This is a genomic window from Formosa agariphila KMM 3901 (assembly GCF_000723205.1).
In the GTDB taxonomy this organism is placed as follows: domain Bacteria; phylum Bacteroidota; class Bacteroidia; order Flavobacteriales; family Flavobacteriaceae; genus Formosa; species Formosa agariphila.
Genome location: NZ_HG315671.1, coordinates 3532072 through 3589742, shown reverse-complemented (window position 1 = coordinate 3589742; position 57671 = coordinate 3532072). Strand labels below are relative to the sequence as shown.

Below are 57671 nucleotides of genomic sequence, written 5' to 3'. Positions count from 1 at the left end.
ACATACGATAAACACACGCGTATTTTAGAAATTCCATTAATATGGGAGGTAGATTCTGAGTTAGAAATTAAAATAATATTATAATGTTTAAACAAGGTATAGCATCAATTGCAATGATTTTATTAGTTTTAATCAGCTGTGATTCTAAAAAGAAAGATATTTTGAAAGAAAGTAATAAGGCAGAGACTGCCACCGCACCAAAAAAGGAAGTCGTTTATCAAGTATTTACACGTTTATTCGGAAATACAAATGAGACCAATAAACCCTGGGGAACCATTGAAGAAAATGGAGTTGGGAAGTTTAACGATTTTACCGATAAGGCTTTATCTAAAATTAAAGATTTAGGTGTCACGCACATTTGGTATACCGGTGTGCCACATCACGATGTTATTACAGATTATACGGCTTATGGTATTTCTAACGACGACCCAGATGTTGTTAAAGGACGAGCAGGTTCGCCATATGCTGTTAAAGATTACTATAATGTGAATCCCGATTTAGCCGAAAATCCAGCTGAGCGTTTACAAGAGTTTGAAGCCTTAATTGCGCGTTCTCATAAAGCGGGTTTAAAGGTGATTATTGATATCGTTCCTAACCACGTTGCTAGAAATTATAAAAGCATTACCAAACCAGAAGGTGTTACAGACTTTGGTGAAACCGACGATAAAACGGTTGTTTATAATGTGAATAATAATTTTTATTACAATCCGGGTGAGCCTTTTGTGGTGCCAGAACGCCGAAATGGATATGTGCCTTTAGGAGGTTCTGAACATGAGTTGTTAGATGGGAAGTTCGATGAAAATCCATCGAAATGGACCGGAAATGGCTCGCGTTTACCACAACCAGACCCTAACGATTGGTACGAAACAGTAAAAATAAATTACGGGGTAACACCAGAAGGTCATCATGATTTTGATAGTTTGCCAGACGGATTCGATACAAAGAACTATAAAGCGCATTTCGAATTTTGGCAAGATAAAACCGTGCCAGATTCTTGGGTGAAATTTAAAGAGATTGCCTTGTATTGGACGGCAAAGGGTGTGGATGGCTTTCGTTACGATATGGCCGAAATGGTGCCGGTAGAATTCTGGAGCTATATGAATTCTGCTATAAAAATGAAAAATCCTGAGGCGTTTTTATTGGCCGAAGTGTATAATCCAAGTTTATACAGAGATTATATCCGTAAAGGAAAAATGGATTATTTATACGACAAAGTACAGCTGTACGATACACTTAAGCATGTTATGCAAGGTTGGGGGAAAACCGACGATATTGTGCCAATCCAAAGAGATTTAAGCGATATCGAACACCACATGTTGCACTTTTTAGAAAATCACGACGAGCAACGTATTGCAAGTCCAGAGTTTGCAGGAAATGCCTTTAAAGCCAAGCCAGCTATGGTAGTTTCTGCAACCATAAGCACGTCACCTACATTAATTTATTTCGGACAAGAATTTGGAGAGCCAGGTGCAGAAGATTTAGGATTTGGAGACCCGTCTAGAACATCAATTTTCGATTATGGAAGTGTGCCAACCTTAAGACGTTGGGTAAATAATAAGCAATTCGATGGCGGGCAATCTACTCCGGAGGAATTAGAATTATACGATTTTTACAAACGATTGTTAAACTTCACAATTTCTAGTGAGGCCTTAATGGGGAACTACCAAGACCTACATGACTATAATACGCATAATACGGGCGATTATGGGTTAAAACAATTCTCTTATGCCAGATGGAGCGACAACGAGAAACTTATAATTGTTAATAATTTCGATGCCGATTACGGTACAGAATTCTATTTAAAACTACCAAAAGAACTTGTAGATGCTTGGCAATTAAAACCAGGAGAATACCTGTTAGAAGACCAATTGTATAAGTCGTATCAAACAGTTTTACAAGTTTCAGAAAATGGTGCCGAAGCCAAAATTGCGGTAAAGCCATTACAATCTTTCATCTTTAAATTGCAGTAGAGTTATGCGAAATTTTGTAGTAGTTTTAATGTTGGGAATTATGGTGTTAGGGTGTCAGGATAAAAGAGAAGAAACGGTTAAAGAAGAGGTTGAAACTCCTTTTAATTGGGATGCTTCAACGATTTATTTTATGTTAACCGACCGTTTTAATAATGGAGATACAACCAACGATGTCAATTTTGAGAGAAATCAGAATACTGGAGTTTTAAGAGGTTTTGAAGGGGGAGACCTTAAAGGTGTAATTGAAAAAATAGAATCTGGGTATTTTACAGATTTGGGTGTAAATGCCATTTGGATGACACCAATTGTAGAGCAAATTCATGGAGGAACAGACGAGGGTACAGGCTTATCTTACGGCTTTCATGGCTATTGGGCAAAAGATTGGACGCGCCTAGACCCTAATTTTGGAACAAAAGAAGACCTAGAAACTTTAATAAGTATTGCACATAGTAAAGGTATTCGTATTGTTTTAGATGCGGTTATAAATCATATAGGACCAGTAACAGAAAAAGACCCTGTTTGGCCAGATGATTGGGTAAGAACAGGTCCGGCTTGTGATTATCAAGATTTCGATAGCACCGTAAATTGTACCTTGGTAGAAAATTTACCAGATATTAGAACTGAAAGTGATGATGCAGTGGAGTTACCTCCTCAGCTTATTGCAAAATGGAAAGCGGAAGGACGTTATGAGAAAGAAGTAGCCGAATTAGATGCCTTTTTTGAGAGTACAGGTTACCCAAGAGCACCCCGTTTTTACATCATGAAATGGCTAGCCGATTATATCACAGAATTCGGAATTGATGGTTATCGAGTAGATACCGTTAAGCATACAGAACCTTATGTGTGGCAAGAATTTAGAAAGGTTGTGGATACTGCTTTTGCTCAGTTTAAAATGGAAAATCCCGATAAAGTCTTAGACGATAATGGATTCTACCTTGTAGGGGAAGTGTATAACTATGCTATAAGTCATAAAAAAGCCTTCGATTTTGGCGACCGTAAAGTCAATTATTTCGATAAAGCATTCAACCAATTAATCAATTTTGAATTTAAGTGGAATGTGCAACAAATGGATTACGAGTCCATGTTTACCAAATATGATAGTATTCTTAATAACGACTTAAAAGGTTATGGTGTACTAAATTATTTAAGTTCTCACGACGATGGTCAGCCATTCGACCCGATGCGCATAAAACCTTTTGAAACGGCTACAAAATTATTGCTTACTCAAGGTGCCGCACAAATTTATTATGGCGATGAATCGGCTAGAAAACTCCATGCAGAAGGTGCTGTTGGCGATGCCAATCTACGTACGTTTATGAATTGGGACGACATAAATTCTAATCCTAAAACGCAAGCGGTTTTAGCACATTGGCAACTTCTAGGTCAGTTTAGAGCACACCATCCAGCGGTTGGAGCAGGAAGACATCACATGATTTCTGAAGCGCCTTATGTGTTTTCTCGAATATATAAAAAAGACGATTTTGAAGACCGAGTGGTTATTGGTTTAAATCTTGAAAAAGGAAAGAAAATAATACCCGTTGGAGGCGTTTTTCCTGAACGCTTGAATATTCATGATGCCTATTCTAATACCGATGTTACTGTCGAAAATGGAAATGTTATTCTGAACAATGAGTATGATATCGTGTTGTTAGAAGCAAAGACAGCCGCTAAGTAATTATTATCTTTGGATTTTATTTTTAAAGAGTAATAGAAATTAATTTTATATAAGTGATTACATAATTACATGGCATTCACTTACAATGTTAAGCATAAACCTATCCCAATCGCATATATGCATTGAGATAGGTTTTATTCGTTTTTATATTGTAATTTTTAATTGTATTTTAAGTAAAAATTGTATGATTATTAACAAGCGATATTTTTATGCCCAATAGGAATTAATCATATTTGTATGTAAGATGGAGCGCGTTAATGAGTCTAATACAGATATCATATAACCATCAGTGTTATTTTTTAATACAAATTAAAAAAAAGGAATAGTATGCTTACATGGAAAAATATAATGGATTTTGCCGTGAATGGCAATCCAGAACCCCATCGTCGTGTAGAGAAAACCGACGAAGAATGGAAAGAATTATTAACACCCCACCAATTTAGAATAGCAAGATTAAAAGGAACCGAAGCACCACATTCGGGAGCACTTTGTAGTGCACACGAAGCTGGAAAATATGGTTGTGTGTGTTGCGGGACGTTATTATTCGATTCAACTATAAAATTCGAATCTAGTTCAGGATGGCCAAGTTTTACACAGCCTATCCAGGAGAATGCCATCAAGTACGAAAAGGATACCGCATTCGGTATGGTTCGTGTAGAAGTGATGTGTAATACTTGCGATGCGCACTTAGGACATGTATTTCCTGATGGCCCAGAACCAAGCGGATTACGCTATTGTGTAAATTCAGAATCAATTACGCTAGAGAAAGAAGAACATCATGGATAATACAAAAGAAATTATCACGCTAGGAGGCGGTTGTTTCTGGTGTACAGAAGCTGTGTTTCAACAGGTAAAAGGTATCGAAAAAGTGGTTTCAGGATATACTGGAGGTACGGTCCCTGGAACACCTACTTATCGCGAAATATGTTCGGGATTAACCGGTCATGCCGAAGTTATTCAACTTACTTATGATGCGAATGTGATTTCATTACAAGATATTTTAATCATCTTTTTTACCACACACGACCCTACAACTTTAAATCGTCAAGGTGCCGATCGCGGGACACAATACCGTTCTGTAATTTATTATCAGAAGGAAGAAGAGAAAGCGATTATAGATGTTGTAATTGAAAATATTCAACCGTATTTCGATGATAAAATAGTGACAGAAGTGAGTGCGTTAGGACCATTTTTTGAAGCTGAAGATTATCATCAGGATTATTACGAAAACAATAAAACACAAGGCTATTGCACTGCGGTTATTAATCCGAAGTTAGCCAAGTTAAGGCAAATGCATGCCGATAAATTAAAATAGACACGCCCTTTGAAAACTTTTAAATCACATATAAACGAGACTTTTACAAGCGAACTTCCCGCCGATCCAATTCTAGAAAACTCTAGGCGTCAGGTTAGCGAAGCTTGTTTTTCTTATGTTACGCCCAAACATACTGCAAAACCAGAATTGATTCATGTGTCTCCAGAATTGTTGGAAACATTGGGGATTTCGGAAGCTGAAAGTCAGTCGGAAGAATTTTTAAAAGTGTTCACAGGGAATCAAGTATTGGAAGATACAAGACCGTATGCTATGTGCTATGGCGGACATCAATTTGGGAATTGGGCAGGACAATTAGGCGATGGTCGTGCCATAAATTTAACCGAAATTGAATATAAAAATCAGCGTTGGGCTTTGCAATTAAAAGGTGCTGGTCCAACGCCATATTCTAGAACTGCCGATGGTTTGGCGGTCTTACGTTCGTCTGTTCGTGAGTATTTATGTAGCGAAGCCATGTTTCATTTGGGCGTGCCTACTACGCGAGCATTATCGTTAGCGGTAACGGGAGACCAAGTGTTACGCGATGTTATGTATAACGGGAATCCGGAATACGAAGAAGGAGCAGTAGTGTGTCGTGTAGCACCAAGTTTTTTACGTTTCGGAAGCTTTGAACTTTTAGCGTCTCGAGAAGATGCCAAAACACTTAAAACGCTTACAGATTATACGATAAAACATTTTTATCCAGAATTGGGAGCACCATCAAAAGCAACGTATTTAGCCTTTTTTAAGGAAGTTTCTGAGCGTACGCTTAAAATGATTGTCGATTGGCAACGTGTCGGTTTTGTGCATGGTGTAATGAATACCGATAATTTGTCTATCTTAGGTTTAACCATAGATTACGGGCCTTACGGTTGGTTAGAAGGTTTCGATTATGGTTGGACGCCAAATACAACCGATAGACAACATAAACGCTATCGCTATGGAAATCAGCCTAATATTGGGCTTTGGAATTTATATCAACTAGCAAATGTGTTATATCCTTTAATTGAAGATGTCGATGCGTTACAAGCTATTTTAGATGCGTATAAATCGAATTTTGAAACCCAGTCTTTACAGATGATGCGTTCAAAACTAGGCCTTTTTGAAGCAGAAGAATCCGACTTAAAACTGATTCAAGATTTTGAAGATGCATTGCAAATGCTAGAAACAGACATGACGATTGCATTTAGAACTCTTTCGAAATTTGAAAAAGGAAATCTTTCAAATGGATTGAAACTTATTGAAGACGCTTTTTACAATCCAGATGCCATGACTTCAGAAATTGAAGAAGTTTGGAAAGCTTGGTTTGACAGGTATTCAGACCGATTACAAAAAGAAGCATTGTCTGATGCAGAACGTGCTTCAAAAATGAATGGCGTTAACCCCAAATATGTGCTTAGAAATTATATGTCACAATTGGCAATAGATGACGCAGAACAAGGAGATTATGCATTGGTGGATGAATTATTCAATTTATTAAAAAATCCATACGACGAGCAACCAGACTCTGAAAAATGGTTTGCAAAACGACCAGAATGGGCACGGAATAAAGTGGGCTGTTCGATGTTGTCTTGCAGTTCTTAGTATTAGAAAAAAAGTTTTATTTAAGGTTCTTTATGTTTTTACGACCAAAAATTTATGGATTTAAAAACAGAAGATAAAATTGCATTTGGCGGCGGATGTCATTGGTGCACAGAAGCTGTATTTCAATCGTTAAAAGGTGTACGTCTTGTAGAGCAAGGTTACGTTTCTTCTTTCAATGATAATGCTTCGTTTTCTGAAGCTGTTATTGTTTATTATAATCCCAAAGAAATTTCTGAAGACATTCTTTTAGAAATTCATTTGCATACGCATAATAGCAGGTCTAATCATAGTATGCGTGAAAAATACAGATCTGCGGTTTATGTGTTTTCTGAAGGACAAGAACATCGACTTCAAAATGAATTAAACAGATTTCAAAATCAATTCGATAATCGTTTAGTAACAAAAATATATTGGTTTAATCAGTTTGAATCTTCTCGAGAATCCATTAGGAATTATTATCTTAAAAATCCAGAAAAACCATTTTGTAAACGTTTTATAAATCCGAGGCTGTCTTTTTTATTAGAACATTATTCTGGGTTTATAAAACCATCATTTACAACATCACCCGCAATTAATCCATAAAAAGAAACCTTATGAACACTCAGAAATTAGAGATTATAAATAGTAAAGGTGTAAAACTTCAAGCCTATTTAGAATTGCCTGCAAATGGTAAACCCCAAAATTTTGCAGTATTTGCGCATTGTTTTACTTGTAGTAGTTCGTTTTCTGCTGTACGAAATATTAGTAGGTCGTTAACTAACCATAATTTTGGTGTGCTACGATTTGATTTTACAGGTTTAGGACGTAGTGAAGGGCTGTTTTCCGACAGTCACTTTTCTGCAAACATCTCAGATCTTTTAGATGTTAGTAATTATTTAGAACAACATTATAAAGCACCATCGTTATTGGTGGGCCATTCTTTAGGTGGAGCAGCAGTAATTGTTGCGGCTTCTAAATTAGAATCTGTAAAAGCTGTGGCTGCCATTGGAGCGCCATCAACTATAAATCATGTAACCCATTTGTTTTCTCATGGCGTTTCAGATGTTGAAGAAAAAGGAGAAGTTGAAGTTAATATTGGTGGCCGACCATTTAAAATAGATAAGGAATTTGTTGAAGATTTTGAAAAATTAAATTTACCAAAAATCACAAAAGAGCTAAGAAAGCCAATTCTTATTATGCATGCACCTTTTGATGATGTTGTTGGTATAGAAAATGCCGAAGAATTGTATAAGAACGCTCATCACCCTAAAAGTTTTATTGGTTTAGATCAAGCGAACCATTTATTAACAGAAGAACGTGATAGTTTGTATGTAGGGCACCTTATTGGAACGTGGGTACAACGTTATTTCGATGAGCAAGAAATTGAAATTTTAGATACTCAAGGCGAGCAATTAGTTGCGCATTTAAACCTTGTAGAAGATAATTTTACAACTAATATTCAGACCAAAACGCACAGTTTTGTCGCAGATGAACCCAAGAAAATTGGCGGCGATGATTTTGGTCCGTCACCATACGAGTTTTTAAATTCAGCTTTGGCTTCTTGTACAGCTATGACTTTAAAATTATATGCCGAACGTAAAAAATGGGATTTGCAAGAAGTCTTTGTATATATAACCTATTCTAAAAAACATAGCGACGATTTGCAAACTGAAATTTCTACGTCTGGACAAATAGATTATTTAAAGAAGACATTAAAGTTTGTTGGGAATTTAGACGATAAACAGAAGACGCGTTTAAAAGAAATTGCATCTAAATGTCCAGTGCATAAAACACTAGTTACCGATACCATTATTGAAACGGTTATCGAATAAGCACCTTTTTTATGTGATAGAGTCCGTAAGACTGCGGGCTAATACAGATATTTACCATTATTAACCTGAATATGTCTTTAAAAGAAAACTACATAACTACGCGAAAGCGTTTTAAAACAATTTGTGAACCTTTACAGATTGAAGATTATTCCGTTCAACCAGCTGTTTTTGTCTCGCCTCCAAAGTGGCATTTGGCACATTCCACATGGTTTTTCGAACAATTTATATTGAGTACATATGTTGAAGATTATCAGGTTTACAATGATGATTTTGCCTATTTGTTTAATAGCTATTACAATAATGCAGGTAAAAGAGTCTTACGCCCAAATCGCGGATTAATGACGCGTCCGAGTGTTGAAGACGTCTTTGCTTATCGTGATTATGTGGATAAACACATGCTGGAATTTTTTAATTCAGAACTAAACGCTACTGTAAGAACTACAATAAAACTTGGTATTAATCATGAGCAACAACATCAAGAACTTTTTTATTACGATATAAAATATATATTAGGAAATCAACCTACTTTTCCTGCCATCTCAAATCAAGTTGAACTTCCTTTAGATATAGGTGCTTCTAATACGGTTACCATAGCAGAAGGATTGTATACTATCGGGCATGATAACGATTCGTTTTGTTACGATAATGAGCAAGGCGTACATCAAGTGTTTTTACAAACATTTGAAATTTCTACAAGCTTGGTAAAGAATTCTGAATACATTGAGTTTATAGAAGCAGGTGGTTATCAGGATTTTAATTTATGGCATGCCGAAGGTTGGGATTTTATACAAACAGAACAGATTGTTGCCCCATTATATTGGCATAAAGTAGATGGTGTTTGGCACCATTACACCTTAGACGGATTCAAGCCTGTAGCAGTTAACGAGCCCGTTATGCACATTAGTTTTTACGAAGCTTTTGCTTTTGCCGAATGGAAAGGCATGCGTTTACCTACCGAGTTTGAATGGGAAGTAGCGTCTAAACAATTAAATTGGGGAGCACTATGGGAATGGACAAATAGTGCGTATTTACCTTATCCTAATTTTACAAAAGCAGAAGGTGCGTTAGGGGAATACAATGGTAAGTTTATGATTAATCAGATGGTGCTTCGTGGTGCCTCTGTTGCTACAGTTAAAAATCATAGTCGCTCGACATATCGTAATTTTTTCCATCCGCAAATGAGATGGCAATTTTCAGGAATTAGATTAGTAAAATAATATGGAAACTACAGTTATACCCGAAATTATTCAAGGCTTAAAAGCGGAACAAAAACATATTTCATCAAAGTTTTTTTACGATGATATTGGAAGTCGCATTTTTCAAGAAATTATGCAACTACAAGATTACTATTTAACCGATAGTGAGTTTGAAATTTTATCGCTTCAGGCGGCTCAAATTCATAAGGCTTTGCAGTTTTCGGAACCCTTCAATATAATTGAACTTGGTGCTGGAGATGGTTTTAAAACCTTTAAGTTATTAGAATATTTGGTGTCTAAAGAAATTCACTTTAATTATGTGCCAATCGATATTTCTCAAGAGGCAATAACAATGCTAACTTCAAAATTAAAGGAACGTTTGCCTGAATTAGAAGTTAAACCTCAAGTAGGCGATTATTTTGAAATTCTTAAGAAAATGTCGGCAGAAACTGTTCCAAATTTATTGCTGTTTTTAGGAAGTAATATTGGGAATTATCTGAAAAAAGATGCCTTAGATTTATTACAGTTATTTTATAAAAATATGAACCCGGGAGATAAACTTTTAATAGGTTTCGATTTAAAGAAAAATCCGGTTACGATTAATAAAGCTTATTACGATGATTATGGTATTACCAAACGTTTTAATTTGAATTTATTAACGCGAATGAATCGAGAATTTGATGCCGATTTTAAGCTAGACGATTTCGATTTTTATTGCCATTACGACCCAATTACAGGGCATGTAAAAAGTTATTTAGTAAGTTTAAAAGCACAGACTGTGTATCTTAAAACTATAGATGAAACCATTACGTTTAAGCAAAATGAATTGATTTGGACCGAGCTCTCAAAAAAATATGCTTTAACCGAAATTGAAGACTTAGCATCTAGTGTCGGTTTTAAAACAGATACTCATTTTTTAGACTGCAAGCACTATTTTACAGATAGTCTTTGGGAGAAATAGTTTAGGACTTTAGCAAGAAAAGCGTTCTGTATTCTGTAGAATGTTTATTAACTTCGGGGTAAATTACAAATCGTTATGCCAAAACATACCCAAATCGGATTAGGTCTTGCTGCCATTGGTCGTCCAGAATATATCAACATTAAGAAAGAAGAAATTCAGCAATCTGAAACGGCGTTTAAAAACAATGCTATGGATGTTTTAGATGATGCTTATCGTTTTGGTGTGCGTTATTTTGACACTGCACCATCTTATGGAAAAGGCGAACAGTTTTTAATAGATTGGCATAAACTCCGAAATTATAAAGATGTTACATTAAGTACCAAATGGGGATATACTTATATGGCAAATTGGGAGTTGGGTTATGCGGGAAAACACGAAGTAAAAGAGCATTCCTTCGATAAACTTAAGGAACAGTGGCAAATCTCAAAAGCGTTATTACCAGAATTAAAAATCTATCAGGTGCATTCTGCAACTTTGGATAGCGGTATTTTTACGAATACCGAAGCACTTCAAGAATTACATAGCATAAAAAAAGAAACAGGTGTACAAATAGGGATTAGTAGCAGTGGTGTTAATCAGAATGAAATTATCGAGACGGCTTTGAGTATTAAAATAGATAATGAAGATTTATTTACAAGCTTTCAAGTCACCTATAATATTTTTGAACAATCTACATATAAACTCTTAAAACGTATATTAAGCGAAAATAAAACTGTAATCATTAAAGAAGCTTTGGCGAATGGTCGGGTTTTTCCGAACGAAAACTTTAAGCATTACGAAAAAGCTTACAACTACTTTAATATACTTTCTAAACAATATAATGTAGGAGTAGATGCTATAGCAATACGGTTCATTATAGATAGTCTAGCGCCAGATGTGGTATTAAGTGGTGCTTTAACCAGTGGTCAATTACAACATAACTTAAAAGCATTATCGTTTCAATTGTCTTCAGAAGACATGCATCAACTACAAATATTTGCGAGTCAACCCAAGGCGTATTGGACAGAAAGAAGCGCCTTAGATTGGCGTTAATTTTACAGGATTTGTTATACGGTCAATTTTTAAATTAATAGAGTCAATTGGCCGCCGTCTTCTCTTCTAACTTTGTAGTATTATTAATCATTAAATCAAACAATACTATGAACAAGTCAGGAAATACATTTTTAGGAATTATAGCAGGAACCGCTTTAGGAGCAGCAATGGGAATATTGTTTGCACCAGATAAAGGAAGCAAGACTAGAGATATGCTTGCAAAAGAAGCGGAGTTAAGAAAAAACAAACTTGCAGACCAAGCTTCAGATTTAGCCGATACAGTGGCTAAAAAGGTAAATGTAAAAAAGGCAACAATTGAAGAGCAATTAGAAAGCTTAGCAACAGATACATCTTATAAGTCTGATGAAGTTATTTCGGCTCTAGAAAAAAAACTAGAGGTGTTAAAAACCAAGAATAGACATTTTAGAAAAGAAGCTCAGACAAATGGTTCTACCAAAACAGCTTCAGTATAAAATAAGGAATCTATAAAACTTTTAATTATGACTATTTTTGAAGCCATACGTCACGATCATGATATTCAACGCGATTTACTCGATAAATTAGTGCAGTCTTCGGGTGATACTAAAAATAGAGATGAATTGTTTAAAGCGGTGAGAAAAGAATTAGAAATTCATGCAAATGCAGAAGAACGCCACTTTTATAAGCCTTTAATTTCTACAGATATGATGCAAGAACATTCTAGACATGGAATTGCTGAACATCATGAAATCGATGAGTTAATCGAGGAACTTGAAGACACAGAATACGATTCGTCGGCTTGGCTTAAAATAGCTAAAAAATTAAAACATAAAGTAGAACATCATTTAGAGGACGAAGAACATACGTTTTTTCAATTGGCAGGTAAAACCTTGTCGGAAAAACAAAAAACAGAATTAGCTTCTAAATATGAAACATATATGAAAAAGAATAGGTGATTTTCAGGTTGGTTAGTAGCTTATTCTAAAGCCAAATTGTGTATTAATTTACATGATTTGGCTTTTTTTGTTTATTCAATTATCTACATACGGAATTTTATAATGGCTTCTAAATACAGGTCAATTATCATAAAAACAGATTAAAGTGGTGCTTTCAAAAATCATTTTAATAATTTTGAAATTCTTAAACCCCATTTAAATGAAATCTTCAAACGAGTTATTAGACCTTTTAGAATTAAAAACTATAGATGCCGGAAATTTTCAAGGTGTTAGTAAGACCATTGGAAGTCCACACGTTTTTGGAGGTCAAGTTTTGGCACAAGCTGTAAATGCGGCTTATAAAACAATAACGAATCAGCGTATATTACATTCGCTTCATGCGTATTTTCTAGAAGCAGGAGATTTAAATGTTCCGATAGATTTTAGTGTGAATGAAGTGCGCGATGGTGGTAGCTTTTCTACACGTCGTGTTTTAGCAAGTCAGAACGGTAAAGCTATTTTTATTTTAGCAGCATCTTTTCATAAAGAAGAGTCTGGACACGACCATCAAATAGAAATGAATACCAGTTTAAAACAGCCTGAAGACTTATTAAGTTGGACAGAAATGTTACAGCAATTTGGTAGTGTGTTGCCAAAAATTACTAAGCACTTTTTAGAAATAGAACGTCCTATAGAATTTAAACCTGTTGAAGTTGTAAATCCGTTAAAGCAAGAAAATTTACCACCGTATTCTAACATCTGGTTTAAGCTTAAAACACCACTTCTAAATGCTGATTTAGCAACAAAACAACAAATTTTAACGTACATATCAGATTATAATATATTGGCAGCTGCCTTGTTACCACACGCTAGTAAAGCGCATTTTGGAAATACCCAAATGGCAAGTTTAGATCATTCGATGTGGTTTTTTAGAGATTTCGATTATGACGATTGGATGTTGTATTCTATAGAAACACCAAATGCGTCTAGTGCTCGTGGTTTTGCAAAAGGAAATATTTTTTCTAGAGATGGTAAACTAATTGCCTGCGTGGCACAAGAAGGTTTAATGCGACCAATGGTTAAAAAAACGGAATAATAAATGAAACCCAATTGTTTAGTTATGGGACATCGTGGTGCCAAAGCCTATATCGCAGAAAATACTTTAGAATCGATTCAGAAAGCATTAGATTTTAATGTAGACGGCATCGAAATCGATGTGCATTGTTGTGCAACCGGAGAATTGGTAGTGTTTCATGATTTTACTTTAGACCGCATGACTAATGGTGAAGGTGAATTGGCTAAACAATCCCTTGCCGAATTGAAAAAGTTAAAAGTTGACGGGCAGTTTTCTATTCCGACCTTAGATGAGGTTTTAGATTTGATAGATAGACAATGTATTCTGAATATAGAATTAAAAGGAAAATCTACAGCAGAAGCAACTTGTAAAACTATTCAGAATTATATTAAAGATTACGGTTGGCAATATTCAGATTTTTTAGTGTCTAGTTTTCAGCATCACGAAATAGAAGCTGTTTTTAATATCGATAAAAATATTCCGTTGGGTGTTTTAACAAAAGCAAATATGGTTGAAGCGATAGAGTTTGCTGAAATTGTACAGGCTAAAGCCATTCATCCAGGTTCTGCAATTGTAACACGCGACAATGTAAAACTTGCCCAAAGCAAAGGCTACGATGTGAATGTGTGGACGGTTAACGATAAAGCGACTATAATTAGAATGAAAGATTATGGTGTAAATGCCATTATTTCTGATAATCCGGATTTGGTGTGACATAAAATCATAAGATATTAGTAAATAGTAGGATGGCTATTTTCTATTTTAATTACTATTGATAAATGAAAATCTACTGATAAAAAGTTGCATTTTAGGAACATTATACAGCTCTTTTAAGGAGTGAAAAGTTGATGATTCTGGGTGTTATGCACATAACTTTCATAAATTAAATGCTTTTGTGATGTATTATGCCTAATAATTTAACATCTTGTAGAATATAAGGGATATCAGGCCTTTAAAGTTTTTAAATAAACTTATAATTTGCTAAATTAGAATCCCCCTAGTAATTAGTTAATTGCGTCTACATAGACTCCTACGTTGTGTTATTTCGTAAATAAACTTCCTGAAATGAAAATTCTGGAAGTATTCGTATAACATTTAAAACTTTCAACTATGGAGATTAAAATTTCACTTAGAGCGATTCGAGTAGGCATAATTTTAGCCATTGGATTAACAATACTTGTATTAGTACTTAGCGATATGCAGTTCTAATTTAGGATTATTTAAAAGCACGACCTTATACCTAATTATTCCTTTTTTTATTATTTATATATTTACAGCAAATAATAAAATAAATGACCTCTATCTTAAAAGAAAAGAAGGATGTATTAGTCATTGGTGGAGGTGCAGCAGGTTTTTTTGCAGCCATTAATATAGCTGAACAAAATCCGCATTTAAAAGTTACTATTTTAGAACGTGGAAAAGAGGTGCTTGGAAAAGTCAAAGTATCTGGTGGCGGACGTTGCAATGTAACGCATGCCGAATTTATACCTCAAGAATTAGTAAAATATTACCCAAGAGGCGAAAAAGAATTGTTGGGTCCATTTCATCAGTTTATGACGGGAGATACCATGGCTTGGTTTGAAGAGCGTGGTGTTTCCTTAAAAATTGAAGACGATGGACGGATGTTTCCTGTTTCAGATTCGTCGCAAACTATAATTGACTGTTTCCTTTTTGAAGCTAAAAAACACGGTGTAGAGACTTTAACTGGTCATGGTGTGAATTCAATTGCTAATGTTGATGATAAATGGGAAGTACAAACTAATCATGAATGTTTTACTTCCGATAGCCTTCTTATAGCTACTGGAAGTAGTCCTAAAATATGGAAATTGTTAGAAGGTTTAGGGCATAGCATTTCGCAACCTGTACCGTCCTTATTTACCTTTAATATAAAAGATAATCGTTTAAAAGATATTCCTGGTGTTGTAGCTCAAAATGTTGAGGTTAACGTGCTTGGGACAGATTTATATTCCGAAGGACCTTTGTTAGTCACGCATTGGGGTTTGAGTGCGCCAGCAATTTTAAAATTGTCGGCTTTTGGAGCATTAGAATTAGCAAAACGGGATTATAAATTTGAGGTTGAAGTTAATTTTGTAAAACAATCTACAGCAGCTATTTTAGAGCAACTTAAACAAGTAAAATTAGACTCGGCTAAGAAAACGGTGTTTAAATTCTCGCAATTCGATTTACCTAAACGTTTGTGGCAACAATTGGTTTTGGCTTCAGAAATGACAGAAGATAGCCGTTGGGGCGATATTAATAAAAATCAGTTAGAGGGTTTAGCCGGACAGTTAACGCAAGCTGTTTTTAAAGTAGATGGTAAAAGTACGTTTAAAGAAGAATTTGTAACCGCTGGAGGAGTCGATTTAAAAGAAATCAATTTTAAAACTTTCGAAAGTAAACTGCATAAAAATCTGTATCTGGCGGGAGAAGTTATTAATATAGATGCCGTTACAGGTGGTTTTAATTTCCAAAACGCATGGACAGGTGCTTACATTGTGTCTAAAGCAATTTCTAGTAAGGCATGACAACATACATTGCATTATTACGTGGAATAAATGTGTCGGGACAGAAAAAAGTACCGATGGCAGATTTACGAACGCTAATGTCTGATTTAGGTTTCGAAAATGTAAAAACCTATATACAAAGTGGGAATGTGGTGTTTCAATCTTCAGAAGAACATGTATTAATATTAGAAAATCAAATTTCAGAATCCATTTTAAATGTCTTCGGATTTGAAGTGCCTGTTTTAGTTAAAAGTCAATTGCAATTTCAAGAGATTTTTGATTCTAATCCGTTTTCAGAAGTACAAAAATCAAACAGTTATTTTACGCTTTTAGCAGAGATTCCAAAATCTGATGCTGTTGAATCTGTTTCTAAAGAAACAGTTGTAAATGAAACGTTTGTCATTACCGATTCTTGTGTGTATTTCTATTCGGAACACGGTTATGGAAAAGCAAAATGCAATAACAATTTTTTTGAAAGGAAATTAAAAGTCTCGGCAACCACAAGAAATTTTAAAACGATGCAGAAGTTGTTATCTTTGTGCTCAGATTTATAAATTCATGACCGAACAACAATTTATTCCTCAAGTCTATACTAAAGACATCACCGAAGGAACCGTGTCTTGGGAGTCTCCAAGCAATATTGCACTTATAAAATATTGGGGTAAGAAAAAGGATCAGATTCCTGAAAATCCATCTATAAGTTTCACACTTAATGCGTGTAAAACCACCACAGTTTTATCGTATTCTAAAAAGGAAACGACTTCAGATTTCGATTTTAAGGTTTATTTAGATGGAGAACACAAACCGGATTTTCAGCCAAAAATTAAAACGTTTTTCGAGCGTGTTCTCGTGTATTTGCCATTTTTAAAAGATTATGCTTTTAAAATTGAAACCTCGAATACCTTTCCGCATAGTTCTGGAATTGCTTCGTCTGCTTCAGGCATGAGCGCATTAGCATTGTGTTTAATGAGTTTAGAGCAACAACTTCAGCCTGGGATGACTTCTGAGTTTTTTAATCAGAAGGCTTCGTTTTTATCGCGATTAGGTTCGGGGTCTGCCTGTAGAAGTATAGAAGGTGACCTAATTGTTTGGGGCGAAAACGAGACGGTGGAAGGCAGTTCAGATTTATTTGGAGTAAAATATCCGTATGCAGTGCATGAGAATTTTAAAAATTATCAGGATACTATATTGTTAGTCGATAAAGGTGAAAAGCAAGTTAGTAGCACAGTTGGTCATAATTTAATGCACGGACATCCATTTGCAGCACAGCGTTTTGCACAAGCTCATGAAAATTTAGCAAGTCTGAAACCTATCTTAGAATCGGGAGATTTAGATGCGTTTATTGCACTTATAGAAAGTGAGGCGTTAACCTTACACGCTATGATGATGACGAGTATGCCTTATTTTATCTTAATGAAACCGAATACGCTAGAGGTGATAAATAAAATCTGGGCGTTTAGAAAAGAAACGGGTTTACATATTGGATTTACTTTAGATGCCGGTGCTAACGTACATGTGTTGTATCCGAAATCTGAAGCTGAAGTCATCTTAAAATTCATTAAAACAGAATTAGCGAGCCATTGCCAAAACAGACAATTTATTTGCGATGAGATAGGTTTTGGTGCAAATCAATTGATTATTAATAAAGATTAAATACAGCTTCTGTATAATTAACATTTAGAAACAGTTTTGAATCCTTGAGTTTGCTACGCATAAATACTTGTGAAACCCAAATGAATTAACATTCAGTTGGATAGCGTTAAAAGTAGTGCAACGATTTATTGTGTAAATTAGTATTTATACAGAATTTAATTGTTAATTTTGCAGCAACAATTTTCAATTGTGAATACATGAAAGGACCTTTATTTTATTCTAAAATTTTACTTTTTGGTGAATATGGTATCATAAAAGATAGCAAGGGATTATCTATACCTTATAACTTTTATAATGGGGCATTAAAAATGACCACCACACCAACGGATAAAACAATAAAATCTAACGAAAGTTTAAAGCGTTACGCAACGTATTTAGGTACTATTAGTACCGATTTAGTGCTATTCGATTTAAAAACGTTGCATGAAGATATAGATGCTGGTATGTATTTCGATTCGTCAATTCCTCAAGGATACGGTGTTGGAAGTAGTGGTGCTTTAGTTGCTGCGCTTTACGATAAGTATGCCCAAGATAAAATTACGGTTCTAGAAAATTTAACGCGTGAAAAACTGTTAAAGCTGAAAACCATTTTTTCTGAAATGGAATCGTTCTTTCACGGAAAATCTTCAGGGTTAGATCCTTTAAATAGTTATTTAAGTATTCCTATTTTAATCAATTCTAAAGATAATATTGAAGCTACAGGTATTCCGTCGCAAAAGAGTGATGGAAAAGGTGCTGTGTTCTTAATAGATAGTGGTATTGTTGGAGAAACAGCTCCGATGGTACAGATTTTTATGGAAAACATGAAGCAAGAAGGGTTTAGAAACATGATTAAAGATCAGTTTATTAAACATACAGATGCTTGTGTTGACGATTTCTTAAAAGGTGATGTAAAGTCGCTATTTAAAAATACAAAGCAATTATCTAAAGTTGTTTTGAATAACTTTAAACCAATGATTCCTCAGCAGTTTCACGACTTATGGAAAAAAGGTTTAGATACTAACGATTACTACTTAAAGCTATGTGGCTCTGGTGGTGGTGGTTACATTCTTGGTTTTACCGAAGATTTTGAAAAAGCGAAGCAAGCCCTTCACGGCCAAAAGCTAGAAGTTGTTTACAATTTCTAGTAACCTGCGTACCATTTTTTAACTCCCATCTTTTAATTTATAGCTATGTTCTCTAGAAAACATAAACATATTTTATTGAAATTTTTCAGTATGTTTTCTGTGGTTCGAGGCTATAACGTACTTATGGTTGTTGTGGCACAATATGTTACTGCAGTTTATATCTTAGCGCATGATAAGCCGGTTCGGGAAGTTGTTTTCGATTTAAATTTATTCATGTTGGTTTTGGCATCTTCGGCAACGATTGCTGGCGGATACATTATTAATAATTTCTACGATTCGGAAAAAGATTTAATTAATAGGCCACAAAAATCGATGCTTGATCGGTTAATTAGTCAGAATGTAAAACTCTCCTTTTATTTTGTACTTAATCTACTTGCCGTAATCATGGCTAGTTATGTGTCGTTTAAGGCTGTTGTTTTTTTTGCATTGTATATTTTCGGAATTTGGTTCTATTCGCATAAATTAAAAAAGAGGCCTTTTATAGGCAATCTAACCTCAGCGGTGTTAACGATAACGCCATTCTTCGCTATTTTTATGTATTATCAGAATTTCGAACATGTTATTTTCGTGCATGCTACATATCTGTTTTTAATTATTTCCATGCGAGAGCTAACCAAAGATTTAGAAAATATTCCTGGCGATTTGGCTCAAGGTTATAAAACGATTCCCATAGTTTATGGTGAAAAGTATTCAAAAATAATGCTTACTATTTTGGCCTTGTTAACACTGGTGCCAACCTACTTTTTATTGAGTAAGTACCATATAGGACATATGTATTATTTTTTCTATTTTACAATGTTTTTATTGGCCATGTTTTTAGTGCTTTTATGGAATTCAAACTCTAAGAAACATTATCTAATACTTCATAATATTTTAAAATTTATTATTATATCAGGCGTATTAAGTGTGCTATTAATAGACGTAAACGTGGTATTAAATCGACTTTTTTAAAAGGATTTACATAAAAATTAGATTTCCTAAATTATAGTTTATCTTTGCATCAAATAAATATATTACAATGAATAAGCAACAAGGCAGCAACAAAAAAGGAAAAGCTTCAGGACGTGGATCAGGAAATTCACGAAATACAAGTTATGCAAGAGGAAATGCGCCTATTAAGAAACAAGATGTTTCAAATGCACCTAAGCCTAAGCAGCAGGTAGCTAAAAAATCGAATCCAGGGGAAATACGTTTAAATAAATACATCGCAAATTCTGGTATTTGTTCACGTCGCGATGCCGACATGCATATTGCTACAGGTTTGGTGTCTGTAAATGGTAAAATTGTTACCGAAATGGGGTATAAAGTTAAGCTGGAAGACGAAGTGCGTTTTGATGGTGGTCGCGTTAACCCAGAAAAGAAAGCGTATGTATTATTAAATAAGCCAAAAGGTTTTGCTACAACAACTAGCGAAGGTAAAGGTCGTACGGTAATGGATTTAGTAGCTAACGCCACAAGTTCTAGAATAAAACCAATAGGACGTTTAGGTAGAAACTCTTTAGGCCTTATCTTGTTTACAAACGACGAAGATATTGCTAAGAAATTTACCAATTCTAAAAACGGTGTTCCAAGATTATTTCATATCGAATTAAACAAGAACTTAAAGCACGAAGATTTTATTAAAATTAAAGAAGGTTTTAAGGTTGAAGGAAAACTTGTATCTGTAGAAGAAATTAGCTATATCGATAAAGGGTCTAAAAAAGAGATTGGATTGAAAGTTAAAAATACAGGGAGTACAATCATCCGTACAATATTCGATTATTTAAAATACGATATCGAAAAGATTGATTGTGTTAGTATTGGTCAGTTAACAAAAAAAGATATTCCTCGCGGACACTGGAAGCACTTAACAGAACAAGAAGTTATTAGTCTTAAGATGCTGTAAGACAGGATTTAAAAAAAATTCAAAAAAATCGAAAAAGAACTTTTTTTTTCGATTTTTTATAGCACATTTGTACAAGCATTTAGCTGAACATAATGAAAAGTGTTTGTGTGTTCGGGCTTTTGAAAATTAGGAAGTCATATTCAAAAGCCGCTTATAGGATAAGCAACCGAATTTTAGAGCTAACTTCCGCATACTCCATAATTAAAAGCCAACATGTCTTTGGCTTCATTCCTACAACCCAAAGTCAAATTCAGATTTGATAAATAGTTAACATTTTTAATTTTGCTACGCAGGATACTCTGCGTAATTTAATTTTTTATTTTAATTATTATATCAAAACATCATGAACACTAAATATATTGATCTAATAAATCAATCATTTTATTTTCCACAAGAAGAATTTAAATTACGAAATAAGACGCTCGAATTTCACGACATAGATTTAATGAAATTGGTAGAAGAATACGGTGCGCCTTTAAAATTCACCTATTTACCACAAATATCTAACAACATTGCACGTGCTAAAGGGTGGTTTGCAAAAGCTATAGAAAAGAACGATTATAAGGGGAAGTATAACTATTGTTATTGTACTAAAAGTTCTCATTTTAAACATGTGTTAAACGAGGCTTTAAAGAACGATATTCATATAGAAACCTCTTCGGCTTTCGATATAGATATTGTTGAAAACTTAAAGAAGGAAGGAAAAATTACCGATGATACATTTGTAATTAGCAATGGTTTTAAGCGTGCACAATACGTAACTAATATTGCTAGATTAATTAACAATGGGCATAAAAATGCCATTCCAATAATTGATAATTACGAGGAAATAGATTTATTGTCTCAGGAAATTAAAGGTAAGTTTAATGTTGGAATTCGTATTGCTTCTGAAGAAGAACCAAAATTCGAATTTTATACTTCTAGATTAGGAATTGGTTACAAAAACATTGTGCCTTTTTATAATCGTCAGATAAAAGACAATCCAAAAGTAGAGCTTAAAATGCTTCACTTTTTTATCAATACAGGAATTCGCGATAACGCCTATTACTGGAACGAATTAGTGAAATGTTTAAAAGTGTATACAGCTTTAAAGAAAATTTGCCCAACTTTAGATAGTTTAAATATTGGTGGTGGTTTTCCGATTAAAAATTCATTAGGATTCGATTTCGACTACGAGTATATGGTAGACGAAATCTTAAACCAAATTAAAGGTGTTTGTGAAGAAGAAGAGGTAGAAGTACCAAATATTTTCACAGAATTTGGTAGTTTTACTGTAGGAGAAAGTGGTGGTGCCATTTACGAAGTTCTATATCAAAAACAACAAAACGATCGTGAGAAGTGGAATATGATTAACTCATCTTTCATTACAACATTACCAGATACTTGGGCCATTAACAAACGTTTTATTATGTTGCCAATTAACCGTTGGCACGAAAGTTATGAGCGTGTGTTATTAGGTGGTTTAACTTGCGATAGCGACGATTATTACAACAGCGAACAGCATATGAACGCTATTTATTTGCCAAAGTATAATAAAGATAAACCGTTGTATATAGGGTTCTTTAATACCGGTGCATACCAAGAAACAATTGGTGGATTTGGTGGATTACAGCACTGTTTAATCCCATCTCCAAAACATATTTTAATAAACAGAGACGAGGACGGAAACCTTGTTAAAGAAGTATTTAGTGAACAACAAAAAAGTGAAGACTTACTTAAAATTTTAGGTTACAATGAGCAATAAAACATACGCTGGAATTTCAGAAGACCATGCAAAATTAGAAACGGCTAAAATTGTTTTAATCCCAGTGCCTTACGATGGAACAAGCACATGGCAAAAAGGAGCAGATAAAGGGCCAGATGCTTTTTTAGATGCGTCGGAAAACATGGAGCTTTACGATATTGAAACACAAACCGAAGTTTACCAACAAGGTGTGTATTTGGCAGATGCTGTTACAGAAAACAGCTCGCCAGAAGCCATGGTAGATGCGGTTCATAAAATCACTAAAAAATATATAAAAAAGAATAAGTTTGTTACCCTTTTTGGAGGAGAGCATTCTATATCTATAGGAACAATTAGAGCCTTTAACGAATGTTTCGATAATTTAACAGTGTTGCATATTGATGCACATGCAGATTTAAGACAATCTTACGAAGGGTCTACTTGTAACCACGCCTGTGCCGTTTACGAAGCGAGTCAGACAACGAATTTAATCCAAGTTGGAATTCGTTCAATGGACGTTAAGGAAACTACGGTAATGGATGAAGAAAAAACATATTTTGCACACGAATTGGCTGCGAATGAGTTTTGGATGGATAGTGCGATTGATCAAATGACCGAGAATGTATTTATTACATTCGATTTAGATGCTTTCGATCCATCAATCATGCCAAGTACGGGAACACCAGAACCAGGAGGATTATTTTGGTACGAAACTCTAGACTTTTTAAAGAAAGTTTTTGAAGAAAAAAACGTGGTAGGTTTCGACATTGTAGAGCTTTGTCCGAATAAGAAAGAAAAATCTTCAGATTTTTTAGCCGCAAAATTGTATTATAAAATGTTGAGTTATAAATTTATGGGCGAAAACATCGCTGATGAATACGACAATACATTTGAAAGTAAATCACAAAAAAATAACACATCTAAATTCATAGAAGACGATGAGTACTAAAGGAGCAATTTCAAATTTTATAGAAAAATATTATTTACACTTTAACGCAGCTGCTTTAGTAGATGCTGCAAAAGGGTATGAAGACCAATTAAATAAAGGTGCTAAAATGTTAGTGTCTTTAGCAGGTGCAATGAGTACTGCAGAGTTGGGAAAAATCTTTGCAGAGATGATTCGCCAAGATAAAGTGCAAATTATTTCTTGTACGGGAGCCAACCTAGAAGAAGACATCATGAATCTTGTTGCGCATTCTCATTACAAACGTGTGCCTAACTATCGTGATTTAACACCTCAGGAAGAATGGGATTTGTTAGAAAAAGGATTAAACCGAGTGACAGACACATGTATTCCTGAAGAAGAGGCGTTTAGACGTTTACAAGAGCATATCTTTAAAATTTGGAAAGATGCCGAAGCTAAAGGAGAGCGTTATTTACCACATGAATATATGTATAAAATGTTATTGTCTGGTGTGTTAGAAGAGTACTACGAGATTGATTTAAAAGATTCTTGGATGTACGCTGCAGCAGAGAAAAACTTACCTATTATTTGTCCAGGTTGGGAAGATAGTACAATGGGTAATATTTTTGCTAGTTATGTGCTTAAGGGTGAATTAAAAGCAAGCACCATGAAATCTGGAATAGAGTATATGACATTTCTTGCAGATTGGTATACAGCAAATTCAGAAAACGGAATCGGTTTCTTCCAAATAGGAGGAGGAATTGCTGGAGATTTTCCAATTTGCGTTGTACCTATGTTATATCAAGATATGGAGCGTCCTGAAACACCATTCTGGAGTTATTTCTGTCAGATTTCAGATTCAACAACAAGTTATGGTTCGTATTCTGGAGCTGTTCCAAACGAAAAAATTACTTGGGGTAAACTAGATATCGATACCCCAAAATTTATAATTGAAAGTGACGCAACTATAGTTGCGCCATTAGTTTTTGCTTACTTATTAGATATGTAATCCTTTTAAACAAAACAATGAAACGCGTAATTGTAGACTACCAAAAATTAAATGAAGATATCTTAAATCTTCTAGTAGAAAAATTTCCTGATGGTTATGATGATTCAGACATTATTTCTTTCAAGAATGCTAAAAATGAACTTGTTGAGGCTGTAGAGGTTAAGACAGAAGACACTGTATACTTAGTTAAAGTTGGTGTGCGTTTGGCTCAAGCTATGGAAAACTATATTGAAGAAGATGACGATGTAGCCGATGATGATTTAGGTTTTGAAGAAGTAAAAGCTGAAGATACCGATGTAGAGGATGAAGTAGATGAAGACGATGATAACGATTAACAAAATATTATAAAAATAAATTAAAATGAAGGTTGCTGTTTTTCAGTCTTATACAGACGGATTGTACACATTTATGTTTGAAAATGGAGAGGATATGATTTTCGATGAAATCCATCCACGTGCTTTAAAACAATTCGATTTAAAACATGATGAAAGTTATATAGATCAAACATTTAAAATAACATTTGTTGAAGTTCCAGTTGGTAAGGACGATGTTATTTATAGAATAGATAGTTTAAAACTCGTTTCTTAAAACGACATTAAAAAATACTATTATATTTTAAAGTGTGCTTTTATAAATCAAGCAACGCTACAGATTTCTTGTCTTAAAATGTAAGAAAATAATTTAGCCAATAGGGGTAATTAACAGATGTGTTAGTTACCCTTTTTTTTTATGCATTTTCTATTTGTTTTCGTTCAAATTAATAGTTTTATCAAGGGAAATCTAGCTTTATGGCAATTTAAGATTAATAAATCTTACACCGAATGCTCTGATATTTGTTGCGTGTAATTCGTGTTTCCAATAGGTTTTTTTAAGATGACTTCGTAAATAAAGGTGGCATAAACAGGGATGTACTCTAAAGCAATTACCCATAAATTTTCTGTGTTATCAGAGCTCGCATATGCAAGGTAACTTAATATAATACTAAGACTCCACACCAAAGGAAACTTATAGCCCGTAAAGACAGCTAAAATAAGTAGTAGGCTAACATACCACGGATGAACCGTAGTTGCCATAAAGTAATATATAGTAATTACTAACAGCATATGTATTAATAGCTGACGCATGTGTTTTAGAGGCGATTTATAAGTTGTTATAGCAATATAGATTATTACTAATACAGCCATTATAGGTCCAATGAGTTTAATCTCGTTATGTCCGGTTATATTAAATCCAATAGATTTAGCGATGTTAAATAGGCTGGCATTAAATTCAAAGTTTTTAAACCACAAGCCAACAGTTTCTGCATAATTCGTGATAAATTCTGAACTTATAAACGGAAGAAATAAAGCTATATTTAGTAGTCCAACAATGGCGCAAAACATAAATCCTTTTTTCAGTTTTAGATATTTAAATATAAAAGGCAGGAATATTAAAGGTATTAGTTTGGTTGCTACAGATAGTGAAAAAGCAACTGCAGCCCATTGCCATTTTAGTTTTTGTAATAGATATAAACTCATTACAAAAAAGCAAATCATAACCCCTTCAAAATGCAAGTTACCCGTTAGTTCTATTATAATAAATGGATTAAGAATATACCAAAATATATAATGAGCAGGAAGATTGAGGTTTTTTAAAAGTTTACTTCCGAAGTAAAACGTCATCAAATCGGCCAAAATAATTAAAATTCGCATCACGATTACCGGTCCTAAAATGGAATTCTTAGCAAATAGGGCTGCTACATAATAACAAAACTGACTTACAGGTGGGTAATTAGTAAAGTGTGACGCACTAAGCGGTCCCATTTTATTATATAAAATTTGTGCATCAGCTACAGGGAAAATACCTTTTAATAAAAAAGAATCTGGGGTGTGCAAATAAGGATTAAAGCCTTCAAAAATCATCCGACCATCCCAAATAAAACGATAAAAATCTTGAGACAAATTTGGTATGGCCATTAAGAATACAAATCGGGCTAATAGTGAAATGATAAGTAATAGATTAATATTCTTGTTATTTAGCTGCACGATTTTAAAACTCACAAAAAATAATGCGACATAAAGACTAATTAACTTAAAATATTCTGTACGTTCTAAATGATAACCAAAAATGGTGTACAAAAGGATTAGGCTAAGAAAAAGTGATATCCAAATTATTGGCGTTTTTTTAACAGAATATTTTGCAGTCATAATAAAATTGTAATCGATTTAATTTCTTGTATAACAGTTAATTGTGTAATTTATAACGTTTGAAATCGCTATGTCAATTGGCCTGTTTTACATGATAACTATCATAAATTATCTTTAATTCAAAGCGTAATTTTGTATAGTACATTATTAATTAACCGTAATAAACAACTAAAAAATGAATATTTCACATATTGAGCACATCGGAATTGCAGTAGAAAATTTAGAAGAATCTATAAAGTACTATGAAGGTGTCTTAGGGTTAAAATGTTACTCTATTGAAGAAGTTGCAGACCAGAAAGTTAAAACCGCTTTTTTTATGGTGGGGCAAACTAAAATAGAATTATTAGAAAGTACATCTCCAGATGGTCCAATAGGCAAATTTATAGCCAAAAAGGGACAAGGGATGCATCACATCGCTTTTGCTGTTAACGACTCTACTGAAGCCTTAAAATTAGCCGAAGAACGTGGTGTAACTTTAATTGATAAAACGTCTAGAAAGGGCGCAGAAGGATTAAACATCGGGTTCCTTCATCCTAAATCTACTCAAGGCGTACTTACAGAACTTTGTTCAAAAGATAAATAGTGATCACACAAGTAAAACAGGTACAATGGCAAATCAAGAAAAAATTAATGAGCTCATTGAAAAAAGAGCAAAAGCAAAATTAGGTGGTGGAGAAAAGCGTATCGATTCCCAACATGCTAAAGGAAAATTAACCGCTCGTGAGAGAATCGATATTTTATTGGATGATGATAGTTTTGAAGAATTTGACATGTTTGTTACACACAGAACAAAATCGTTCGGATTAGATAAACAAGTGTATTTGTCTGATGGTGTCATTACAGGACACGGAACCATCGATGGGCGAATTGTATATGTGTTTTCTCAGGATTTTACAGTTTTTGGAGGGTCTCTTTCTGAAACCTATGCCTTAAAAATATGTAAGATTATGGATATGGCTATGAAAATAGGTGTACCTGTAATTGGACTTAACGATAGTGGAGGAGCGCGTATTCAAGAAGGTGTAAGATCGCTTGCTGGATATGCAGAAATCTTCCAAAGAAATATAATGGCATCTGGGGTTATTCCACAAATATCGTCAATACTAGGACCTTGTGCAGGTGGAGCAGTATATTCTCCGGCATTAACAGATTTTACAATCATGACCGATCAAACCAGTTATATGTTTGTAACAGGACCTAAAGTTGTACAATCGGTAACAGGAGAACAAGTGACCACAGAAGAGTTAGGTGGTGCAAAAATTCATTCTACAAAATCTGGAGTGTCTCATTTCTTAGCCGATAATGACGAAGAAAATTTATTGCTAATTAGAAAGTTATTAAGCTATTTACCATCTAATAATTTAGAAGATGCACCTTCAATTCCGTGTATAGATCCAATAGATAGAAAAGACGATGCTTTAAATAGTATTATTCCAGAAAATGCCAATCAGCCTTACGATATAGTGGATGTTATTTCTATACTAACAGATAATGGCGAATTTACAGAAGTACATAGAGATTATGCTAGAAATATAGTTGTTGGATTTGCAAGATTTAATGGGCGTTCTGTTGGTATTGTGGCTAATCAGCCTAAATATTATGCAGGTGTATTGGATTGCGAAGCGTCTAGAAAGGCCGCCCGTTTTGTACGATTCTGCGACGCATTTAATATTCCTATTGTCACTTTAGTCGATGTACCAGGATTCTTACCAGGAACGGGGCAAGAATATTCAGGAATCATATTACATGGGGCTAAATTACTATTCGCTTATGGTGAAGCTACTGTGCCAAAAGTAACCATAACATTACGGAAATCGTATGGTGGAGCTCATGATGTAATGAGTTGTAAACAATTACGAGGCGATTTAAACTACGCCTGGCCAACTGCAGAAATTGCGGTAATGGGAGCAAAAGGAGCAGTAGAGGTTTTAGAAGGGTCTAATATTAGAAAAATAGAAGATGCTGGTGAGAAACAAACTTATATCAACGAAAAAGAACATGAGTACAATACCAAATTTGCTAATCCGTATGTGGCTGCAAAATATGGTTTTATAGACGATGTTATCGAGCCTAGAAATACACGATTTAGAATTGTACGAGCTCTAGAGTTGTTAGCGAATAAAAAAGAGGTAAACCCTCCAAAGAAACATTCTAATATTCCACTGTAATGAGATACCTATTAACATTAATTCAAGTTAAAGAAGCAATTCCTGTAGACCCTATTGAGGAAGGTTATATTGTATTGGTAACGGGTTTATTAATTGTGTTTACGGGGTTAATTATTTTAACCTTATTCTTTAAATACGCCTTGCCTTTAATGCTTTATATATATAAGCTTATTTCTAAAGGTCCAGATAGAAAAATCTCAGAGATTTCGCCTAAAGTAAATGAAGATTTTACTGGTGAAATTGCTGCAGCAATTTCTACTGCTATCCACTTGCATTTAAACGAACAACATGATCACGAAAATGCAATACTAACTATTAAACAAGCACGTAAAGCCTACTCACCTTGGAGTTCTAAAATTTACAGCGTGTATAATAAGCGGTAGTTAAAGGTTAATTTTTTTGAATATTTAAAGACATCAAAATATGAAAAATTTCACATTCAATATAAATGAAAACAGTTATAGTGTTAGAATTGTTTCGCAAGAAAATAACATTATAGATTTAGAGGTAAACGGGACCAAGTATTCGGTTAAAATGAAGGAGGAACTTAAAACGGTTAAAACACCAACGCTTGTTCGCACAGCATCTAAAGCCGCACCAGAGCCTGTTAAAATTAAAAATCCTAGCTCAGGTTCTGGAAGTACAAAAATTACAGCGCCTATTCCTGGTGTTATTTTAAGTCTAAATGTAAAAGTTGGAGACACCGTTAAATCTGGTGATTTATTACTTGTGCTAGAAGCTATGAAAATGGAAAATAACATTACTTCTGATAAATCGGGAGTCGTATCGGCCATTAACGTTACCGTCGGACAGCAAGTTTTACAGAGTGAAGTAATGATAGAATTAGAATAGGCATTAACAGACGTGTACATTTTAGTTTTAAATGTATTACGATGTTTAAAAACAGAAAAAAATGAAGAAAGTAATATTAATATTTGGAGTGCTGTCTTTGCTAGTTTTTATCAGACCTGCATTAGGATTAAGTCTTAGCTCGGCAACAAACACGACAGCAACAACTTCGGTATCTACACAAGACAATTATTCAGAACGAAGTTTTGTTTCTGAAGCCTTAGGCGGTATCAAGCAGTTTTATCAATACACAGGCTTTGCTAATGCAGCTGGTGGGAATATCATCATGATTATTATTGGTATAGTGTTTATTTACCTCGGCATTAAATTCGATTACGAACCGTTGCTATTAATTCCTATTGGGGCTGGTGTTATTATAGGAAATATTCCTTTTGTCGCCGGAAATCAGACAGGAATTTACGAAACAGGTTCGGTGTTAAATTATTTATATTTTGGAGTGGTAAAAGGTATTTATCCGCCTCTAATATTCTTAGGCATTGGTGCCATGACAGATTTCTCGTCGCTTATTGCAAATCCTAAATTAATGCTTCTAGGAGGTGCTGCTCAAATTGGTGTATTCGCAACATTTTTAGGAGCACTTTACTTAGGTTTTAATTTACCAGAAGCAGGAGCAATAGGAATTATTGGAGGAGCAGATGGGCCTACAGCCATATTCCTATCGTCTAAATTAGCGAATGGTATAAATGTTTTACCCGACGGCACAACGGTTAAAAACTTAATTGGACCTATCGCTATTGCCGCTTATTCTTATATGGCATTGGTTCCGGTCATTCAGCCGCCAATTATGAAACTGCTTACCTCTAAAAAAGAGCGTTTAATTAGAATGAAACCGCCAAGAGCTGTCTCTCAAAAAGAAAAAATGATTTTCCCAGTTGTGGCTTTATTGTTAACCACGTTTATTTCTCCAAGTGCATTGCCATTATTAGGAATGTTATTCTTTGGAAATTTATTAAAAGAATCTGGAAGAACAGAACGTTTAGCAGATACAGCACGTACTAAATTAATAGATATAGTAACCATCCTTCTAGGGGTTACCGTGGGAGCATCTACGCAAGCAGATATCTTTATCACTAAAGATTCATTATTAATCTTCGGTTTAGGAGCGATATCATTTGTAATTGCTACCATGGGAGGATTGTTGTTTGCTAAGTTTATGAATTTATTCTTAAAAGGAGATGAAAAAATTAACCCGTTAATTGGAGCTGCTGGGGTGTCTGCCGTTCCAGATAGTGCACGTGTTGTACATGCAGAAGGTTTAAAAGCAGATCCGCAGAATTACTTATTAATGCACGCTATGGCACCAAATGTTGCTGGTGTTATTGGTTCGGCAATTGCTGCGGGTATTATTCTAAGTTTTTTCGGATAAAATAAGTTAATCGTCATGTCAATTTAAAACATTAAGATTATGAACATTCCTAATAACATGTCTGCAGCAGATGCAGTAAAATTAATACAATCGGGAGATCGCATTTTAATTCAAGGTGGTTCGGCAACACCTCAAGCGTTAATTAAAGCAATGGTAGCTAGAGCTCCAGAATTGCGAGGTGTAAATGTTGTGCATTTACATACAGAAGGCGAATGTGGATATGTTGCGCCAGAATTAAAAGATAGTTTTTATACGAGTGCCTTTTTTATAGGAGGAAACATAAGAAAGATGATTGGAATTACAGCCGATTATATACCGGTGTTTTTAAGTGATATTCCAAGTTTGTTTCGTGAAGGATATATGAACTTAGATGTTGTTTTAATTAATGTGTCGCCACCAGATAAGCACGGGTTTTGCTCGTTAGGTGTATCTGTAGATATTGTAATTTCAGGTATTGAAAGGGGAAAAACAATTATCGCCCAGATTAATCCTAAAATGCCAAGAACTTTCGGAGATGCCATTGTGCATATTAGCCGATTTTCAGCTTGTGTTGAGGTTGATGAAGACCTTTACGAAATGAAATTTGTGGCACCTTCAGAAGAAGAAAAAGCCATAGGTAAAAATGTTGCCGGAATTATAGATGACGGCGCAACCTTACAAATGGGAATTGGAGGTATTCCTAATGCGGTATTAACGTACCTCACTAATCACAAAAATTTAGGCGTTCATACCGAGATGTTCTCTGAAGGAATCGTAAATTTGGTGGAGAAGGGTATCGTGAATGGGGCCCATAAAAAAGTAAATCCAAATAAAATTGTATCTGGATTTGCAATGGGAACGCGACGACTTTACGATTTTATGGACGATAATCCTGAGATTGAAATGTTGGATATTGCGTATGTTAACGATACTGCTGTAATTCGGCAGAATCCGAAAGTAACCGCAATAAACTCGGCTATAGAAATTGATATTACGGGGCAGGTTTGTGCAGATTCTATCGGGACACGAATGTTGTCTGGTGTTGGCGGACAAATGGACTTTATGCGAGGGGCAGCCTTGTCTGAAGGCGGGAAACCTATAATTGCCATAAATTCTAGAACTTTAAAAGGGGTTTCTAAAATTGTTCCAACTTTAAGAGTTGGTGCTGGTGTAGTTACCACTAGAGCGCATGCCAGATATGTCGTTACAGAATATGGTGTCGCCGAATTTTTTGGTAAAACCTTAAAACAGCGTGCCATGGCCTTAAGAGACATTGCGCATCCTGACTATAGAGAAGAATTAGATAAAGCTATTTTTGAAAGGTTCGGAAGTAGCGTTATGATTTAATCACACTAAATACACATCGTATGAGTACTAAAAATAAAACACTTTTTTCCGAGTTTGGTCCTGTGACAAAAGACGCTTGGTTGGAAAAAGTAAACATAGATTTAAAAGGTGGAGATTTCAATAAAAAATTAGTTTGGAGAAATTTAAACGGGATTGATATTCAGCCTTTATATACTACCGAAGACTCTATAAAATATCTTAAAAACACAGGTGAAAATGCTCAGGCATTAGTCAATTATAGAAGTGTCGAGGTCGCTTCAGCAGCACAAGGAAATACTTTGGCTTTAAAAGCAATTAAGGAAGGTATAAACGGATTGGTGTTTCAAATAAAAACGGAAACCGATGTGGCCACTTTGTTACAAAGTATCGATTTAAATACCATTACAGTATCTTTTGTTTTAGGAGAATATGCGTTAGCCTTTGCAACAAATTTCTTTGCTTATGCAGAACAAAATGTATCAGATAAAAGTAATTTAAATGGATACTTCGACCTTGGTGTTGTTTCAAATTATGTGACTACAGGACGTTTAGAGGGGCCAGTTTTTAAAACATTATCTAAGGTAATCGATTTAGGAACAGGATTTACAAACTTTAAAACCGTGAGTATTTCAGGAACTGCATTTTTAGATTCAGGTGCAAATCAAGTTCAAGAAATCGCGTTCACTTTTAATGCTTTGGTACACGTTATAGAGCAATTAGAAGCCTACAATGTCAACGCTAAAACGGTATTTAATACGCTACATATTCAATTGGCTATTGGCTCTGAATATTTTGTTGAAATGGGTAAATACAGGGCTTTAAATAGTTTAGTTCACAAAATAGCTGAAACGTACGCAGTAACACATTTCAAGTTTACATTAACGGCAAAAACATCTGTTTGGACCAAATCTGTCACCGATGCACATACCAATATGTTACGTGCAACAACAGAAACCATGTCGGCTATTCTTGGAAATGTAGATGGGGTTCTAGTCGATGCTTACGATAAAGAATTCAATGAATTTTCAGATTTTTCAAGTCGGATTTCAGGAAATATTACAACCATTTTAAAAGAAGAATCTTACTTCGGAAAAGTGGCTAATCCTGTAGATGGGTCTTATTATGTTGAAGAAGTGAGTACGCAAGTGGCCTTAAAAGCATTAGAATTATTTAAAGCGATTGAAGCAGATGGCGGATTCTATACTGCTTTTGAAGCTGAAAAAATTCAGCAGCAAATTGCAGAAATTCGTCAGACTAAAATAAAATTAATTAGCCAGAGACGTTTGCCAATGGTTGGAGTTAATAAGTATCCAAACCTAATGGAACACTTAAATGCCGATGTGTTATTTGCAGGAGCAGAAGTGAATTCTAAAGTATTAACACCACGTCGAGCATCTTTAGAAATTGAAGCCTTACGTAAAGTGTCTGAAGATATTGTTACAGAAGCTGGAAGACGACCAATTGTAGAACTTACAAGTTTTGGAAACCTAACCATGCGAAAAGCCAGAGCCGCATTTGCATACGATTTTATAGGCGTGAGCGGATTTGAAGTATGGCAAGAAAAAAGTTATGAAAGTGCGCAAGAAGCTGCCGAAGCTAGTGCCAAATCTGCATCTCAAGTGGTGGTTATATGTAGTTCGGATTCAGATTACGATGCTTATGCTTTAGCTTTTGTTGAAGCCTTTAGAGCGATAAATAGTGACAAAGTGCTTTTATTAGCGGGGAATCCTGTAGGAATTTTAGACGAACTTATAAAAGCAGGTTTAGATGATTGCATTCATATTAAATCGGATGTAATACTTACAATTTCTAACGTTCAGCGTAAAGTTCAGAAACATAGTAAAGAAGCGGTGTGACATTTATAAAACCTTCATGTTGAGGTATTATAAATAGCATGTGACCATTGAATTAACAAAAAAAGAAACACATGAAACCAAATTTTTCAAATATAACATTAGACACTGCAGTAAAACAACAGGCAGTGCCTTCAGATAATAAAGCCATTTGGAATACACCAGAAGGTATTCCGGTGAAAACACATTTCTCTAAAGACGATATTGACGATGCAGAACATTTACAGTTTGTTTCTGGGTTGCCACCGTTTACTAGAGGGCCGTATAGCGCTATGTATGCATTGCGTCCTTGGACTATTCGTCAGTATGCAGGGTTTTCTACTGCAGAAGAATCTAATGCGTTTTACAGACGTAATCTTGCAGCAGGTCAAAAAGGATTGTCTGTGGCTTTCGATTTAGCGACACACCGTGGATACGATTCAGACCACCCCAGAGTAACGGGAGATGTTGGTAAGGCTGGAGTTGCCATAGATTCTATTCTTGATATGGAAATTTTATTCGACCAAATTCCGTTAGATAAAATGTCTGTATCCATGACTATGAACGGAGCCGTATTGCCAATTATGGCGTTTTATATTGCGGCAGCCAAAAAACAAGGCGTAGCATTAGATCAATTAAGCGGAACGATACAAAACGATATTTTAAAGGAATTCATGGTGCGTAATACGTACATATATCCGCCATTGCCATCTATGAAAATTATTGGTGATATTTTCGAATACACCACCAATAACATGCCTAAGTTTAATTCTATTTCCATTAGTGGATATCATATGCAGGAAGCAGGTGCTACTGCCGATATTGAGTTGGCATACACATTGGCCGATGGTATGGAATACATTAGAACCGGTTTAGCTTCAGGATTAAAAATTGATGAATTTGCACCTAGAATATCATTTTTCTGGGCTGTGGGAATGAATCACTTTATGGAGATTGCTAAAATGCGTGCAGCTCGTATGTTGTGGGCGAAAATTATAAAACAATTCAATCCAAAGAACCCTAAATCTATGGCGTTACGTACGCATAGTCAGACCTCTGGATGGAGTTTAAGTGAGCAAGATCCATTTAATAATGTGGCTAGAACTTGTGTAGAAGCTATGGCTGCAACTTTGGGAGGAACACAATCTTTACACACCAATGCGTTGGATGAAGCTATTGCATTACCAACAGATTTCTCTGCTAGAATTGCACGTAACACTCAGATTTATATTCAAGATGAAACCCAAATGACTAAGGCTGTAGATCCTTGGGCAGGGTCTTATTATGTGGAGTATTTAACCAAAGAGATTGCTAAAAAAGCATGGAAACTTATTGAAGAAGTTGAGGAACTAGGTGGTATGGCCAAAGCCATTGAAACCGGAGTGCCTAAAATGCGTATTGAAGAAGCTTCGGCTAGAAAACAAGCCCGTTTAGATTCTGGTCAGGATATTTTGGTGGGTGTGAATAAATTTCAAACCGACGAAAAATCGGCTATCGATATTTTAGAAGTTGACAATTCTGTAGTTAGAGATTCTCAAATCGCACGTCTTAAAAAACTGAGAGATAATAGGGACCAAGCTGTAGTAGATGCAAAAATTAAAGCTTTAACCGATTGTGCTGGAACAGGAAAAGGAAACTTGTTAGAATTGGCTGTTGAAGCCGCAGAAAACTTCGCAACACTTGGTGAAATATCTGATGCTTTAGAAGTGCATTTTGGTAGACATAAAGCCGATACAAAACTTATTAGTGGTGTATACAGTAAGGAAGTTAGCGATGATAGTACGTTTGCTCAAGCTTTGAAATTAGCCGATAAATTTGCTGAAATTGAAGGGCGTCGTCCGCGTGTTATGGTTGCTAAAATGGGACAAGATGGCCACGATAGAGGTGCGAAAGTTGTTGCGTCTAGTTTCGCTGACTTAGGTTTCGATGTCGATATGGGACCTTTATTTCAAACCCCAGAAGAAGTAGCGAAACAAGCTATTGAAAACGATGTACACTTTGTAGGCGCTTCAAGTCTGGCTGCGGGACACAAAACTTTAATTCCGCAATTAATAGATGAGCTTGCTAAATTAGGTCGTCCAGATATTATGGTGTTTGCTGGAGGTGTTATTCCGGAACAAGATTACAATTATTTATTAGAGCATAAAGTGGCTGCAATTTTCGGTCCTGGTACCGTAATTTCTAAATCAGCGATAACTATATTAGAAAAATACTTAGAGCTCGAAGAGGCTTAATTTAAGTATTGATTTGTTGAGAAACCCCATTACTGATGTGTGTCGGTAATGGGGTTAATATTTCTTAGAGTAAGACTTTTGGATTGAAGAATACGTCATTTTATTTTTGTTCTAAATAAACTGTCTGCGTTTTTCCTTTTTCATAAACGCTTTCTGGAGTAACGATATCAAATACTGTAATATCTCCTTTTATTTTAGAATTTCCTTGATTCTGAAGCGTATATTTACCGCTAATTTCAAAAGATAATTTAGATAATTGTTGTGTTGGGTCTACAGCTTCAATGAGCCAACCTCGTTCTTGTTTTGTTAAACTGAGTAAACACGGAGATTTTATTTTTAATTTCTGATGCGTTCCTATTTTAATCTCACAAGGTTCAAACGCGCTAATTGAAATGGTTTGTCCGTTATTAAAACTTATAGCGTGTACTTTATTGGTGTGTGCTATTATGTGCCCTAATTCATCTTCAATAACCTTATTAACGTCGTCTTTAGATACACCTACAACGCTTACATAGGCATATTTTTCATTTATAGGTTGAAGCCCATGATTCACTTCTAAATTAAAGACGGCCTTAGAAATAAGACTATCGGAATGCCAAGTTAAAATTCTTTTCCAACTGCCAGTTTGTGTCTCGTGTGTCACATGGAATTGTTGCTTACCTAAATTTATATAAGCAATACTATCATGCCAAACCGAGGAGATAATCGCCTTATTTTTATTTACAATAATTGGCCCTTGTTTTAAACTTTGGTTTACGGTTGTGGTTACATTAAAGTGTCTATTGGTAGAAATTCCGGAGCCTAGAGCGTAAATTTTATTGTTTACAAAAAAGTACGATTTATTTGCTTGCAGACTATCTCTGCGGTATTTAAACGCCGTAAGACTTACTTTTTTACCTTTTAATCCACCCGTGAAATAGGAGTTGTTTTTATAACCATCCCAAGTTAAAACGGGAAGTTTAGCGGTGTCTTGTACTGTAGTCGTACCTGGTAATCTTTTCCAGTCCCAGACTGGATAAATACCTTCATATTCGTTCCCAGTCCGATAAATTAACTGCGTGCCATCGCCTAAGTAATATCCAAGTTGATTTTCTCCGTTTCCAGCTTCCGCTCCGATAACGCGTTGAGACGACATTCTAACGGCTGAGAAAAAGGTGTCTGTTCGGTATAAACTATAATCTGAATTACGAAAATGTATATATTCACTAGGAGCATGTTTGGGGTTATTATGCCTGTCGAAAAGATTAAATTTTCTCTCTAAACTTTGGTACAAATCACCTTTGGATTTTGGTCCGCGATATTTTTTACCATCTACAAATTCAGGAAAAATTTGTCGTCCGGTTGCTAATATTTCGTAGTTACCTTTATAGACTACTTTTTGTTGTCCTTCGAACATGAGATTACGCATTAAGTCTACTTGTTGCGAGGAGAAGGCAATATCTGTTTCTTTGAAAATAAACATCCATTTAATAATGTCTTCGGCAAAATGCAAACCATAATTTCCAAACTGAGGTTGGGGACCATGTTGATGGAACGAATAATCGGGCTGAATACCTTCTTGGTAAGGTGCAGATGGAATCAATACGGACTTAATGGTATTGGCAGCAGTACGAATTAAAGTGTCGTTTGCGCGTAAGAGTTCACGCATAAACACATTACCGCTAAGCCACGTTTTATTTTGCCCAGTCATGTATATTTTAGACTTATCCATAATTTTTAAGGACTTCGTCATTGTAGAATCTGGAATAATAGATTCGCAAAGTATTAGAGTAGGACCAATGTTTTGAGGAATACCAATTTCTGAAAGCCACCAGTTGTCGCTATAAAAATTATTATAACTCCAGAAGTTTAAAGCGCCAACTATAGTCGTAGCCAATGTATCTGAGTTATAAAATTTACTATTTACATCTTCAAAAGCAATTGCTAAAGACACTAATCTTGTAAGATGTTGTTTAGGTGTCCAATTACTTCTGCGATGCAAGGTGTAATCGATATCTGGAAAAGAAAAATCTGTAGACATGTTATTAAGTAAAGCTTCCACTTCATTATCACTAATAGTTTCCAGTAAATAAAAGTCTTTTAGATTTTGCTTGAGTTTATCTATGTCGGTTGCATAAATAGATTGATTACACAAAAAGATTATAGCAAGTATTAAGCAACGATAAAGTCTCATAAAAAAGTGGTCTTTAAATCACCTTATCTTTTTAAAAGACTCCATAATAGATTGAGCCGCTTTTACGGGTGATATGTGTGAAGATACAACATCATGCTCTAATGCGGAAAGCTTGCTTTTAATTTCTGGCGAACCGTAAAACAGGTGTTTTAATTCTTCGTTGATGTTGTTATACATCCACTTTATATTTTGTTGATTTCTATTTTCGAGGAAATAACCATTTTGGTCTATAAGTGCTTTGTATTTTAAAACCTGTTCCCAAACGGTATCTATTCCTGTGTTTTTTGATGAACAGATAAGAGATAGAAGCTTTTAATCTGTTTAAAAAGTTATTCATAGATAATTATCGGACAAATCTTTATTTACACACTATATTTACTTTGATTTATTTAATAAAAATTTGAAGAAAGTTTTTTTAATTTTTGTATTTTTTCTTTCTATATGTTTGGGCTTTTATATCCATTTAAATAAAACAGTTTCAATAATAGGTAATAAGGATAAAGCTGTTTTTATAAGAAAAAATAATATTGGTTTACAACTGTTTAGAAATGGAAAACCATTTTATATAAAAGGAGCGGGAGGGCAGCCATATTTAAATGAATTATCAAATGCAGGAGGGAATACATTACGTTTGTATGATACAATACAACTCTCTGAAACTTTAGATAAGGCTCAAGATTTAAATTTAGCCGTCATTGTTGATATCCCTTTGGCCAGACCCAGAGCCTCTTATAATCCATATTTAAAGGATTGTTTTAACTTGAAATTAAAAAATGACGTACGTCAACTAGTTCGTCGTTACAGTAATCACCCAGCATTATTGTTTTGGAATTTAGGAAATGAAATTCGGTTTCCATTAGTATTAGAAAAAAATGAGTTTATAAGAACGTTTAATGAATTAATAGACATTATTCATGAAGAAGATCCCAATCACTTGGTTGGAACTAGTGTTAGTGGTACGTCAAAAAAACAAACTTTAGGCTTGCATATGCATGCTCCTAATTTAGATATAATAGGTTTAAATGTTTTTGGGAATTTAAAAGATGTGAAGTCATTAGAACGCTTAACGTCTCTATTTTTTACATCAAAACCTTACTATTTTACAGAGTGGGGTATTCATGGTCCTTGGGAAGAAGAACGTAGTAAATGGAATGTTTTATTAGAATTAAATAGTACAGAAAAGGCCCAAGTCATTAAAAACAGGTATGAAGATTTTATTAAACCAGATGAAACTACTTTAGGAAGTATAGTATTTTATTGGGGAAGCAAAATAGAAGGGACTCCTACATGGTTTAATATTTTTGATAGTATAGGAAGAAAATCTGAAAGTTATTATACTCTTAAATCAATTTGGGGAGGAAAAAGTGAATCAAAATTTCATCCAACAAAAATTGAAAAATTTGAACTCGATGGGAGAATAGCTCAAGAGAAGAATCCTTTAATATTTCAGCCAAATCAAATTAAACAAGCTCAAATTTTTATAGATAAGAATATTGATAGTACAATTCAATTCGATTGGAAAATTCATAAAGAAGCATGGGGAAATCAACGATGGAGTAAAAGTTCTGTATTAAATAAGGTTCTGGATTCTTTAAATACTAATTCAAGTAATATCTTAACGTTCATAGTTCCTAATGAAGAAGGCCCTTATAGGTTATTTGTAAATATTTATGATAAGCATAATAACTTTTCTACTGCCAATATTCCATTTTACGTATTAGAAATTAAATGACCGAAAATAATAATTTAAAAACCCCAACGAGAAAACAAAATATTATTCTCAGACTTATGATTTTCATAGGGGTTATTAGTGTATGTAATTTTTTTTACTGGTTTATAGACCCAGAATTAATAGATAATCCTTTCCTATTTGGGATATTAGTGTGTGTGGTTCTCTTTGATAGCTTTAGGCTGTTTTATATATGGTATCATTACTGGAATATATCAATACCTAAAAAACCAGTTTCTAATAAAAAGTTTACTGTAGATGTTTTAACGACCTATTTCCCAGGAGAGCCAATAGAGATGGTTATAGAAACATTATTAGCTATAGAAAAAAATAGATATCCACATACGACGTATTTATGTGATGAAGCTAACGACCCTTTTTTAAAGTCTTTTTGCAAAAAAAATGGAATTATTCATGTTACGAGAAATAATAGAAAGGATGCTAAAGCAGGAAATATAAATAATGCATTAGCACAGGCTAAAGGTGAACTATGCCTTGTTTTAGATCCAGACCATATTCCAGAAGAAAATTTTATAGAAGACATAATACCTTATTTTGAGGATAACGAAATTGGTTTTGTTCAAACAGTACAAGCTTATTATAATATTGATGAATCTAAAGTAGCTAAGGGTGCAGCACAACAAACATTCCAGTTTTATGGACCACTCATGATGGGAATGAATAGTTATGGTACAGTTAATGCCATAGGTGCTAATTGTGTATTTAGAAGAACAGCATTAGATAGCATAGGTGGTCATGCGGCAGGGTTGTCTGAAGATATGCATACGGCTATGAAACTAAATGCCGAAGGTTGGAAATCTGTGTATGTTCCTAAATCTTACACTAAGGGATTGGTCCCGGCAACTTTAGTGTCTTACTATCAGCAGCAATTAAAATGGTCTAAGGGAACTTTCGAATTATTACTTAAAGAATATCCTAAATTATTTAAAAAATTTACTTGGCGACAGAAATTACACTATGCCATTTTACCATTCCATTATTTATCGGGTTTTATATTTCTCTTAAGTTTCTTAATTCCAATTTTTTCTTTGTTAGGCGCTTTTTCTCCATTGTATGGAAATGTCATAAATTTTGCATTAATGATCATTCCTATTATTACATGCGTTCTTTGTATCCGTTATTATGTGCAACAGTGGGTCGTGTATAAGGAAGAGCGTGGAATGCATATTTTAGGTGGGTTACTTTTTCAAGTAACGTGGTGGGTCTTTTTTATTGGAGTGGTTTTTAATTTTATAGGAAAACAAGTTATTTATTTACCTACAATAAAATCAGATTTTGAGAAGACTCCTTTTCGTATGGTGTTACCCAATATAATTTTAGGTATTATTTCTTTAATTGCTATAGTCATTGGTTTGCAGCTAGATTTTACACCCTTTTCTATAGTCATGGCAGGGTTTGCATTGTGGAACGCTTTATTAATGTTTTTTACTCTTGTATTTGCATATGAAAAACGTGTGCCTTATTATTTTAAAGATTATTTACAAAGGAAAAATAAAGGAGGTTACAAGGTTATTTTAGATTATATGTTCTCGATAGCCTCAAAAATTTCAGTATTTGTAGTTCTAATCATTCTAGGGTGGTGTGGTTACATAATATCTAAAAAAGAAGCTATTCGAAAAAATGGTTTACCCGTTGAAATTACTGAAAAAAAACAAATGAAATATTTAGGAGCCTTCTTGCCTAAGTTCGATGACGGGATTACAAATGTAAAACAAGTATCAGAATTTGAATATACTATTAATGAAAGTATAGATATTGTTTCGTTTTATTACCCATGGCACAAAGAGATAGATAAGAATTTTTCGATAAGTAGTTTAGATTCTGTATATAACAGACATTCTGTACCTATGATAACTTGGGAACCTTGGTTAAATACTTTTACTGCAGATTCTATTCAAGGGGAGCATGTTTTTGATTTGATTAACGATGGTTATTTTGATGATTATTTATCGGAAGTTTCGTTAAAATTTAAATCCATTAATAAACCAGTGTTTTTAAGGTTTGCTCATGAATTTGATAATCCCTTTTACCCCTGGTTCGATAATCAAGAAGATGCAGATATTAGATTTAAGAAAGCTTGGATTCACGTACATGATATATTTATAAAAAATCAGGCAACTAATGTTATATGGGTCTGGAATCCGTGGAAAGCAGAGCACGTCATTGACTATTTTCCAGGTGAAGCTTATGTAGATTGGGTTTCTGCTAATATTTTAAATTATGCCAAGAGCAGTCAGCCAGAATTAGATTTTAGTTTTAAGGTATTATATGATTCTTTTCATAATGAATTTAAAAAATTACCAAAAAAACCTGTAATGATTTCAGAGTTTGGAGCTTTAAGAAATGGTGTAAATCAAAATCTTTGGATTTCGAATGCATTTAATATTCTACACAATGAGTTTGAAGAAATTCAAGCTATTGTTTTTTTTAATAGTAAAGTAGATGACAATTTACCTGATAATTACAATTCTAATTCAGATTTGGATTGGACTATATCTATTCCTAACCCATCGTTTGCAAAGAATTTTAAAAGAGAGGAAAAACGTTCAGATTTTTCTGCTTTATCAACATCTCAATCAAACCATAATACATCTAATACAAAATATTTCAATTCATATCCAGAAAATATAAAAGGAATAAACTTTAGAAAAGGGGAGAATTGGAACCAAAGTTATTATGTGTTAAGTAGAAAGAATTTAGAATCAGATTTTAAAGCATTAAAGAAGTTAGGGTTAAACACAATCCGTTATAAGGAAAACGATGTTTACGACATTAATGTGTTAAATATTAGTGCTGAGTTTAATTTAAATATTAGTTATGGATTTCATATCCCAGAACAAATTGATTTTATTAGAGATACTTTACAGCTTAAAGTATTAGAAGAAAAGGTGCTGAATAGAGTTGAAAAATATAAAAAGCGTAAGAATATTATAGTCTGGGAGATTGAAAATGATGTTCTTGTGGGGTTAAAAAAATTTTATGATAAACCTGAATTACAACTACAGCAAGAAGCGTATTTAATTTGGTTGAATAATTTAATGCATAAAATAAATAAAATTGATAAAAGTAGACCGATAACTTTAAGTATCGACCTTAACAATATAACGATTACTAATATTAAAAAAATAGAAAATCGTATAAAACTAAATTATACATTAGGATTAATTGTTAATGTAAGTGTTGAAGATATTTGTTTGGATTCAACTTTAGTTTATCTTAAAGCAAAGAAACTTAATTATGTGTTTTCTAGTATTGATGTAAATGCCTTAAAATCGCTAGATTCAACGTATATTAACACTCCTTATTTTATCACATCTTGGCAAGATCAACATGAAATGAATGTTGTGTCTTTTAAAGGTTTAATAGATAGAAAAGGGAGGTATAAAACAGATTATTTTGAGTATGATGCATTATCGTCTTCAAGTAACAAAGGCGTAAATGATGCCCTTAAAATTAATATTCTTAAACCTGCGAAATTAGCGTATCCTAAAAGTGTGCTTATTTATCATGTATTGTTACTAAATGAAAATGATGATTGGATTATTCCAGAACGAGGCGATTTGGAATATGAGTGGTTATTAGTTAAGAAGGATAAGTATGGGAATCGGTTAGCTATAGAGCAAATTAGTAATGAAAAAGAATTATATCTTACGATTCCGAATAATCAAAGACTTTATGAACTTCAGTTGTCGGTAGTGAACGGAGATAAAGTGTATACTTGTTTAACTGCTTTACATACACCATATAATGTGGAATAACATTACTTTTATTTTAGATTTTTTTACTTATCTTTTTAAAAGACTCCATAATAGATTGAGCCGCTTTTACGGGTGATATGTGTGAAGATACAACATCATGCTCTAATGCGGAAAGCTTGCTTTTAATTTCTGGCGAACCGTAAAACAGGTGTTTTAATTCTTCGTTGATGTTGTTATACATCCACTTTATGTTTTGTTGATTTCTATTTTCGAGGAAATAACCATTTTGGTCTATAAGTGCCTTGTATTTTAAAACCTGTTCCCAAACGGTATCTATTCCTGTGTTTTTGGTTGAAGAGGCTTTGGTAACTACGGGAGTCCAACCTGATTCTGGTTGCGGAAAAATATGTAAGGCATTTTGATATTGCAAACGTGCCATTTCACTTTTTTTAATGTTATCGCCATCGGCTTTATTAATTACTACCATATTGGCCATTTCCATGATTCCTTTTTTAATGCCTTGAAGTTCGTCTCCTGCGCCTGCGAGCATTAATAAAAGAAAGAAATCGGTCATGCCATGAACTGCTGTTTCCGATTGGCCTACACCAACGGTTTCAACTAAAATAACATCGTAGCCAGAAGCTTCGCAAAGGAGCATGGTTTCTCCTGTTTTATTGGCTACACCACCAAGGGTGTCTCCTGTAGAGGACGGACGGATGTAAGCATTCTCGTTATTGCTGAGTTCTTCCATACGCGTTTTATCGCCCAAAATACTTCCTTTGGAACGCTGACTACTCGGGTCGATAGATAAAATGGCCACTTTATGGCCTAACTGAGTTAAGTGCTTACCAAAAGCTTCTATAAAGGTGCTTTTTCCAACGCCAGGAACGCCTGTAATACCAATGCGGATGGATTTTCCAGAGTGCGGTAAAATAGCCTGAATAATTTCTTTAGCAATGACTTTGTCACTTTCTAAATTACTTTCGATTATGGTAATGGCACGTGAAAGTATAACGCGACTTCCACTTAATACACCGTCTATATATTCTTGGGCGGATAATCTGTTTTTACGTTTATATACCTTCATATTATCTCTGAAATTTAATAGCTAGATTGCGTGTTAGCGTTGTATTACAAAGATACTTATAACCATAAAAAATCACGATTATTATGTCATTGATTTTTAAGAAAAATGGTCTAATTATCGTGATTTTTGCGTTAGGGATTGCAGTGAAAATCCTTTTGCTTTTTTGCAAAAGATTGTAACGGAAAGCGCGCCCCTTGGGGAACGCCCAAATGTATTTAAGCTTTAGACGTTACCGACTTTACAAAGACATAGCCGAAACCTAAAAATAACATTAGGTGGAATGGAAACAGTCCGAAATCGCCACCCTGATCGCCTACTACAAAGGCGCTATACATTCCAAAAGCGAAATACAAGGTTAATAAGCCTTCGAAAATGACATTTACAGAGATGTTTTTCTTGATGTATTTATTGTCTTTCCAGCTGTCTTTTATAGTGCTGATATTGAATTTTGGTGTACGTACAAATTCGCTTCGTTTACCTGCATGACCTTCTAAAACAGCAATAGAATTGTGTAAAGAAAAGCCCATGGCTACTGTGAAAAACGTAAAAAACATACCGATATATTTAATGAAGTTTTTGACTCCACCGCCATAAATGTTTTTATACATAAACCAATAACAGATAAAGAAAATAACACTACTTACTACAAAGAAACTCATGACGTAGAAGTATGGTTTTAAATGTGCATATTCGTTTTTAATATACAACATCGGGATGCTTAAAACGGCTACAATAAACACGTTTAAAAACATGGTACTGTTTAATAAATGAAGGACACCATGCAGTTTTGTTTTTCCAGAAATATTATCGGATTTTAAAACGCGTTTAAGCATTTTTCTGAAGTTTTCTGCACCACCTTTATTCCAACGGAATTGTTGCGAACGTGCCGCACTAATAACTACAGGAAGTTCGGCTGGCGTTTCTACATCTTCTAGATATTTAAATTTCCAGTTTTTAAGTTGCGCGCGGTAACTTAAATCTAGGTCTTCGGTAAGGGTGTCGCCTTCCCAGTTTCCAGCGTCTAGAATACAGGTTTTACGCCAAACTCCAGCTGTACCGTTAAAATTTATAAAGTGGCCTTTACTGTTTCTACCCACCTGTTCTAAAGTAAAATGGGCGTCTAAAGCAAAAGCTTGAATTCTAGTAAGTAATGAGTATTCGCGGTTAATATGCCCCCAACGGGTTTGAACCACACCAATATTTTTATCCTTAAAATAGGGAAGTGTACGTAATAACCAATCGGATTCTGGTAAGAAATCGGCGTCGAAAATGGCGATAAATTCACCTTTTGCAATTTCTAAACCTTCTTTAAGTGCTCCTGCTTTAAATCCGCTACGATCTGTTCTCGTAATATGCGTAATATCTAAACCTGTAGCTTTTAATTTTTCGACATGCGCGCGTGTTGTTTTTACGGTTTCGTCTGTAGAATCGTCTAGCACTTGAATTTCCAATTTGTCTTTTGGATATTCCATGATTGCAATATTCTCTAACAAGCGATCCATAACATACATTTCGTTGAACACAGGTAGTTGAATAGTTACAGTTGGTACGTCTTTATCTTTAGAAAGGTCTAAAGGCGGCAATTGGCTCTTCTTTTTATGCGCAGCGAGATAGTTAAATAATAGGTTCAACTGGGCTAAAGCATACATGAATATTAATGCTAAAGACGTTGAGTATATGGCAATTGTAATAATTTCTAAAATCATTTTTTGAAACTGTATTTAAAAATCCAATAGAGAATTTTTATGCCTGCAAATATAGCACCTTTTATTGTCCCTGAAACTTTTGAGACCCCAATTCTATTTCTGTATTTTACAGGAAGTTCACGATAGGACATGTGTTGCTTTAAAACCTTTAATTGCATTTCTACCGTCCAACCATAAGTTTTGTCTAACATGTTTAATTCTAGTAGTTTACTGTATTTTATAGCGCGAAAAGGCCCCAAATCTGTAAATGTAGAATTAAAAAATAAGCGCATTAAACTAGTTGCTAACCAGTTTCCGAACTCTTGTGGCACGGTCATCGCGCCTGGTTCGCGCAGTTTTTTTACGCGTGCACCAACTACAAAATCGATATTTTCTTCTAGAATAGGAGCGACTAGCTCTGTTAATTGCTCTGGATAATCGCTATAATCGCCATCTAAAAATACAATAATATCTGGTTTTGTAGTTTGCTTAGCAATATAATCCATGCCTTTTAAACAGGCATAACCGTAGCCTTTATTGGTTTCGGTTAAAACAGTTGCTCCTGCTTGTTTAGCATTTTGTTCGGTAGCGTCTGTCGAGTTGTTGCTAACAACAATAATTTCTTGAACACTCTTAGGAATATCGTGAATTACTTTTGCAATGGAATCGGCTTCGTTATAAGCCGGAATAATAACTTTAATTAGGGACATATTGGGTGTTCTGGAAATACTAGGCAAATATAATGGGTTATTTGGATATAATTTCTTCCTCATGCAATTAGATTTAGTAAGCTTTATTTTTACTAAATCCCTGTGCAATAACCTCAATAGTCTGAATAAAATAAAATTCCTTTCGAAGATTTTTAATTTTCTTCGGTTTCAATGCTTTTAAATGCCTTTATGGCTTGATTTGGTTCAATAATATTATAACCTTTCCAAAATTCGGGGTCGTAAGCAGGAAGGTAAATAGGTTTTACGTCTGCTTGTTCTTTAAAAGTCTTGAAGTCGGTTTCTGTAATGGTTTCGTTTTCAAAAACGACCATTTCTCGTTTGTAACGGTTTGTAACGATAAAATTAATGTCGGCAGAAAGTTCGTTTTGTTTTCTGCGGCCACTAACATGTTTGTTTTTTTCTATAATTTTTAGAGGTCTGTTTACACTTGTTTTATTTGCACCTTCTATTTCGGCATATTTTAAACTGTACGTTCCTGCATCATTTTTAGCATAAATTAAGCTCCCTTGTTTTAAATACACATCTAATGCAACCCCTAATAATTTAAAAGTTTTTAATGATTTTACATTTTTAAAATCAATTCTAATTACTGCGAAATCGTCTGTGTTTACATATAAAATACCATTGTAATCTTCGCTTCGTTTGGGTTTAAATTCAATTTTATATACATATTGGTCATTTAAAAACGAATAGTCTATTAGTTCGAATTCGTAACGATTAGATTTGTGTATACAGTTTAAGTAAGATTTCTTGTTTACAAAACTGTTTGTTTCAATACTGTTTGCAGTCCATTTTCGATATTTTAAGAAATTCTTTTTCTTGTCTTCTTCTTTCTTCTTTTCAGCTTCTAAAAAGGCTTCTGCATTTTGATCTGTTTCACTTTGAAATAAGGACGAATCTATTTCTGTTTTTGTGCCAAATAATCCAGATTTAATTTTAAAATAAGAGTCGCGTTTTACCCGTTTTTTAACAATGGCATTTAGTTTTTTTTCATACGCTTCAAATGTCATTTGATTGTTTTTATCGTATAATTCTGAAGCTTTTAAAATGTCTAACTTGGTAATGGTATCTTGATCTGTGTTTGTTCTGTTTTTGTATAGTTCACCTAGAACTTCTGTGTATTGTGAGGAGTGTATAGGTACATCATTTAAAATACTATCGGTTAACTCCTGATTAAATTCTGGAATTGTAGATTCCTTTATTTTAATCGATTTTCTAAGAATAGTAGATTCGTAAGTTTCTCTAAAAAACAATTTGCTTTTTTCGAAATTAGTGCTGTAATTTTTTTCTAAATTATCTTCAACTTTTTCAATAATCTGGTCGACTGTATAATTTTTATTGAACAGCATGACTTCGTTCAATTCAATAGATTTTGGATTTAAATACACCAAACTATCTTGAAATGTTTGAGCAGACAAAATTTTAGATTCATAACCCAAACAACTAAAAAATAAAGAGTCTTGTTCGGTAATAGAGGTGTTAATTTGAACCTGAAATTGGCCAACATCGTTACTTATTACACCCGTTGTGTTATTATAAGATATGGTGGCGAAAGCAATAGGGTCTTGTGTTGTAGAGTCTATAACTCTAGCATGAAATTCTGTTTGAGCAATTGCCCCCGAATAACAAAAAATAAGACAGGTTAAGATTAAAAAGTAGTGGTGTTTCATATGGTAGTTTTGTGTGAAAGTAGATGAAATCACTACACGATGAATGCACTTTAAAATTTTATTAAGTAAACTTTATTAGTTTTTAACATAAACCACATTTTGGGAGAGCGGTGTGCTTAATTACGATTTCTTTTTTTCTGATTTTTGCGACCACGGATATAATTCCTGACTTATAAAATCTTTAGGAAATTTGTCGTCGTCATGAAATCCTAATTCTATATCTCTTCCGTTATGCGGAATATAATCTGTTTTAAAAAGATAATCCCAAAGGCTTAATGTAATGCCGTAATTTGAACCATAAATAGAGTGTGGAGGTAATTCTTTAGCATGGTGCCAAATGTGCATTTCAGGATTGTTTAAAATGTATTTTAAAGGACCGTAATTCCAGCCTAAGTTGGCGTGATTTAAATGCCCAATAGCAATACTGAAAAAGTGTACAAAGGCTACGTCCTGTGCATCGAAACCTCCAATAATGGCGATGGGTATGTATAATAAAGATTTGTAAAGTACAGGTTCCATCCAGTGGTAACGGAGATGCGCAGCAAATCCCATTTCTTTAACCGAATGGTGTACTTTATGAAAATCCCATAATATTGGAATACGATGTAAAAGTCTGTGTGTGTTCCATTGTACAAAATCGCTAACTATAAAAAAGATAAAAAGTCCGAGAGCTTTTGGTAATTCTGAAATACTAATAAATTGAAAACTAGAAAGTGATAATCCAACTACCGAAAGGGCATCGTTAAACAGTTCGGAGACTGTATTTGAGAGCGCGATTAGGACAATTAAATTAAGAAGAAAAAAATTGAAGAACATATAAAACGTATCCAGCCAAAAATCTTTTCTAAAAACAGATTGATTTTTGCGCCATGGAAATGCAATTTCTAATCCCCAAACCACTAACGAAATAATGATAAGACCATAGAAATAATTATCCCAATGGTTAATAGATATGAGCTCGTGTTTTAAATAGCGCCAATATCCGGAATACGAATTTTGTATGATGTCAATGTATTTTTCCATATAAAAAACATCTTGTTTTTAGTCCCAAATTTATTGAGCTAAAACAAGATGTGTATGTGTTTTAATTATGTTCTTAGTTAACTATAAAATTAAAGTGTTTTTATAAGTTCTTTAAACAGTGTAATCATTTTAGGTTCTGCATTTTCAGCAACCTCAATAATTTCTTTAATATCTACAGGGTGTAAATTATCAGGGTCACCTTTATCTGTAATTACAGAAACGGCAGCGGCTTTTAGCTTTAAGTGATTGGCTACAATTATTTCTGGAACCGTGCTCATACCAACAGCATCGGCACCTAAAATTTTAAGCATTCTATATTCTGCACGTGTTTCTAATTGCGGTCCTAACATACTTGCGTAAACACCTTCACGTAATGTAATATCGTGGGCTTTAGCTATGGCTTTAAACTTAGTATTAATGTCTTTATCGTAAGGTGCGCTCATATCAGCAAAGCGTTCACCAAGTTTAGACACCCCTTTAAAAGCTAGTGGCGAACCACCAAGTAAATTAATATGGTCGTCTATTAACATTAAATCGCCTTTGTCGTATTCTAAGTTAACAGCACCAGAAGCATTAGACACTAAAAGGGTGTGTATACCTAATTGGTTCATAATTCGTACAGGATAGGTAATATCTTTTAAAGTATAGCCTTCGTATAAGTGAAAACGGCCTTGCATGATAATAACTTTTTTTCCTTCTAATTCGCCGTAGATTAATTTTCCTTTATGAAATTCGACGGTTGCAGTAGGGAAATAAGGAATTTGGTTATAGCTCACTTCGTGAATTATAGTAACATCGTCTAATAATTTTCCCAATCCAGTGCCTAAAATAATACCAATTTCAGGCTTTTCAAAACCTCTGTTTTGTAAATATTCTGTGGTTTCGTTTATGTACTTAATCATAATGTTTACTGTATTTATTAAATTGAGGATATTCTTTTATATCTTCAAATGTATCGATATCATTTAATTCTTCAAGTAAATGTACCGATTTGTTCTCTAAATTTTTAAGCGAATCTTTTAGTACTGTTGCTGTACCCCAAGATTTGTTTTCAAATAAACTGCTGTGCAATGTTTTCATCCCTAAAAGGTAATATCCACCATCTTTTGCAGGGCCAATTACAACATCGTGATGCTCTAATTGATTGTAAGCATCATTAATACTAGCTGTAGTTAAGTCTAAAATATCGCTACCAATAATAATAATTTTCTGGTAATTATTCTGAAACAAATCTGAAAAAGCATGGCTCATGCGTTCACCTAAATCGTCACCCTGTTGCAATTTTTTTCTGAAAGTATTGTCATCCCACGTATCGTTTTTATGAATATGCTCAGAATAAAATACAAAGCTATCAGCTTTAACTCCTGTTGCAATATCAGCGGTATGTTGTAGTAGTGTTCTGTAAATGTCTAATGCATTTTCATCGCCAATAGTTTTTGCTAATCGCGTTTTACACTTTCCTAATTCCGGGTTCCTAGCGAAAATAATAAGCGCTTTTTTAGAGGTTGGAAAATGAAATGTTGCTATGGCTTCATCGTCATGTTCTGTGTCGTTGCTGGTTAAAAATCCCATCTTAAATGTTTTTGTATAATTTAGATTACGCTACCTTGACAACTACTTCCTGCACCTGCAGTACAGCCATAACAATGCTGAGAGGTTACAATTTGTCGGCCATTTAGTAGGTCTTCATTATAGTCTGAAATATGTTTTACGTTACTATTTACGGGTAGTTCTAACATTTGATTAAAATCGCAATCGTATAAATAACCATCCCAACTTATCGATAATGTATTAATACACATCACGCTTTTTACAGCTTGCGGATTATAAGCTTCAACTAGAGCATACATATAATCTTCATAATTTTCTGAAGCAATTAAATAATCTAGAAAACGACTGATAGGTAAATTGGTAATGGCAAATAAGTGATGAAACTGAATATCGAAATCATCTAGTAAAGCATGCTTAAAATCTTTTTCCATCGCCGCTTGATTGGCTGGTAAAAAGGCGCCCGACGGATTGTAAACTAAATCTAATTTTAAATCGCTTCCTAGCATTCCGTAGCCTACGGCATTTAAATCTTTTAAAGCCTGAATAGATTGATTAAAAACACCTTCGCCACGTTGTTTATCGGTTTTACCTTTAGTCCAATGTGGCATAGAACTCACCACATGAATGTTATGCTTTTTAAAAAATTCTGGTAAATCGTAATATTTCTTATTGGCTCGAATAATGGTTAAATTAGAACGCACAATAAAATCTTTTATTCCTGCTTTAGAGGCTTCTTCTACAAACCATTTAAAATTAGGATTCATTTCTGGAGCGCCTCCAGTTAAATCTAAAGTATGTGCTTTAGTCGTTTTTATAACATCAAGGCATTGCTGCATAGTGTCTCGAGTCATAATCTCTTTACGATCTGGACCAGCATCTACATGGCAATGTTCGCACACTTGGTTGCACATGTATCCCACATTAATTTGAAGAATTTCTACAGTGCCTGCAGTAAGTTGAGATTGTCCTGTTTCTGAAAGTTTAGATTTAAATGTGGGTAATTCCCCGTTTCTAAAAATACCGTTCGAAAGGACTTCTAATTGTTTGTTGCTTTGGGCTAATTTATTTTCGCGTTTATGCAGGGATTGTTGCATCATGTATCGTGTTGTTCTCGTAAGGGATGATTTTTTTTATCAGATTAAAACTATTTCAAAAATATCATCGTGTTGTGATTTCTTAAATCAATCTGAACAAAAATATACTAATATATTAGAATTCTATTCGATTTAAAGACTCAGACTTTAATTAGGTAAATTAATCTCAGTTAATAATTATCTGTATCCGTAATCAATAATAGATGTTTATTAAGTTCAGAAATTTACATTTCTAGTTTATTTACTTTATTCATCATTTGTACACCATGTACCAAAGAGGCGCCGCCACGAATCGCTGCCGATACATGTAAAGCTTCCATCATTTCTTCTTTAGTAATACCACGTTGTAATGCGTCGCCTGTATAAGCATCAATACAATATGGACATTGTACGGTATGCGAAACAGCCAAGGCTATTAAAGATTTTTCACGTTCAGATAACGCGCCAGCTTCAAAAACTTTACCATAATAGTCGAAGAATTTTTCTCCTAATTCTTCATTCCATTCAGATATTTTACTAAATTTTTTTAAGTCGGCTGGGTCGTAATATGTTTTTTGCATGGTATTAAATTTTTTAGTTCTGTTGAATTTTTAAAAATCGGAATCCTTATAATAAGTCGGATGTTTGTTTTATAGTTTACAGCTAATTTACTGTTTTCTGAAATTGAATTTACTAAGGTCTTGTTAATATGCTTTTTTATGATTTATTTTAGTCTTCTTAAAACCAACCTATGGATTATTTTGTAATTATTACCACCTTAGTTTTTCTTTCTGCAGTTTTTGGATATATAAATGTGAGGTTTTTAAAAATGCCAAATACCATTGGTTTAATGTTTATCACTTTAGTGTTTACTTTGGTTGTACTGGCTATTGGTACTATAGATAAAACACTGTTGTTGGCCGAACGGAAGTTAATTACAGAAATAGATTTCGAAACTGTTTTGTTAGATATTATGCTGAGTTTTATGCTTTTTGCTGGGGCATTACACACTAATTTCGAACAATTACGCATTCAACGCTGGCCTGTTTTTGTTTTTGCCACTGTTGGAACTTTGCTTTCTACCTTTTTTATTGGCGGATTAATGTATGGAGTTTTAATGCTTTTAGGATTAGATGTAGATTTAATTTACTGCTTGCTCTTTGGAGCTTTAATTTCGCCAACCGATCCTATTGCCGTGCTTGGAATTCTTAAAAAAGTAGGTGTACCTAAAGATTTGGAAGCCAAAATTGTTGGAGAATCATTGTTTAATGATGGGGTAGGTGTTGTTGTATTTTTAACCATTTTTCAAATAGCTAGTGCTACAGGAGGTGGTGGCGTTGAAGTTTCTGAAGTTATAGAATTATTTGTACGTGAAGTTTTAGGTGGAGTTGTTTTAGGATTGCTTTTAGGGTATTTAACATACCGCTTAATGAAATCTATAGACGATTACGATGTAGAGGTTATTATTACATTATCTACAGTAATGGTAGGAACAGTAATTGCACAAGAATTTCATTTATCGGCACCTTTGGCTATGGTAACAGCTGGATTAGTTGTTGGTAACGATACAGTAAGAGGATCGGCAATGTCTGAAATTACCGAAAACTATGTAGATAAATTTTGGGAACTTGTAGATATTCTTTTAAACACCATATTGTTTGTTTTAATAGGTATGGAAATGTTGGTTTTAGAATTTCAGTGGACTTATATTTTTGCAGGATTACTAGCAATTCCTATTGCTTTAATTAGCCGATATGTATCGTTATATGGACCGATAAGTATGTTCGAGAAACGTTTAGATTTTGTTCCTAAAACCGATAAAATTATGACTTGGGGAGGCTTGCGTGGCGGAATTTCCATTGCATTAGCCTTAAGTTTGTCTAGTGAAATGCATCGGGAGTTGTTTTTAGTAATTACTTATATGCTGGTGGTGTTTTCAATTTTAGTGCAAGGTTTAACATTAAGTTCGCTTGTTAAGCGATTAATTAAATAAAATCGGTAAAACCAGTTGTAAAATAGCTTTGCTAATTGTGGTTTAACCTTTTGGCTTTTATGAGGTTATTTGATGGTGTTTATATAAAAACGGATTGCGTTAAATGGTTTTAATTTATTTTAGTACCTTATCAATCCCTTAAAATAAAAAAGGAACACTCGTAAAATGAAAGACAAATTATTAGAAGCTTGGTCTAAGATGTTATCTAAGCTAGACCATTGGTTCGATAGTATTATTCTAGCACTTCCGAACTTTATTATCGCCATAATTGTATTCACTTTCGTATTATTTCTGTCGAAACAGATTAATAAACTCGTTTTAAAATTATTAGATAGAAGTAGTATGCAACGGTCAATGAAAAACTTGATTTCAAAGCTAGTATCTGCTATTGTTATAATTGTTGGGCTTTTTATTGTATTAGGAATCTTAAATCTAGATAAAGCTCTAAATACTGTTTTAGCGGGTGCCGGAGTATTAGGTTTAGCTGTTGGTTTGGCCTTACAAGGGGCTTTAGCTAATTTCTATTCTGGTGTGGTGCTATCTTATATTCACTTTTTTAAATATGGAGATTGGATAGAGAGTAATGGTTACGAAGGTGAGATTACTAATATCGATTTACGTTCGGTAACCTTAAAACAATCAGATAATAATCTGGTGTATATTCCAAATAAAATGGTTGTAGATAGTCCTATAAAAAACTATTCAACCACAGCACAATCTCGTGTAATCTTAACATGTGGTGTGCATTACGATTCCGATTTAAAATTTGTAAGAGATTTAGTTGTGAAAACCATTGTGGAACGCTTTGATGCGGTAACCAGTAAGCAAGAAGTGTTATTTATGTATAATGAATTTGCAGATAGTTCTATTAATTTTGAAACGCGTTTTTGGATAAAATCTACATCAGCATTAGAAGTTGCTAAAGCGAAATCTGAAGCGATTATAGCAATTAAAGCTGAATTCGATGCTAACGATATTAATATTCCATTCCCAATTCGCACCTTGGATTTTCCTGAAGGATTTTTAGGAGGAAATACTCAAAATGAGGTTTCAGCTCAAAGGCCATCAAATGAATAGAACCGTGAAGACTTTACTTTTAAAATGTTGTTTAATTCTAAGTGTCATTCTATTTCAATCCCAAACTATGCCTACTGTATCTATTTCAAATAAACATACTGTACCAGAATCTATAGAAAAAGAAGCTAGAGCTGCTTTAGCCTTTTATCCAGAATTGCAAGATGTCGAGATTGATATCCGATTTAAAAAAGAAATCAAGAAATCGACCATGCAAGCGCAACCTCAATTTTCTAGTTTATTAAAAGGAAAAAAGGGGAGACGCTATGTCATATTTATCAGTAAGAAAATTAAAATATCAAACTCCGAATTCTCAACCAAACTAATTCCGTCTAACGTAATTATTGGTTGGTTAGGGCATGAGTTAGGGCATATCTGCGACTATCAGAATCGTTCTACTTTTGGTCTTATTATATTTGGATTTAAATACTTGTTTTCAGGCAAATTTATAAGAGAAGCCGAGCGTAATGCCGATTCGTTTGCGATTATTCATGGTATGGAAGATTATATTATTGCCACAAAAAACTTCATTCTAGATAACGCTAACATTCCTGATAGCTATAAAGATAGAATTAAACGTTATTACCTATCTCCAGAAGAAATTATGTTGCTAATTGAAGAGCGCGATAAAAAGCTTGAAATACAATAAATCTTATTGGTTTACAAATTCTTCCCACGTTTTAAACTTGTCCTCATTCATAACGCGTTCCATTTTTACTTGTCCGCCTTTCTTTTTGTTTTTTGCATTCCAATCGGAAAATATTTCGGGTTTAATTAGTTTTACTTTTAAACCTTGAAGCGCTTTGGATCGGGCAACGGCATAATTTTTATTAGCATCCTTTAAAAAATTATCAAGGGCTTCTGTTATTTTACTAGAATCCTTAGCTGTATCTTCTGTACCTATATACCAACAATGATAAAATCCGTCTTCAAATTCCTTTGCACAAATGGTAAATTCAGGAATTTTCATATCGAATTGCTCCTCTAAATGAAGCATAGCATCATTCATTTTATTCACAGAAAGTTGAGAGCCTACTGTATTTAAGAAGAATTTGGTGCGTCCGGTTATTTTTATTTCTGCACGTTCAATATCAGTAAACATAATCGTGTCGCCAATAATATAACGCCATGCTCCAGACACGGTGCTAATAATTAATACGTAATCTTCATCTAGTTTTACATCTGCTAAAGTTATAGATGGCGCATCTGGAATTAAAGAACCATCTTCTAATATATACTCTGGTTTAAAGGGCACAAACTCAAAATAAATACCATTGTCTGTTACCAATTGCATAGATGTTGTTTCTGGTCGAGCTTGAAAAGCAATAAATCCTTCTGAAGCCAAATAGGTGTCTATAACTGTAATGGGTTTCCCCATTAAGGCATTAAAACTTTTCTCGTAAGGTTTAAAAGCAACACCTCCAGAGGTGTATACTTGTAGATTTGGCCAGATGTCGTGAATGTTGTTTAAGTTATGATGTTCAATTACTTTTTTAAGCATTAATTCTAGCCATGACGGAATACCGCTTAGTGCACCAATATCCCAATTTCTGGCATTTTCTGCAATGCGTTCTACACGTTCGTCCCAATCATCTATTTTAGAAATATCTTCCCCAGGTTTATAATAGCCACGGAACCAAAACGGAATATTACTCGCGCTAATTCCGCTAATTTCACCTTCTTTATGGTTTTCTTTTTCAATTAAATCGGTAGAGCTTCCTAGCATCATAATTTCCTTTTCAAAGAAATCTGGAGGTAAGTCGAAGGCGTGTAAAGCAAACACTTGTTGAATACCTGCGTTTCTAATAGCGTCTATCATGTCTGTAGTTACGGGAATGCGTTTACTTGTTTTTCCTGTAGTTCCAGA

Annotated in this window: 52 protein-coding genes (2 of these 52 only partly in view); 39 read left to right on the top strand and 13 right to left on the bottom strand. The window is 34.2% G+C overall.

Annotated elements, in window-relative coordinates; genetic code table 11:
* The 26 genes from BN863_RS15190 to BN863_RS15065 all read left to right on the top strand — a co-directional run.
* A protein-coding gene (locus BN863_RS15190) for a glycoside hydrolase family 31 protein (RefSeq protein ID WP_038532039.1) crosses the window boundary here: on the top strand, nucleotides 1-84 show its 3' portion. 2301 nt of this gene lie to the left of the window's left edge; 84 of the gene's 2385 nt are visible here — the last part of the coding sequence; its start codon lies beyond the left edge, outside the window; its stop codon occupies nucleotides 82-84.
* Nucleotides 84-1970, top strand: a complete 1887-nt coding sequence (locus BN863_RS15185; RefSeq protein ID WP_038532037.1) for an alpha-amylase family protein — start codon at nucleotides 84-86, stop codon at nucleotides 1968-1970. The genes BN863_RS15190 and BN863_RS15185 overlap by 1 nt, the downstream gene beginning before the upstream one ends.
* 4 nt (nucleotides 1971-1974) lie before the next feature.
* Nucleotides 1975-3645, top strand: coding sequence for an alpha-amylase family glycosyl hydrolase (locus BN863_RS15180; RefSeq protein ID WP_038532036.1), 1671 nt, complete (start codon nucleotides 1975-1977; stop codon nucleotides 3643-3645).
* Between the two features lie 327 nt (nucleotides 3646-3972).
* Nucleotides 3973-4431 (top strand): peptide-methionine (R)-S-oxide reductase MsrB, encoded by a 459-nt coding sequence (gene msrB / locus BN863_RS15175; protein ID WP_038532034.1) that lies wholly within the window; start codon nucleotides 3973-3975, stop codon nucleotides 4429-4431.
* Entirely contained in the window at nucleotides 4424-4960 is a 537-nt protein-coding gene (gene msrA / locus BN863_RS15170; protein ID WP_038532032.1) for a peptide-methionine (S)-S-oxide reductase MsrA, read from the top strand. Before msrB ends, msrA begins: the two co-directional genes overlap by 8 nt.
* 9 nt (nucleotides 4961-4969) lie before the next feature.
* Nucleotides 4970-6541 (top strand): protein adenylyltransferase SelO, encoded by a 1572-nt coding sequence (locus BN863_RS15165; RefSeq protein ID WP_038532030.1) that lies wholly within the window; start codon nucleotides 4970-4972, stop codon nucleotides 6539-6541.
* 54 nt (nucleotides 6542-6595) lie between these two features.
* Nucleotides 6596-7123: a peptide-methionine (S)-S-oxide reductase gene (locus BN863_RS15160; RefSeq protein ID WP_038532029.1), complete on the top strand. Its 528-nt coding sequence runs from the start codon at nucleotides 6596-6598 to the stop codon at nucleotides 7121-7123.
* Nucleotides 7124-7134: 11 nt separating this feature from the next.
* Nucleotides 7135-8352: a bifunctional alpha/beta hydrolase/OsmC family protein gene (locus BN863_RS15155; protein ID WP_038532026.1), complete on the top strand. Its 1218-nt coding sequence runs from the start codon at nucleotides 7135-7137 to the stop codon at nucleotides 8350-8352.
* A gap of 71 nt (nucleotides 8353-8423) precedes the next feature.
* Nucleotides 8424-9569: an ergothioneine biosynthesis protein EgtB gene (egtB, locus tag BN863_RS15150; protein ID WP_038532025.1), complete on the top strand. Its 1146-nt coding sequence runs from the start codon at nucleotides 8424-8426 to the stop codon at nucleotides 9567-9569.
* A gap of 1 nt (nucleotide 9570) precedes the next feature.
* Entirely contained in the window at nucleotides 9571-10509 is a 939-nt protein-coding gene (locus tag BN863_RS15145) for an L-histidine N(alpha)-methyltransferase (RefSeq protein ID WP_038532023.1), read from the top strand.
* A gap of 75 nt (nucleotides 10510-10584) precedes the next feature.
* Nucleotides 10585-11541, top strand: a complete 957-nt coding sequence (locus BN863_RS15140; RefSeq protein WP_038532021.1) for an aldo/keto reductase — start codon at nucleotides 10585-10587, stop codon at nucleotides 11539-11541.
* 107 nt (nucleotides 11542-11648) lie between these two features.
* Nucleotides 11649-12014, top strand: a complete 366-nt coding sequence (locus tag BN863_RS15135; RefSeq protein WP_051774875.1) for a YtxH domain-containing protein — start codon at nucleotides 11649-11651, stop codon at nucleotides 12012-12014.
* Nucleotides 12015-12041: 27 nt separating this feature from the next.
* Nucleotides 12042-12476 (top strand): hemerythrin domain-containing protein, encoded by a 435-nt coding sequence (locus BN863_RS15130; RefSeq protein ID WP_038532019.1) that lies wholly within the window; start codon nucleotides 12042-12044, stop codon nucleotides 12474-12476.
* Between the two features lie 199 nt (nucleotides 12477-12675).
* Nucleotides 12676-13551, top strand: a complete 876-nt coding sequence (locus tag BN863_RS15125) for an acyl-CoA thioesterase (RefSeq protein WP_038532018.1) — start codon at nucleotides 12676-12678, stop codon at nucleotides 13549-13551.
* Between the two features lie 3 nt (nucleotides 13552-13554).
* Complete coding sequence (locus BN863_RS15120) at nucleotides 13555-14244, top strand: glycerophosphodiester phosphodiesterase (protein ID WP_038532016.1); 690 nt, start codon at nucleotides 13555-13557, stop codon at nucleotides 14242-14244.
* Nucleotides 14245-14822: 578 nt separating this feature from the next.
* Nucleotides 14823-16055, top strand: coding sequence for a BaiN/RdsA family NAD(P)/FAD-dependent oxidoreductase (locus BN863_RS15115; RefSeq protein ID WP_038532015.1), 1233 nt, complete (start codon nucleotides 14823-14825; stop codon nucleotides 16053-16055).
* Nucleotides 16052-16588, top strand: coding sequence for a DUF1697 domain-containing protein (locus tag BN863_RS15110; protein ID WP_038532013.1), 537 nt, complete (start codon nucleotides 16052-16054; stop codon nucleotides 16586-16588). The genes BN863_RS15115 and BN863_RS15110 overlap by 4 nt, the downstream gene beginning before the upstream one ends.
* Before the next feature lie 4 nt (nucleotides 16589-16592).
* Entirely contained in the window at nucleotides 16593-17687 is a 1095-nt protein-coding gene (locus BN863_RS15105) for a diphosphomevalonate/mevalonate 3,5-bisphosphate decarboxylase family protein (protein WP_038532012.1), read from the top strand.
* A 197-nt stretch (nucleotides 17688-17884) separates the two neighbouring features.
* Nucleotides 17885-18814: a mevalonate kinase family protein gene (locus tag BN863_RS15100; RefSeq protein WP_038532011.1), complete on the top strand. Its 930-nt coding sequence runs from the start codon at nucleotides 17885-17887 to the stop codon at nucleotides 18812-18814.
* Nucleotides 18815-18859: 45 nt separating this feature from the next.
* Nucleotides 18860-19765 (top strand): geranylgeranylglycerol-phosphate geranylgeranyltransferase, encoded by a 906-nt coding sequence (locus tag BN863_RS15095; RefSeq protein ID WP_038532010.1) that lies wholly within the window; start codon nucleotides 18860-18862, stop codon nucleotides 19763-19765.
* A gap of 67 nt (nucleotides 19766-19832) precedes the next feature.
* Nucleotides 19833-20699, top strand: coding sequence for a pseudouridine synthase (locus BN863_RS15090; RefSeq protein ID WP_038532009.1), 867 nt, complete (start codon nucleotides 19833-19835; stop codon nucleotides 20697-20699).
* 343 nt (nucleotides 20700-21042) lie between these two features.
* A complete protein-coding gene (locus BN863_RS15085) occupies nucleotides 21043-22443 on the top strand; it encodes a type III PLP-dependent enzyme domain-containing protein (RefSeq protein ID WP_038532008.1) in 1401 nt (466 codons plus the stop codon).
* Nucleotides 22433-23371 (top strand): agmatinase, encoded by a 939-nt coding sequence (speB, locus tag BN863_RS15080; protein WP_038532006.1) that lies wholly within the window; start codon nucleotides 22433-22435, stop codon nucleotides 23369-23371. Before BN863_RS15085 ends, speB begins: the two co-directional genes overlap by 11 nt.
* Nucleotides 23361-24335, top strand: coding sequence for a deoxyhypusine synthase family protein (locus tag BN863_RS15075; protein WP_038532004.1), 975 nt, complete (start codon nucleotides 23361-23363; stop codon nucleotides 24333-24335). Before speB ends, BN863_RS15075 begins: the two co-directional genes overlap by 11 nt.
* Nucleotides 24336-24352: 17 nt before the next feature.
* On the top strand, nucleotides 24353-24670 hold the full coding sequence (locus BN863_RS15070) for a hypothetical protein (protein WP_038532003.1): 318 nt from the start codon (nucleotides 24353-24355) through the stop codon (nucleotides 24668-24670).
* 25 nt (nucleotides 24671-24695) lie between these two features.
* Entirely contained in the window at nucleotides 24696-24923 is a 228-nt protein-coding gene (locus BN863_RS15065; RefSeq protein ID WP_038532002.1) for a hypothetical protein, read from the top strand.
* 224 nt (nucleotides 24924-25147) lie between these two features.
* On the opposite strand, the gene BN863_RS15060 is transcribed toward BN863_RS15065, so the two are convergent.
* A complete protein-coding gene (locus BN863_RS15060) occupies nucleotides 25148-26521 on the bottom strand; it encodes a mannosyltransferase (RefSeq protein WP_051774874.1) in 1374 nt (457 codons plus the stop codon).
* A gap of 175 nt (nucleotides 26522-26696) precedes the next feature.
* Here BN863_RS15060 and mce point away from each other — a divergent pair, with 175 nt between their 5' ends.
* From mce to scpA, 8 genes are all read left to right on the top strand, one after another.
* Nucleotides 26697-27104 carry a methylmalonyl-CoA epimerase gene (mce, locus tag BN863_RS15055; RefSeq protein WP_038531999.1) on the top strand — a complete coding sequence of 136 codons (408 nt, stop codon included), beginning with the start codon at nucleotides 26697-26699 and terminating at the stop codon, nucleotides 27102-27104.
* Between the two features lie 25 nt (nucleotides 27105-27129).
* Entirely contained in the window at nucleotides 27130-28689 is a 1560-nt protein-coding gene (locus tag BN863_RS15050) for an acyl-CoA carboxylase subunit beta (RefSeq protein WP_038531997.1), read from the top strand.
* Entirely contained in the window at nucleotides 28689-29072 is a 384-nt protein-coding gene (locus BN863_RS15045) for an OadG family protein (protein ID WP_051774873.1), read from the top strand. The genes BN863_RS15050 and BN863_RS15045 overlap by 1 nt, the downstream gene beginning before the upstream one ends.
* Before the next feature lie 40 nt (nucleotides 29073-29112).
* Nucleotides 29113-29541 carry a biotin/lipoyl-containing protein gene (locus BN863_RS15040; RefSeq protein WP_038531994.1) on the top strand — a complete coding sequence of 143 codons (429 nt, stop codon included), beginning with the start codon at nucleotides 29113-29115 and terminating at the stop codon, nucleotides 29539-29541.
* Between the two features lie 61 nt (nucleotides 29542-29602).
* Entirely contained in the window at nucleotides 29603-30925 is a 1323-nt protein-coding gene (locus tag BN863_RS15035) for a sodium ion-translocating decarboxylase subunit beta (RefSeq protein ID WP_038531993.1), read from the top strand.
* 39 nt (nucleotides 30926-30964) lie between these two features.
* The gene (locus tag BN863_RS15030) at nucleotides 30965-32251 is read left to right on the top strand and encodes an acetyl-CoA hydrolase/transferase family protein (protein ID WP_038531992.1); all 1287 of its coding nucleotides are present in this window, start codon (nucleotides 30965-30967) and stop codon (nucleotides 32249-32251) included.
* Nucleotides 32252-32271: 20 nt separating this feature from the next.
* Nucleotides 32272-34086 (top strand): methylmalonyl-CoA mutase family protein, encoded by a 1815-nt coding sequence (locus tag BN863_RS15025; protein WP_038531990.1) that lies wholly within the window; start codon nucleotides 32272-32274, stop codon nucleotides 34084-34086.
* A 71-nt stretch (nucleotides 34087-34157) separates the two neighbouring features.
* On the top strand, nucleotides 34158-36296 hold the full coding sequence (scpA, locus tag BN863_RS15020) for a methylmalonyl-CoA mutase (RefSeq protein WP_038531988.1): 2139 nt from the start codon (nucleotides 34158-34160) through the stop codon (nucleotides 36294-36296).
* 100 nt (nucleotides 36297-36396) lie between these two features.
* Here scpA and BN863_RS15015 read toward each other — a convergent pair whose 3' ends face one another.
* Both BN863_RS15015 and BN863_RS19005 read right to left on the bottom strand, forming a co-directional pair.
* Nucleotides 36397-38469, bottom strand: a complete 2073-nt coding sequence (locus tag BN863_RS15015; protein WP_038531986.1) for a polysaccharide lyase family 8 super-sandwich domain-containing protein — start codon at nucleotides 38467-38469, stop codon at nucleotides 36397-36399.
* An 18-nt stretch (nucleotides 38470-38487) separates the two neighbouring features.
* Nucleotides 38488-38766: a P-loop NTPase family protein gene (locus BN863_RS19005; RefSeq protein WP_394332000.1), complete on the bottom strand. Its 279-nt coding sequence runs from the start codon at nucleotides 38764-38766 to the stop codon at nucleotides 38488-38490.
* A gap of 103 nt (nucleotides 38767-38869) precedes the next feature.
* Here BN863_RS19005 and BN863_RS15010 point away from each other — a divergent pair, with 103 nt between their 5' ends.
* Both BN863_RS15010 and BN863_RS15005 read left to right on the top strand, forming a co-directional pair.
* Nucleotides 38870-40201 (top strand): glycoside hydrolase family 2 TIM barrel-domain containing protein, encoded by a 1332-nt coding sequence (locus BN863_RS15010; protein WP_158409035.1) that lies wholly within the window; start codon nucleotides 38870-38872, stop codon nucleotides 40199-40201.
* Nucleotides 40202-40257: 56 nt separating this feature from the next.
* Nucleotides 40258-43977, top strand: coding sequence for a glycosyltransferase family 2 protein (locus BN863_RS15005; RefSeq protein WP_158409033.1), 3720 nt, complete (start codon nucleotides 40258-40260; stop codon nucleotides 43975-43977).
* Between the two features lie 13 nt (nucleotides 43978-43990).
* Here BN863_RS15005 and meaB read toward each other — a convergent pair whose 3' ends face one another.
* The 9 genes from meaB to BN863_RS14960 form a co-directional block, all read right to left on the bottom strand.
* On the bottom strand, nucleotides 43991-45004 hold the full coding sequence (meaB, locus tag BN863_RS15000; protein WP_038531981.1) for a methylmalonyl Co-A mutase-associated GTPase MeaB: 1014 nt from the start codon (nucleotides 45002-45004) through the stop codon (nucleotides 43991-43993).
* Nucleotides 45005-45219: 215 nt separating this feature from the next.
* Nucleotides 45220-46710 carry a cellulose synthase family protein gene (locus BN863_RS14995; protein ID WP_038531979.1) on the bottom strand — a complete coding sequence of 497 codons (1491 nt, stop codon included), beginning with the start codon at nucleotides 46708-46710 and terminating at the stop codon, nucleotides 45220-45222.
* The gene (locus tag BN863_RS14990) at nucleotides 46707-47399 is read right to left on the bottom strand and encodes a glycosyltransferase family 2 protein (RefSeq protein WP_038531978.1); all 693 of its coding nucleotides are present in this window, start codon (nucleotides 47397-47399) and stop codon (nucleotides 46707-46709) included. Before BN863_RS14990 ends, BN863_RS14995 begins: the two co-directional genes overlap by 4 nt.
* 152 nt (nucleotides 47400-47551) lie before the next feature.
* A complete protein-coding gene (locus BN863_RS14985; RefSeq protein WP_038531975.1) occupies nucleotides 47552-49090 on the bottom strand; it encodes a carboxypeptidase-like regulatory domain-containing protein in 1539 nt (512 codons plus the stop codon).
* A 120-nt stretch (nucleotides 49091-49210) separates the two neighbouring features.
* Complete coding sequence (locus tag BN863_RS14980) at nucleotides 49211-50113, bottom strand: sterol desaturase family protein (protein ID WP_038531974.1); 903 nt, start codon at nucleotides 50111-50113, stop codon at nucleotides 49211-49213.
* An 89-nt stretch (nucleotides 50114-50202) separates the two neighbouring features.
* Nucleotides 50203-51015, bottom strand: a complete 813-nt coding sequence (locus BN863_RS14975; RefSeq protein WP_038531973.1) for a purine-nucleoside phosphorylase — start codon at nucleotides 51013-51015, stop codon at nucleotides 50203-50205.
* Nucleotides 51008-51685, bottom strand: a complete 678-nt coding sequence (locus tag BN863_RS14970) for a TIGR04282 family arsenosugar biosynthesis glycosyltransferase (protein WP_038531971.1) — start codon at nucleotides 51683-51685, stop codon at nucleotides 51008-51010. The genes BN863_RS14975 and BN863_RS14970 overlap by 8 nt, the downstream gene beginning before the upstream one ends.
* Before the next feature lie 20 nt (nucleotides 51686-51705).
* A complete protein-coding gene (gene arsS, locus BN863_RS14965) occupies nucleotides 51706-52761 on the bottom strand; it encodes an arsenosugar biosynthesis radical SAM (seleno)protein ArsS (RefSeq protein ID WP_038531969.1) in 1056 nt (351 codons plus the stop codon).
* Between the two features lie 221 nt (nucleotides 52762-52982).
* Nucleotides 52983-53318 (bottom strand): arsenosugar biosynthesis-associated peroxidase-like protein, encoded by a 336-nt coding sequence (locus BN863_RS14960; protein ID WP_038531967.1) that lies wholly within the window; start codon nucleotides 53316-53318, stop codon nucleotides 52983-52985.
* A 170-nt stretch (nucleotides 53319-53488) separates the two neighbouring features.
* On the opposite strand from BN863_RS14960, the gene BN863_RS14955 reads away from it, so the two are divergent.
* The 3 genes from BN863_RS14955 (at nucleotide 53489) to BN863_RS14945 (ending at nucleotide 56453) form a co-directional block, all read left to right on the top strand.
* On the top strand, nucleotides 53489-54730 hold the full coding sequence (locus tag BN863_RS14955) for a cation:proton antiporter (protein WP_038531965.1): 1242 nt from the start codon (nucleotides 53489-53491) through the stop codon (nucleotides 54728-54730).
* Nucleotides 54731-54895: 165 nt separating this feature from the next.
* A complete protein-coding gene (locus BN863_RS14950; protein WP_038531964.1) occupies nucleotides 54896-55807 on the top strand; it encodes a mechanosensitive ion channel family protein in 912 nt (303 codons plus the stop codon).
* A 67-nt stretch (nucleotides 55808-55874) separates the two neighbouring features.
* Nucleotides 55875-56453, top strand: a complete 579-nt coding sequence (locus tag BN863_RS14945; RefSeq protein ID WP_038531962.1) for a hypothetical protein — start codon at nucleotides 55875-55877, stop codon at nucleotides 56451-56453.
* A gap of 3 nt (nucleotides 56454-56456) precedes the next feature.
* Here BN863_RS14945 and BN863_RS14940 read toward each other — a convergent pair whose 3' ends face one another.
* Nucleotides 56457-57671 carry the 3' portion of a GH3 family domain-containing protein gene (locus tag BN863_RS14940; RefSeq protein WP_038531961.1) on the bottom strand. Its footprint extends 306 nt past the window's final position, so the window shows 1215 of its 1521 coding nt (coding positions 307-1521); its start codon lies off the right edge, out of view; it ends in the stop codon at nucleotides 56457-56459.

Excerpts from the sequence above, each read along its gene's own strand:
- BN863_RS14960 (WP_038531967.1), bottom strand. The coding sequence starts at position 53,318 with ATGCAAAAAACATATTACGACCCAGCCGACTTAAAAAAATTTAGTAAA.
- BN863_RS15035 (WP_038531993.1), top strand. The coding sequence starts at position 29,603 with ATGAAGAAAGTAATATTAATATTTGGAGTGCTGTCTTTGCTAGTTTTT.
- BN863_RS14945 (WP_038531962.1), top strand. The coding sequence starts at position 55,875 with ATGCCTACTGTATCTATTTCAAATAAACATACTGTACCAGAATCTATA.
- BN863_RS15180 (WP_038532036.1), top strand. The coding sequence starts at position 1,975 with ATGCGAAATTTTGTAGTAGTTTTAATGTTGGGAATTATGGTGTTAGGG.
- BN863_RS14970 (WP_038531971.1), bottom strand. The coding sequence starts at position 51,685 with ATGGGATTTTTAACCAGCAACGACACAGAACATGACGATGAAGCCATA.
- BN863_RS15045 (WP_051774873.1), top strand. The coding sequence starts at position 28,689 with ATGAGATACCTATTAACATTAATTCAAGTTAAAGAAGCAATTCCTGTA.
- BN863_RS15115 (WP_038532015.1), top strand. The coding sequence starts at position 14,823 with ATGACCTCTATCTTAAAAGAAAAGAAGGATGTATTAGTCATTGGTGGA.
- meaB (WP_038531981.1), bottom strand. The coding sequence starts at position 45,004 with ATGAAGGTATATAAACGTAAAAACAGATTATCCGCCCAAGAATATATA.
- scpA (WP_038531988.1), top strand. The coding sequence starts at position 34,158 with ATGAAACCAAATTTTTCAAATATAACATTAGACACTGCAGTAAAACAA.
- BN863_RS15160 (WP_038532029.1), top strand. The coding sequence starts at position 6,596 with ATGGATTTAAAAACAGAAGATAAAATTGCATTTGGCGGCGGATGTCAT.
- BN863_RS15145 (WP_038532023.1), top strand. The coding sequence starts at position 9,571 with ATGGAAACTACAGTTATACCCGAAATTATTCAAGGCTTAAAAGCGGAA.
- BN863_RS15030 (WP_038531992.1), top strand. The coding sequence starts at position 30,965 with ATGAACATTCCTAATAACATGTCTGCAGCAGATGCAGTAAAATTAATA.
- BN863_RS14950 (WP_038531964.1), top strand. The coding sequence starts at position 54,896 with ATGAAAGACAAATTATTAGAAGCTTGGTCTAAGATGTTATCTAAGCTA.
- BN863_RS15155 (WP_038532026.1), top strand. The coding sequence starts at position 7,135 with ATGAACACTCAGAAATTAGAGATTATAAATAGTAAAGGTGTAAAACTT.
- BN863_RS14955 (WP_038531965.1), top strand. The coding sequence starts at position 53,489 with ATGGATTATTTTGTAATTATTACCACCTTAGTTTTTCTTTCTGCAGTT.
- BN863_RS14995 (WP_038531979.1), bottom strand. The coding sequence starts at position 46,710 with ATGATTTTAGAAATTATTACAATTGCCATATACTCAACGTCTTTAGCA.
- BN863_RS15110 (WP_038532013.1), top strand. The coding sequence starts at position 16,052 with ATGACAACATACATTGCATTATTACGTGGAATAAATGTGTCGGGACAG.
- BN863_RS14985 (WP_038531975.1), bottom strand. The coding sequence starts at position 49,090 with ATGAAACACCACTACTTTTTAATCTTAACCTGTCTTATTTTTTGTTAT.
- BN863_RS15040 (WP_038531994.1), top strand. The coding sequence starts at position 29,113 with ATGAAAAATTTCACATTCAATATAAATGAAAACAGTTATAGTGTTAGA.
- BN863_RS15015 (WP_038531986.1), bottom strand. The coding sequence starts at position 38,469 with ATGAGACTTTATCGTTGCTTAATACTTGCTATAATCTTTTTGTGTAAT.
- BN863_RS14980 (WP_038531974.1), bottom strand. The coding sequence starts at position 50,113 with ATGGAAAAATACATTGACATCATACAAAATTCGTATTCCGGATATTGG.
- arsS (WP_038531969.1), bottom strand. The coding sequence starts at position 52,761 with ATGATGCAACAATCCCTGCATAAACGCGAAAATAAATTAGCCCAAAGC.
- mce (WP_038531999.1), top strand. The coding sequence starts at position 26,697 with ATGAATATTTCACATATTGAGCACATCGGAATTGCAGTAGAAAATTTA.
- speB (WP_038532006.1), top strand. The coding sequence starts at position 22,433 with ATGAGCAATAAAACATACGCTGGAATTTCAGAAGACCATGCAAAATTA.
- BN863_RS15125 (WP_038532018.1), top strand. The coding sequence starts at position 12,676 with ATGAAATCTTCAAACGAGTTATTAGACCTTTTAGAATTAAAAACTATA.
- BN863_RS15065 (WP_038532002.1), top strand. The coding sequence starts at position 24,696 with ATGAAGGTTGCTGTTTTTCAGTCTTATACAGACGGATTGTACACATTT.
- msrA (WP_038532032.1), top strand. The coding sequence starts at position 4,424 with ATGGATAATACAAAAGAAATTATCACGCTAGGAGGCGGTTGTTTCTGG.
- BN863_RS15100 (WP_038532011.1), top strand. The coding sequence starts at position 17,885 with ATGAAAGGACCTTTATTTTATTCTAAAATTTTACTTTTTGGTGAATAT.
- BN863_RS15025 (WP_038531990.1), top strand. The coding sequence starts at position 32,272 with ATGAGTACTAAAAATAAAACACTTTTTTCCGAGTTTGGTCCTGTGACA.
- msrB (WP_038532034.1), top strand. The coding sequence starts at position 3,973 with ATGCTTACATGGAAAAATATAATGGATTTTGCCGTGAATGGCAATCCA.
- BN863_RS15120 (WP_038532016.1), top strand. The coding sequence starts at position 13,555 with ATGAAACCCAATTGTTTAGTTATGGGACATCGTGGTGCCAAAGCCTAT.
- egtB (WP_038532025.1), top strand. The coding sequence starts at position 8,424 with ATGTCTTTAAAAGAAAACTACATAACTACGCGAAAGCGTTTTAAAACA.
- BN863_RS15135 (WP_051774875.1), top strand. The coding sequence starts at position 11,649 with ATGAACAAGTCAGGAAATACATTTTTAGGAATTATAGCAGGAACCGCT.
- BN863_RS15105 (WP_038532012.1), top strand. The coding sequence starts at position 16,593 with ATGACCGAACAACAATTTATTCCTCAAGTCTATACTAAAGACATCACC.
- BN863_RS15070 (WP_038532003.1), top strand. The coding sequence starts at position 24,353 with ATGAAACGCGTAATTGTAGACTACCAAAAATTAAATGAAGATATCTTA.
- BN863_RS14975 (WP_038531973.1), bottom strand. The coding sequence starts at position 51,015 with ATGATTAAGTACATAAACGAAACCACAGAATATTTACAAAACAGAGGT.
- BN863_RS15140 (WP_038532021.1), top strand. The coding sequence starts at position 10,585 with ATGCCAAAACATACCCAAATCGGATTAGGTCTTGCTGCCATTGGTCGT.
- BN863_RS14990 (WP_038531978.1), bottom strand. The coding sequence starts at position 47,399 with ATGTCCCTAATTAAAGTTATTATTCCGGCTTATAACGAAGCCGATTCC.
- BN863_RS15005 (WP_158409033.1), top strand. The coding sequence starts at position 40,258 with ATGATTTTCATAGGGGTTATTAGTGTATGTAATTTTTTTTACTGGTTT.
- BN863_RS15090 (WP_038532009.1), top strand. The coding sequence starts at position 19,833 with ATGAATAAGCAACAAGGCAGCAACAAAAAAGGAAAAGCTTCAGGACGT.
- BN863_RS15075 (WP_038532004.1), top strand. The coding sequence starts at position 23,361 with ATGAGTACTAAAGGAGCAATTTCAAATTTTATAGAAAAATATTATTTA.
- BN863_RS15060 (WP_051774874.1), bottom strand. The coding sequence starts at position 26,521 with ATGACTGCAAAATATTCTGTTAAAAAAACGCCAATAATTTGGATATCA.
- BN863_RS15085 (WP_038532008.1), top strand. The coding sequence starts at position 21,043 with ATGAACACTAAATATATTGATCTAATAAATCAATCATTTTATTTTCCA.
- BN863_RS15185 (WP_038532037.1), top strand. The coding sequence starts at position 84 with ATGTTTAAACAAGGTATAGCATCAATTGCAATGATTTTATTAGTTTTA.
- BN863_RS15130 (WP_038532019.1), top strand. The coding sequence starts at position 12,042 with ATGACTATTTTTGAAGCCATACGTCACGATCATGATATTCAACGCGAT.
- BN863_RS15095 (WP_038532010.1), top strand. The coding sequence starts at position 18,860 with ATGTTCTCTAGAAAACATAAACATATTTTATTGAAATTTTTCAGTATG.
- BN863_RS15050 (WP_038531997.1), top strand. The coding sequence starts at position 27,130 with ATGGCAAATCAAGAAAAAATTAATGAGCTCATTGAAAAAAGAGCAAAA.